The sequence below is a fragment of the Colwellia sp. MB3u-4 genome (genome assembly GCF_014077065.1).
In the GTDB taxonomy this organism is placed as follows: Bacteria; Pseudomonadota; Gammaproteobacteria; order Enterobacterales; family Alteromonadaceae; genus Cognaticolwellia.
The window spans coordinates 1-57,671 of record NZ_JACGVE010000088.1 but is presented as its reverse complement, the minus strand read 5'-3'; the positions used below and the strand labels follow the sequence as shown (position 1 = coordinate 57,671).

At 38.2% G+C, this 57,671-nt stretch carries 49 protein-coding genes and 1 other annotated feature (1 of these 50 running past the window's edge); of the genes, 29 read left to right on the top strand and 20 right to left on the bottom strand.

Going from position 1 to position 57,671, the window contains the following annotated elements; genetic code table 11:
• On the top strand, positions 1–1,245 hold the 3' portion of the coding sequence (locus H4J61_RS14510) for a methyl-accepting chemotaxis protein (protein WP_182185701.1). Its footprint begins 666 nt before the window's first position; the window shows 1,245 of its 1,911 coding nt (coding positions 667–1,911); the start codon falls outside the window, past its left edge; the stop codon is at positions 1,243–1,245.
• A gap of 254 nt (positions 1,246–1,499) precedes the next feature.
• Here H4J61_RS14510 and truC read toward each other — a convergent pair whose 3' ends face one another.
• Positions 1,500–2,252 carry a tRNA pseudouridine(65) synthase TruC gene (gene truC / locus H4J61_RS14505; RefSeq protein ID WP_182185698.1) on the bottom strand — a complete coding sequence of 251 codons (753 nt, stop codon included), beginning with the start codon at positions 2,250–2,252 and terminating at the stop codon, positions 1,500–1,502.
• 390 nt (positions 2,253–2,642) lie between these two features.
• On the opposite strand from truC, the gene H4J61_RS14500 reads away from it, so the two are divergent.
• The 3 genes from H4J61_RS14500 to H4J61_RS14490 all read left to right on the top strand — a co-directional run bounded on the left by H4J61_RS14500 (position 2,643) and on the right by H4J61_RS14490 (position 5,587).
• A complete protein-coding gene (locus H4J61_RS14500; protein WP_182185696.1) occupies positions 2,643–3,683 on the top strand; it encodes a DUF3549 family protein in 1,041 nt (346 codons plus the stop codon).
• A gap of 8 nt (positions 3,684–3,691) precedes the next feature.
• Positions 3,692–3,994 (top strand): DUF3301 domain-containing protein, encoded by a 303-nt coding sequence (locus tag H4J61_RS14495; protein ID WP_182185694.1) that lies wholly within the window; start codon positions 3,692–3,694, stop codon positions 3,992–3,994.
• A gap of 582 nt (positions 3,995–4,576) precedes the next feature.
• Entirely contained in the window at positions 4,577–5,587 is a 1,011-nt protein-coding gene (locus H4J61_RS14490; RefSeq protein WP_182185692.1) for a hypothetical protein, read from the top strand.
• 1,277 nt (positions 5,588–6,864) lie between these two features.
• On the opposite strand, the gene H4J61_RS14485 is transcribed toward H4J61_RS14490, so the two are convergent.
• Complete coding sequence (locus H4J61_RS14485) at positions 6,865–7,515, bottom strand: GNAT family N-acetyltransferase (protein ID WP_182137625.1); 651 nt, start codon at positions 7,513–7,515, stop codon at positions 6,865–6,867.
• Positions 7,516–7,697: 182 nt separating this feature from the next.
• A complete protein-coding gene (locus tag H4J61_RS14480; protein ID WP_182185688.1) occupies positions 7,698–8,552 on the bottom strand; it encodes a choice-of-anchor H family protein in 855 nt (284 codons plus the stop codon).
• Between the two features lie 253 nt (positions 8,553–8,805).
• On the opposite strand from H4J61_RS14480, the gene H4J61_RS14475 reads away from it, so the two are divergent.
• From H4J61_RS14475 to H4J61_RS14460, 4 genes are all read left to right on the top strand, one after another.
• A complete protein-coding gene (locus H4J61_RS14475; RefSeq protein WP_182185685.1) occupies positions 8,806–9,117 on the top strand; it encodes a PepSY domain-containing protein in 312 nt (103 codons plus the stop codon).
• 3 nt (positions 9,118–9,120) lie between these two features.
• Positions 9,121–9,810: a response regulator transcription factor gene (locus tag H4J61_RS14470; RefSeq protein WP_182137622.1), complete on the top strand. Its 690-nt coding sequence runs from the start codon at positions 9,121–9,123 to the stop codon at positions 9,808–9,810.
• Positions 9,811–9,858: 48 nt separating this feature from the next.
• Positions 9,859–11,241: an ATP-binding protein gene (locus H4J61_RS14465; RefSeq protein WP_259363350.1), complete on the top strand. Its 1,383-nt coding sequence runs from the start codon at positions 9,859–9,861 to the stop codon at positions 11,239–11,241.
• A 178-nt stretch (positions 11,242–11,419) separates the two neighbouring features.
• Positions 11,420–12,886, top strand: coding sequence for a DUF3300 domain-containing protein (locus H4J61_RS14460; RefSeq protein ID WP_259363348.1), 1,467 nt, complete (start codon positions 11,420–11,422; stop codon positions 12,884–12,886).
• 324 nt (positions 12,887–13,210) lie between these two features.
• On the opposite strand, the gene H4J61_RS14455 is transcribed toward H4J61_RS14460, so the two are convergent.
• Positions 13,211–13,558, bottom strand: coding sequence for a DUF3192 domain-containing protein (locus H4J61_RS14455; protein ID WP_182137621.1), 348 nt, complete (start codon positions 13,556–13,558; stop codon positions 13,211–13,213).
• A 173-nt stretch (positions 13,559–13,731) separates the two neighbouring features.
• On the opposite strand from H4J61_RS14455, the gene H4J61_RS14450 reads away from it, so the two are divergent.
• Complete coding sequence (locus tag H4J61_RS14450; RefSeq protein ID WP_182185683.1) at positions 13,732–14,055, top strand: hypothetical protein; 324 nt, start codon at positions 13,732–13,734, stop codon at positions 14,053–14,055.
• A gap of 53 nt (positions 14,056–14,108) precedes the next feature.
• Here H4J61_RS14450 and syd read toward each other — a convergent pair whose 3' ends face one another.
• Positions 14,109–14,693, bottom strand: coding sequence for a SecY-interacting protein (syd, locus tag H4J61_RS14445; RefSeq protein WP_182185680.1), 585 nt, complete (start codon positions 14,691–14,693; stop codon positions 14,109–14,111).
• A 71-nt stretch (positions 14,694–14,764) separates the two neighbouring features.
• Between syd and queF the strand changes: the two genes are divergently transcribed.
• The 5 genes from queF to H4J61_RS14420 all read left to right on the top strand — a co-directional run bounded on the left by queF (position 14,765) and on the right by H4J61_RS14420 (position 20,536).
• A complete protein-coding gene (gene queF, locus H4J61_RS14440) occupies positions 14,765–15,616 on the top strand; it encodes an NADPH-dependent 7-cyano-7-deazaguanine reductase QueF (protein ID WP_182185677.1) in 852 nt (283 codons plus the stop codon).
• Between the two features lie 724 nt (positions 15,617–16,340).
• Complete coding sequence (gene ppnN / locus H4J61_RS14435) at positions 16,341–17,681, top strand: nucleotide 5'-monophosphate nucleosidase PpnN (protein WP_182137617.1); 1,341 nt, start codon at positions 16,341–16,343, stop codon at positions 17,679–17,681.
• Positions 17,682–17,686: 5 nt separating this feature from the next.
• Positions 17,687–18,487 (top strand): flap endonuclease Xni, encoded by an 801-nt coding sequence (gene xni, locus H4J61_RS14430; protein ID WP_182137616.1) that lies wholly within the window; start codon positions 17,687–17,689, stop codon positions 18,485–18,487.
• A gap of 181 nt (positions 18,488–18,668) precedes the next feature.
• A complete protein-coding gene (locus H4J61_RS14425; RefSeq protein WP_182137615.1) occupies positions 18,669–19,046 on the top strand; it encodes a DUF3192 domain-containing protein in 378 nt (125 codons plus the stop codon).
• A gap of 482 nt (positions 19,047–19,528) precedes the next feature.
• A complete protein-coding gene (locus H4J61_RS14420) occupies positions 19,529–20,536 on the top strand; it encodes an isocitrate dehydrogenase (protein WP_182137614.1) in 1,008 nt (335 codons plus the stop codon).
• Positions 20,537–21,069: 533 nt separating this feature from the next.
• Here the strand turns inward: H4J61_RS14420 and H4J61_RS14415 are convergent.
• Positions 21,070–22,155: an L-dopachrome tautomerase-related protein gene (locus tag H4J61_RS14415; protein ID WP_182185675.1), complete on the bottom strand. Its 1,086-nt coding sequence runs from the start codon at positions 22,153–22,155 to the stop codon at positions 21,070–21,072.
• Between the two features lie 504 nt (positions 22,156–22,659).
• Here H4J61_RS14415 and H4J61_RS14410 point away from each other — a divergent pair.
• Positions 22,660–23,448, top strand: coding sequence for a hypothetical protein (locus tag H4J61_RS14410; RefSeq protein ID WP_182185672.1), 789 nt, complete (start codon positions 22,660–22,662; stop codon positions 23,446–23,448).
• Positions 23,449–23,578: 130 nt separating this feature from the next.
• On the opposite strand, the gene rlmM is transcribed toward H4J61_RS14410, so the two are convergent.
• Genes rlmM through H4J61_RS14390 form a run of 4 tightly spaced genes read right to left on the bottom strand, consistent with a single transcriptional unit; the run spans position 23,579 to position 26,628 of the window.
• Positions 23,579–24,664, bottom strand: a complete 1,086-nt coding sequence (gene rlmM / locus H4J61_RS14405) for a 23S rRNA (cytidine(2498)-2'-O)-methyltransferase RlmM (RefSeq protein ID WP_182137611.1) — start codon at positions 24,662–24,664, stop codon at positions 23,579–23,581.
• Between the two features lie 5 nt (positions 24,665–24,669).
• The gene (locus tag H4J61_RS14400) at positions 24,670–25,071 is read right to left on the bottom strand and encodes a DUF423 domain-containing protein (RefSeq protein WP_182137610.1); all 402 of its coding nucleotides are present in this window, start codon (positions 25,069–25,071) and stop codon (positions 24,670–24,672) included.
• Positions 25,049–25,714, bottom strand: coding sequence for an alpha/beta family hydrolase (locus H4J61_RS14395; RefSeq protein ID WP_182185670.1), 666 nt, complete (start codon positions 25,712–25,714; stop codon positions 25,049–25,051). The genes H4J61_RS14400 and H4J61_RS14395 overlap by 23 nt, the downstream gene beginning before the upstream one ends.
• Positions 25,715–25,719: 5 nt before the next feature.
• Entirely contained in the window at positions 25,720–26,628 is a 909-nt protein-coding gene (locus H4J61_RS14390; protein ID WP_182137608.1) for a transcriptional regulator GcvA, read from the bottom strand.
• Between the two features lie 284 nt (positions 26,629–26,912).
• Here H4J61_RS14390 and H4J61_RS14385 point away from each other — a divergent pair, with 284 nt between their 5' ends.
• Positions 26,913–27,179, top strand: a complete 267-nt coding sequence (locus H4J61_RS14385; protein ID WP_182185667.1) for a hypothetical protein — start codon at positions 26,913–26,915, stop codon at positions 27,177–27,179.
• A 491-nt stretch (positions 27,180–27,670) separates the two neighbouring features.
• Here H4J61_RS14385 and H4J61_RS14380 read toward each other — a convergent pair whose 3' ends face one another.
• The 3 genes from H4J61_RS14380 to H4J61_RS14370 all read right to left on the bottom strand — a co-directional run bounded on the left by H4J61_RS14380 (position 27,671) and on the right by H4J61_RS14370 (position 32,422).
• Entirely contained in the window at positions 27,671–28,321 is a 651-nt protein-coding gene (locus tag H4J61_RS14380; protein ID WP_182185665.1) for a thiopurine S-methyltransferase, read from the bottom strand.
• A 36-nt stretch (positions 28,322–28,357) separates the two neighbouring features.
• Complete coding sequence (sohB, locus tag H4J61_RS14375) at positions 28,358–29,407, bottom strand: protease SohB (RefSeq protein WP_182185663.1); 1,050 nt, start codon at positions 29,405–29,407, stop codon at positions 28,358–28,360.
• Positions 29,408–30,004: 597 nt separating this feature from the next.
• The gene (locus H4J61_RS14370; protein ID WP_182185661.1) at positions 30,005–32,422 is read right to left on the bottom strand and encodes a VolA/Pla-1 family phospholipase; all 2,418 of its coding nucleotides are present in this window, start codon (positions 32,420–32,422) and stop codon (positions 30,005–30,007) included.
• 280 nt (positions 32,423–32,702) lie between these two features.
• On the opposite strand from H4J61_RS14370, the gene H4J61_RS14365 reads away from it, so the two are divergent.
• Positions 32,703–33,440, top strand: coding sequence for a YciK family oxidoreductase (locus tag H4J61_RS14365; protein ID WP_182185659.1), 738 nt, complete (start codon positions 32,703–32,705; stop codon positions 33,438–33,440).
• Between the two features lie 319 nt (positions 33,441–33,759).
• Here H4J61_RS14365 and fadD read toward each other — a convergent pair whose 3' ends face one another.
• The 7 genes from fadD to H4J61_RS14330 all read right to left on the bottom strand — a co-directional run bounded on the left by fadD (position 33,760) and on the right by H4J61_RS14330 (position 41,333).
• Positions 33,760–35,415 (bottom strand): long-chain-fatty-acid--CoA ligase FadD, encoded by a 1,656-nt coding sequence (gene fadD, locus H4J61_RS14360; RefSeq protein ID WP_182137602.1) that lies wholly within the window; start codon positions 35,413–35,415, stop codon positions 33,760–33,762.
• 211 nt (positions 35,416–35,626) lie between these two features.
• Positions 35,627–36,490 carry an alpha/beta fold hydrolase gene (locus H4J61_RS14355; protein WP_182185657.1) on the bottom strand — a complete coding sequence of 288 codons (864 nt, stop codon included), beginning with the start codon at positions 36,488–36,490 and terminating at the stop codon, positions 35,627–35,629.
• A 65-nt stretch (positions 36,491–36,555) separates the two neighbouring features.
• On the bottom strand, positions 36,556–37,209 hold the full coding sequence (locus H4J61_RS14350; RefSeq protein WP_182185655.1) for a M50 family metallopeptidase: 654 nt from the start codon (positions 37,207–37,209) through the stop codon (positions 36,556–36,558).
• Positions 37,210–37,251: 42 nt separating this feature from the next.
• Positions 37,252–37,659 (bottom strand): hypothetical protein, encoded by a 408-nt coding sequence (locus H4J61_RS14345; protein WP_182185653.1) that lies wholly within the window; start codon positions 37,657–37,659, stop codon positions 37,252–37,254.
• Positions 37,660–37,840: 181 nt separating this feature from the next.
• Entirely contained in the window at positions 37,841–38,527 is a 687-nt protein-coding gene (gene tsaB / locus H4J61_RS14340) for a tRNA (adenosine(37)-N6)-threonylcarbamoyltransferase complex dimerization subunit type 1 TsaB (protein WP_182185651.1), read from the bottom strand.
• Positions 38,528–38,713: 186 nt separating this feature from the next.
• Positions 38,714–40,666: an ATP-dependent DNA helicase gene (locus tag H4J61_RS14335; protein WP_182185649.1), complete on the bottom strand. Its 1,953-nt coding sequence runs from the start codon at positions 40,664–40,666 to the stop codon at positions 38,714–38,716.
• 352 nt (positions 40,667–41,018) lie between these two features.
• Positions 41,019–41,333: a hypothetical protein gene (locus H4J61_RS14330; protein ID WP_182185647.1), complete on the bottom strand. Its 315-nt coding sequence runs from the start codon at positions 41,331–41,333 to the stop codon at positions 41,019–41,021.
• Between the two features lie 400 nt (positions 41,334–41,733).
• Positions 41,734–41,865: a sequence feature (His leader region), on the top strand.
• A gap of 104 nt (positions 41,866–41,969) precedes the next feature.
• Here H4J61_RS14330 and hisG point away from each other — a divergent pair.
• The 12 genes from hisG to H4J61_RS14270 all read left to right on the top strand — a co-directional run bounded on the left by hisG (position 41,970) and on the right by H4J61_RS14270 (position 56,751).
• Positions 41,970–42,869, top strand: a complete 900-nt coding sequence (hisG, locus tag H4J61_RS14325) for an ATP phosphoribosyltransferase (protein ID WP_182137595.1) — start codon at positions 41,970–41,972, stop codon at positions 42,867–42,869.
• 3 nt (positions 42,870–42,872) lie between these two features.
• Entirely contained in the window at positions 42,873–44,279 is a 1,407-nt protein-coding gene (gene hisD, locus H4J61_RS14320) for a histidinol dehydrogenase (protein ID WP_182185644.1), read from the top strand.
• The gene (gene hisC, locus H4J61_RS14315) at positions 44,280–45,401 is read left to right on the top strand and encodes a histidinol-phosphate transaminase (protein ID WP_220461281.1); all 1,122 of its coding nucleotides are present in this window, start codon (positions 44,280–44,282) and stop codon (positions 45,399–45,401) included.
• A 1-nt stretch (position 45,402) separates the two neighbouring features.
• Positions 45,403–46,473, top strand: a complete 1,071-nt coding sequence (gene hisB, locus H4J61_RS14310; RefSeq protein ID WP_182137592.1) for a bifunctional histidinol-phosphatase/imidazoleglycerol-phosphate dehydratase HisB — start codon at positions 45,403–45,405, stop codon at positions 46,471–46,473.
• 1 nt (position 46,474) lies between these two features.
• The gene (gene hisH, locus H4J61_RS14305) at positions 46,475–47,095 is read left to right on the top strand and encodes an imidazole glycerol phosphate synthase subunit HisH (RefSeq protein WP_182185642.1); all 621 of its coding nucleotides are present in this window, start codon (positions 46,475–46,477) and stop codon (positions 47,093–47,095) included.
• Positions 47,096–47,098: 3 nt separating this feature from the next.
• Positions 47,099–47,836, top strand: a complete 738-nt coding sequence (hisA, locus tag H4J61_RS14300; RefSeq protein WP_182185640.1) for a 1-(5-phosphoribosyl)-5-[(5-phosphoribosylamino)methylideneamino]imidazole-4-carboxamide isomerase — start codon at positions 47,099–47,101, stop codon at positions 47,834–47,836.
• Positions 47,818–48,606 (top strand): imidazole glycerol phosphate synthase subunit HisF, encoded by a 789-nt coding sequence (gene hisF, locus H4J61_RS14295; protein ID WP_182137589.1) that lies wholly within the window; start codon positions 47,818–47,820, stop codon positions 48,604–48,606. The genes hisA and hisF overlap by 19 nt, the downstream gene beginning before the upstream one ends.
• Positions 48,600–49,223: a bifunctional phosphoribosyl-AMP cyclohydrolase/phosphoribosyl-ATP diphosphatase HisIE gene (gene hisIE, locus H4J61_RS14290; protein WP_182185638.1), complete on the top strand. Its 624-nt coding sequence runs from the start codon at positions 48,600–48,602 to the stop codon at positions 49,221–49,223. The genes hisF and hisIE overlap by 7 nt, the downstream gene beginning before the upstream one ends.
• 904 nt (positions 49,224–50,127) lie before the next feature.
• Entirely contained in the window at positions 50,128–52,473 is a 2,346-nt protein-coding gene (locus H4J61_RS14285; protein ID WP_182185636.1) for an EAL domain-containing protein, read from the top strand.
• A gap of 96 nt (positions 52,474–52,569) precedes the next feature.
• Positions 52,570–52,737 carry a hypothetical protein gene (locus H4J61_RS14280; RefSeq protein ID WP_182185634.1) on the top strand — a complete coding sequence of 56 codons (168 nt, stop codon included), beginning with the start codon at positions 52,570–52,572 and terminating at the stop codon, positions 52,735–52,737.
• 869 nt (positions 52,738–53,606) lie between these two features.
• On the top strand, positions 53,607–55,931 hold the full coding sequence (locus tag H4J61_RS14275; protein WP_220461280.1) for an EAL domain-containing protein: 2,325 nt from the start codon (positions 53,607–53,609) through the stop codon (positions 55,929–55,931).
• A 328-nt stretch (positions 55,932–56,259) separates the two neighbouring features.
• On the top strand, positions 56,260–56,751 hold the full coding sequence (locus H4J61_RS14270) for a GNAT family N-acetyltransferase (RefSeq protein WP_182185632.1): 492 nt from the start codon (positions 56,260–56,262) through the stop codon (positions 56,749–56,751).
• Positions 56,752–57,671 lie beyond the last annotated feature (920 nt).

Here is a 57,671-nt window from a genome sequence, read left to right as displayed (position 1 = left end):
ACAAAACTCACTGATCTTTACAGTAATATAAACGCTCAAATTCTTTTATCCCAAAAAGAATTTGCCTTCCAAGAAACCGAAAATTTAATTATTGCGACTAGCTATATCTCAAGCCTTGGCTGGTATGTGGTTGCAGAAGTTCCAAAAGCTGAGCTTTACTTAGCATTGAACGAATCTCGAAATTATATGCTTATATGGTTTGGTATTATTGTTGTTGTGTTTATCTTTATCAGTATCATCTTAGCAAAAAGTTTAACCAAACCTATTAACGATCTTGCACGAGTATTCAGTGAATTAGGTGATGGAGAAGGCGATCTTAGTTACCGACTAAGTGAAAGCGGTAGTGATGAGGTATCGCGTTTAGCTCATGGTTTTAATACCTTTATCAATAAAATACATGCTGTGGTTAATGATGTGTCCACCACATCGAAAAGTGTTCGCCAAGCCGCTATTAAAGTTTCTCAAGATGCAGAACAATCAAGATTAGATGCCGAAAGTCAGCGTGATATTGCAACGCAAGTGGCAACAGCCATTAGTCAAATGGGTTCAACCATCAGCGAAATTGCCGAAAATGCCGCCCATGCAGCAGACTCGACAAATGAAGCAACAACTCAAGCTAAGCATGCGCAAATTGTTGTTAAAGATTCCACTGAAAATATTGACCAGATGGCTCAGAAGATGGAGTCAGTATCGATTACCATTGCGTCGTTAGCCGATAAGAGCAATGCAATTGGTAGTGTTCTCGATGTTATTCGTGGCATTTCAGAGCAAACAAACTTGCTGGCCTTAAATGCCGCTATTGAGGCAGCTCGAGCTGGCGAACAGGGTCGTGGTTTTGCTGTTGTCGCTGATGAAGTACGCAACTTGGCGAAGCGCACCAGCGAGGCAACAGATGAAATTAATAAGATGATCAACCTGTTACAGACGGAATCTAAGCGAGCGGTAGAGGGTATAAGAGAAAGTAAAGAGACTGCCGAAATTGGGGTGACTGATGCTCAGCAAACCACAGAAGCACTCAATGAAATTGTTGCAAATATTCAACAAATTTCAGATTTAAACACTCAGGTCGCCACGGCAACAGAAGAGCAAGCCGCGGTCGTTGGTGAAATTAATACTCATGTGCATGCGATTAGTGATAGTACAGAAAATAGTGCACAAATATCAACCCGCATAGCCTCTTCAAGTGAATCGTTAACCGCAATGGCAATGAACTTAGATAGCTTAGTAGAACGATTTAAAATATAAGAAAAGTTTAATAACTACTAATAGCAAGATCTAAGCAGGACATGAAAATTCAGAGCACCTTAGCCTTCTATATTGTTATGCAAGCGTTAACGCCATAGAATATATAGGCTGATACCCACTATCATTTAAGGTAGTGGGTATCAAGCTAACGTAGTTAGGTTAAATCCTGCAACAAAAAATGAGAATGTAAATTAACAGCCCCGTGATTCGTTAGATTGAGACAAATAATACACCACGACTGTAAAAGCCGAGTATTACCATTTAAAGACATTAAATATCTGCTGCCATTGTTCATCAAACTCAGCTTCAATTAACATGTCCAGCCCTGTTACGGGGTGAATAAACTCCACCTGTTTAGCCATTAACATCAAGCGTTTAAAACCAAAGTGTTCACCAAAAAATGGATTTTGCTTATTATCACCATAATTTATATCACCAATGATAGGGTGGCGTAAGTGAGCAAGATGTCGACGAATTTGGTGACGGCGTCCGGTATGAGGTTGGCATTTAATTAACGAATATCGCACGCTTGTATAATTACCTAAGGGCACCGGCAATGACGCAATAGCGACTGACTTATAAAATGTTTCTGCACTTTGCGCTTCTTTATCACGGCTAACATTTTTATCCCCTAAATCATCAAGCTTTTCTTTTAATGGGTGATCAATAACCCCTTCATTTAGCAAATGTCCGCGCGTTAAGGCAAAATAAGTTTTTTTTATCTTCCTCTCGCTAAACGCTTGCCCCATTAAGCGAGCTACATCCTGGGTTAAGGCAAATAACAACACACCTGATGTAGGTCTATCAAGGCGATGTAATGGATAAACATATTGGCCAACTTGATCGCGAATAAGTTGTAAGGCAAAGTAAATTTCATCTTTGTCCATAAAGCTTCGGTGGACAAAAAGCCCTGGGGGTTTATCAACAGCCACAAGATATTCATCTTGATATAAAATTTTCAATAGTGGTTTTTCAACAATTACCGTACCCGCATTTTTAATTGTCATGTTAATTTATTTTTCTCTCTGATATTAACTTTTATTGCTCAAAATAATCTGGTTAATACCTCACAGGCCAAATGGTCAATATTCGTTATTGTTGTATTGTTGTTATTAATCGTTCGATAAAATAGTACTTAGCCAATTTAGCGGTCAAAAATAGATTTTTACCTTCTCAAATTTAGTGCTGGATCTATTAACGTCACAGCAGTGCTACTTTAAGTGCTAAATAGAAATTGTGCAGTATAAATTTTATAGATAGAAGCTAATAATCATTGCCGTTACCTAAAATCACCGGATAAAGATTAACGGTGGAGTTAAAGCAGCGTTATCTCTATAATGTTGAGTCATAACAACACCTAGCCACTTATTAAACTTTTAATAGCGACAGTAGATTCTATGAGTATAACTTCGGACACTATTTCTTCAATTTCAGCATTACTGAACTTATCAGATTCTCAATATTGTATTTACGACATCGGTCGTCGAGTAGATAAAATATCAATAGAGCAATTTGAACAAATTGAAGCAGCTCAACTGCCTTACCCCTTTCCAATTCAAGGTCATGCAATGCTTGCCATTGCATTTTGGCAAAAGCAATCTACTAGCCCTTACTTATGGTTTGTCAAACTACCGTTAGATGAACGAGGCCTATTAAATCAAGGAGCTAGGAATCATTTTATTGCCATTATTGTTGAAGCCTTAGGTGAAAACCTTACGGTAAATCCAACCGAGCAACAAGAAGCGTTACTGAAGAAAAATCCTTATCACTTTACACCGGCCCAGTATAAATTAGCCGCGATAAATAGTGTTTTGTCAACGTCGCTTAAACAAGCGGCCAGCAAGTTTTATGCACCTGCACAACGTTACTTATCGGGTGTCAACGGATGGGAAGCTTGGCAAGACCTTGGGGTACAAGGTTTATCTGACTTTGCCTTTCGACTCAACGAAGCTAACAACAGTGAGGTTTTAACCAACGCTTTAAGTTACTTGCCTGAACAAGTACTTGTTCCCTTATCTTCTGCACTTGAAAACGTTAGCTTACCTGTTGACGTTATTGAGCAAATAACACTACGTTTTCAACAAGCACAAACCAGTAACAATACAGTCATTACCATTGCATTGTTACGTGCACTTGCATCGAGTACAGAGCACACTTATAGTCAAAACCTGCTGAGTAACTTAATCACTAATCAAAGGTTAGACGAAGATATACTGATTATTATTGCGGGTCGTTTATGGCCAATATTAAGTATGGAAAACATGCTTTTCGCCTACTTAGAGCATTTAATAAAAGATAAAAACAAGGCCTTATTTTCAGCAATATTTAAAGATTTAGTTGCAATACCGACGATACGCCCCGTACTATTGCAAGCCATTCGTTCACCAAAACGCAGCCCTGATTTGGCCCAAGCCATTGGCACGCTTTTTAAACCATAGGCATTCTCATGGAAAACATTTACTATCTACTTTTTATTGGCTTACTCTTTTGGTATTTTGTGTATTTACGAAAAGTATCTGAGTATGCTCGCTCCCATGTTGATAAATATTGTAAAGATGAAAATTTGCAATTTATAGCGATAGCGCGTTTATCGAGTCGATTTAGGTTCTCTAAACGCTTAGGACCACATTGGTTAAGTCATTTTGATTTTGAATTTAGTGGTGATGGTGAATCTACATACCATGGCACAATGATATTACGCGGTTACAAACTTGACAATCTCGACACGCCCCCTTACCGAGTTAACTAACACAACGCTGCATAAGTAAGCAGGTAAAGGAAAAGCGACCTTAAGTCGCTTTTTTTTGATTTCGCTAATTATGCCCTTAACATATCATTCCAAAAGGGTCTGTTCACTCCATGAATAACCTAAACGTCCTGCAAAGTATCCATATTAACCTAAATATATAACCTAATACTCTCTGAGCAATAAATTAATTAACGCTATAAATACAACGCTATTTTTTCTCTGTACTTAATCGTCTCCCTAGCTCTGTGCCTACTTAACAGTATGGAGTCTACTTTAATTGATGCGCTAAAATAGCTAGATAAACTTTTATTTTTATTAGTTTGATAAATGACTACAAATGCACAAACAAATATCTCAGATAAACTGACTTCGCAGGCTAAATTAGTTACCCTTGATAACTCTCATTGAGTTTTATTTTAGTAATTTTCAAGTTAGCGTATACCGCCATATCGCTAACTTATTTTTGGAGGTCTTTTGCAACTTATTAAGTCGCTATTTTGCTGGCACGGTTTTGATAACCGACAACGTTTTATCTTTATTAGTCTTACATGTTTTCTTGCTTTTATCATACTAAATGAAAGCTTGAGTGATCATAAATTCAGCGCCATTTTTATACTGTTACTATCTTCATCAACATACTTAGCGGCTACTCGGCGCCGACTCAATGATGCGCACCTACATAACACTTGGATTCTAGCGCCTGCGGGCAGTTTTTTGGTAACAGGTTTTTTTATTGTTTTTACTGGCTACAACAGCAGCTATTGGTTGCTATTAATACCTTTACTTATGATGGTAGTACTTTTAACTTACCCAAGTAAAAGTCAAAGACGCTATATACTTGGTTATAATGGTCCAGTTAATTTATCTGATTTTCAACAACTAAAAAAAACTAACTCTCGTAACAGCCAACGTATTGAACCTACTATGAATAGTGTCAATATCAATCAATCTTCGGATAATAAAAATGATTATTCGCCACTTGCATATAACAATCAAAATACCTCTTCAACCACCCATGCCAATCACTTCAGTGATAGTTCGCAAGATAAAGTCGAACTTGCTGAGTCAATTCGCTTAGCGCTTTTTAGCAAAAAAAATAGCCAACTCACTATAGCCTTGATTAGCTTTTTATTAGTACTAGCATTCATTATATCAATGCTATTTGCTAAACCAACACCGACTGATAATCCTGTGGAACACACAAGTGAAATTCAAAAAACAGCAAAAGAATTTCAACATCAAATAACATTGCCAGACAACTTCTCTATCATGATCGCTGCTGATAACGCTATTGTCATCCAGTGGCAAGCTAGTGTTAAAGATAACCTTAACGTTTGGTCCCTAGGCACTGCTGCAGGTGATAAAAGTTGTAAAAGCATCGAGTTTACGAAAGAAGAAGTGATCAGAACCTATAGCGTCAGCACAATAGATAACAAGTATTATGCCTATTTTTCGCCATTAGACACCAAAGCGTTAATTAAAAATATCGCTTTTAAAAACAAATTTTTACTCTGCGGTTACAGTTTCTCATTAAAAGGTAGTCAAGCTAGGTTAGGGAAATCACCTTTTTATGCCAATTTAATTGAATATTAATTTGACCTGAAAAATAAAAAAACCAGCATTGAATTAATTGATGATTGGATTTAAAGAGGGGTTAATGGCCTTGTTTAAAATAAGCTTTAACAAAATTGCTTGTTAGATTGGCTTTAAATTAGACTGGCATTAGTACATTGAGTGAATTTTAGACGAAAAAAAAGCGGTTCAATGAACCGCATTTCTATAACTAGCTTATATGCATCCTGCATAAATATATAATGTTCCCTCTTCATCCATAAAGAGCTATCCCTAGCATTTCCTAGCAAACCTTTTGCTGTCCATATTGTCCTTAATAATAACTATCCTAGTTACATCATATTGTCCTTAATAGTAACTATCCTAGTTACATCCTATTATCCTTAATAATAACTATCCTAGTTACATCAATTGTCTATATTCATCTTCCTGATGATTATTCCGTGACAACTATTCAATCTATCCTTGTGAGACATCCTATCTCTTTGCTAATCTAAGCATCCTAGTGGTAAACCATTACCGTTATTCGTAATCCCTTTGTCTTCCTGACAGGTATAATAGTAGACTAAATGCTAGCTTTTCAAAGTAGGTGATTTAAAAAAAACATCAAAAAAGCAATCGCAGCATTGAAAAATAAAAAATAAACCTATAAAAACAATAGTTTAAAATAAATAAAAATATTTACATCCCTATCAAAAGTATTATATCTTACAGTAATGTGAGACATGTCTTACATTGAGTTAGCGCATTCAGGTGTACGAAAAACAAACTACTAGTATTGTGCCCCTTGCATTTTAAGATGCAGACTTGTGCAAGCTGAAAAAGGGTTCGCTACCAGACATAATTTAAGGCAGCACAATATAGGGTGAAAGTAACAGAAAGTTGGTTACCAGAGCCAAAAGCGTTTATTCTCGGCAACTGCGTGTGTGTCACCTTAGTAACTCAGATTTAGGTGGGAGCGTTTATATAAAAGCCTCTAGGTAGAGTCTCTATATAAAAGTATTGCCAAAATCGATAACACCAAAGGTGACGCTTTCTTGGCTTGCTCGTTGGGAGTTAAGTTAGAAATGATAAGGGTCTATAACAAAAAGCCTACTAGAAATGTTATCAGAAAATCTTTTAGTTAGTTAAGTGCTAATGTCGCTATAACATCACAGCCAATAACTAAATGCCAGTCGCCCATAATCAATGAAAACCATAACCCTAGTGACGAGTTGATGATTTAGCTAGCGAGCTAAAGTAAAGCTTTTGGTTGTATCACTTTACTTATATAAAATTGACAGCTAAATGCTTAAGCATTAACTTTCCGCTGCTTCTCGATAATAAACCATCAAAGAACCAGAGACATTACCGACAGCAACTTCTTTAATGAACTGATAGTTTACGTCTTTAAAAAATGCTTTATATTTTTTACTGGTAGCGTAAACCGCAACACCTTCACTGTCTTTGTGCTCTGCTAAAATGGTATTTACCGCTGCCATTAAATAATGACCAAAGCCATGGTGTTGATGTAATGGATGTATAGCAATAAAAGACAACATGTGAAATTTTTTCAACGGAACTGTCGCTAAAACAATATTTTCTTTTTCAATCATTTGTTTGGTACTAAAATAACCGGCACCCAGCATCATTTTCAAGCGCCAATGCCAAAATCGCTCAGATGACACACCTTCTTCAGGGTTATTTAAGCAGGCAACACCCACCATGGTTTCACCTAAATACAAACCGATCATTGGCTGCTTTGCTTGCCAAAAAACATTCAGTTCTTCGCGTATCGCTGCCCGTAAGCGTTGTTCATAATCGCTTTTATCCGCAGAGAATATTTCAAGAAACACCGGGTCATCATGATACGCTTGGTATAATAATGATGCGGCTAATTTTAAATCTTCAGCCGAAAGGTATGCAGCTTTTATATCGACATTGGTTTTTTCAATGACTTCTGGTGACATCTAGAGTCCCTCATAAATAGTACGATTTTTATTGTTTTTTTATCTCTCAACCATATCAGGATATTAGAAATCAGGTCAAACTTTATTACTATACATAAGCGACAAGCCACGCTATTTTCGCTAATAGTCGCTTTATTACTGCGAAATAACATAACCTTGTCAGTTTAATTTATTTTTTAATATCATCCGAATTTAACTAAACAATAACGGTAAACTAAGGCCAATAATGCGCCGAACAACAACCAACTGCTGCCTCCTGAGTGTTCATCGTAGTATTCAACCGCTATATACTCAGGATCATAGTCGCTACTTTCTAATGGCAGTGCATAAAGCGCATTAGTATTGTTGGCACTGTAAGTCGCCACCACAGCACTAAAGCCCACTTCATATAAATCAATTAGCACATCATAATGATCTGCTACATAACCCGAGTCTAACTGAGTAACTACTTCAAACTCATCTTCACTATCTTCGCCAGTAATAACAAAGTCATCACTAGAAAAGTACAAAACCCAAGGCCCACCGTTTTGACTCAGGTATAAATCAGCATAAACAACGGCTTGTTCATTCGCCATTGACGATAATATATCGGCATCGAATGTGACGCTAAAACTCTGATAATAGCCGTCTTCATCAATATCCAGAATAAGCTCACTGTAACCGCTGTAAATTGAAAAACTATGATACGAGCCGGCATCATATTCAACATTTTGACTTAGCGCTGATGTGAGTAAATTTGATGTTGCTTTTTGCTGGCGGGCATAGCTTACCTCAGGTCGACTCATGCCTTTAAATGCTAAGGTTCTCTGGGAAATCTTGACTTGCTCTTTAGGGTTAAGGTTAGTTTTTTCACGCTCGACGACATTATTTTTTAATCCGCTAACAGAGCGACTTGCCTGTTCAACGTCTAGCTGCGTTTGTGCAACAGACACTTGGCTGACCAACAACAATGTTGCTGTTAACTTGATAGTAAATTTCTGATTAAATAGCTTATTAAGTCGTTTGTTAAACAGTTTATAAAAAATTTTATTAAACATAATGATAGCCTTGATAAAGTATGGCTGTCATTTAACCTGAGGTATTCTGAACCCTAGCTGAACACTGTTTTTAACTTTTAAATACTACCGTCATTAAACACCATGAGATGCAGACGAATAAAACAGTAAGCTTATATTCAGAAAGCATTCAGTTTAGTTATTTTAAAATAACCCCTACTTGGATTCTATCCATCATTATTTTACACTGTTTGACAATCTCGTTTTGATCAAGTCGTTTTAATAAGGTTTCACAATGAAAAAACAATTATTTATCTTAAGCGTAGTAACGTCATTACTAGCAGCCCCAGTGTTTGCTAGTATTGAGGCTACGCCTAATAGCTTGATGATTGTAAAAGCTAACTATGGTCAATCTAACAGTGCTAAATCACTTAGCCCTCAACAAGCGGCCCGAATTGTTCAAAAAAAATTTGGCGGTAAAATATTAAAAGTTAATAACAATGGTTCTAAAAAAAATCCAAGCTACCGGGTAAAGTTACTTAAAGACAACGGTCATGTAATTTCAGTTAACGTTGACGCCCAATCAGGCCGTGTATCAGGAAACTAATTAATGCGAATTTTGCTCATCGAAGACGATAAAAATCTGCAACAACACGTGAAAGATCATTTAATCACGGCAAAATACTGTGTCGATGTGGCAAGTGATGGTGAGCATGGTTTATTTCAAGGCCAAGAGTTTCCATATGATGCGGCTATTATTGATTTAGGCTTACCAAAAATTGACGGCGTGAGCGTTGTTAAATCTTTGCGCGAACAAGGTTTTAGCTTTCCTATATTAATACTCACGGCGCGTGGTAGTTGGCAAGATAAAGTCGCTGGATTAGACGCTGGCGCTGATGATTATTTAACTAAACCTTTTCATATTGAAGAACTGTTAGCACGGTTAAATGCCTTAATTCGACGCAGTGCGGGTCAAGCAAGTCCGTTAATCGCAAATGGGCCCTTTGCGATTAACACCGCAAGTAGGCAGGTTAGCGTTAATCAACAGGCTATTTCGCTCAGTAGTTATGAATACAAATTATTTGAATATTTGATGCACCATTTAGGTGAAGTCAAATCAAAAACACAGCTCACCGAACATATTTATGATCAAGACTTTGACTTGGACTCCAACGTGATAGAAGTTTTTATCCGCCGCCTACGAAAGAAACTTGACCCTGAAAACCAATACCAATTTATTGAAACGTTACGTGGTCAAGGCTACTTATTAAAAGACTTAACACATCTAACCTCTGGTTAATCAAACGAACATGGCATTGGGCTTTTATTTTACAAAAGGTAAATTTAGTTGTTAAATTCGCTAAAAAAGTCACTTAAATCATTAAAAACCAGAGTGCTGCTTAGTGCCTTATTAATGATTTTCATCTTATTGCCCATTGTTGGGTTAATTATCAGTAATGCCTATGAAAAACATATGCTGGCTAGTTTAAAGAATGAACTCTCTGCTTATTCTTACTCTATTTTAGCCATTATTGAAGTTGAAAATAACAGCTTGCTGATGCCTGAGCAGTTATTGGAAACGCAATTTAATGTTAGCCAGTCAGGCTTATATGCGGTGCTCACTAGTAGCTCAGCAACCATGCAAGAAAATACGGCGCATCAACTACCCAGCTCACCTGAAAAGCTTTGGAGTTCTCAGTCATTACTGTCGCCATGGCCGGCAGAAAACTTTCAACAACCTCACTTAGGAGAAAGTGCATTTTATCAAGCTCAGATAGCAGCGCAGCCACACTTTGTTTATAGCTTAAGTGTCAGTTATGGCAGTGAACAACAACCTTTGCCCATGACCCTACATATTATTAAACAACAAAACGACTTAACTCAGATGATGGCCGAATTTCATCGCCAATTAATGCTAGGGTTAGCCGGTTTAATGCTAGTACTTTTATTGATTCAATACCTTTGGTCGTTATGGACGTTAAAGCCGTTAAAAACCTTACAAACAGAGCTCAGTGATGTCGAACAAGGCAAAAGTGAGCGTCTTATCGGCACTTACCCAACCGAGCTACATCAAGTGACTGAGCAATTGAATTTATTATTAAATGCCGAACAAAAACAGCGCCAACGCTATCGTAATGCCTTATCAGATCTCGCTCATAGTTTAAAAACACCCCTGGCCGTTATGCAAACTCAGGCCGCGCTATCGCCACTAACTCAAGAGCAGCTCAATATTATTAATGCCATCATTGAATATCAGTTACGCAAAGCACAAAGCGCTGGCCAATCCTCCTGGTACTTGGGTACAGCGGTAGCACCAATAGCCAATAAATTAATCAAAAGTTTAGAAAAAATATACCGCGATAAATCCTTATTATTTGTGGTCAATATTACCGATGAATGTAACTTTAAAGGTGATGAAGCCGACCTATTAGAAATACTAGGTAACCTATTAGATAACGCCTGCAAAGCCGCTAAGCAAGAAATACAACTTGAGATCAGTCACAGTAGCAAAAACATGATGATCATTATTGAAGATGACGGGGCTGGCATAGCGCCCGACTTAAGAGAAGAGATATTACAACGTGGTACTCGAGCCGACACTTATCAGCATGGTCATGGCATTGGTTTGGCGATAGTGCGAGATTTAGTCAATAGTTACCAAGGTAGCATATGCATTGAGTCGTCAGCGCGACTAAAAGGTGCCAAGTTTACACTTAATTTTCCACTATAAAATTTAACTCGCCTGATAAGTACTCGATTCAGCTAACGTTCAGTTTACAGCAGTTAATATTGCTAGCATAACTTAAAAAGTCACCCTGTTGCTTCACACTAGCTATTTACCGTTAGGCTATGTAAATAGCTAGTGTGAATAGGCGGCTTTTTAATCATACGTATTAAGGAGTAGCAAGATGCAAAAAATTAACTTTAAAAACTCACTGATTTATTTAATGCTATTTTTATCAAGCGCCTTGGTGTTTTCAAGCCTTGGTTTTACCGCTGATAGCACCAGTGTAACTTTCGATGAGTCAAACATTGAACCTAACTTAACAGACCAAGCCAGTCACCTTACTGATGCTGAGTTAGCACAAATGCTAGCGCCCATCGCATTATATCCAGACGCTTTGCTTAGCCACATTCTTATTGCCACAACCTATCCTATTGAAGTTGTTGACGCCGAGCGATGGTTAAATAAAAATAGCCTGCTAAGTACTCAAGCACTTGCTGATGCCGCAGAAGACAAAGATTGGGATCCTAGCGTTAAAGCCCTATTACCTTTTCCAAACATACTTAAAAAATTAAGTGAAGATTTACATTGGATGACTAATTTAGGTGATGCTTTTTTACAAGATGAAGCACAGGTGCTTGCCAGTGTACAAAGATTGCGCCAACAAGCAGATCAAGCAGGTAACCTTGAAAATATCAATAACGTCAAAGTTGTTCGAGAAAGCCAAACAATCATCATAGAGTCAAGACAGCCTGATATTATTTATGTGCCTTATTACGATACTCGAGTCGTTTATGGCGATTGGCGCTGGTCGCACTATCCGCCCATTTTTTGGCACCACCCTGTGCACTATGCTTCGCATCATGGCCCCTATTATTGGCATAACCCTGTCCACCTAACTGTTGGACTATTTTTTGGTGCCGTGCACTGGAGTAATCGTCATGTGGTTGTTAATCATCACAAGTCTCGATATTACAAACACCATAGTAATAAAAAATCGTCTACCAGTTATCAGTCAAAACCTTGGCAGCATAACCCTCGCCATAGAAAAGGCCTAGCGTATCGCACATCCAACATACAGAAGAAATATCGCAGTCACACACCTAGTGTGCAAAAGCATAAGGCTTTGCGTACAAAACAAAAGTCTTTTGTGAATAAAAATAAACGCCTTACTGAACATACCGGAAATAAATATACTCACAGTAAAAACCAGAGCCAAAACCAAAGCCTGAAGCATAAGCTGCAGGTTAATCGAGCGCTGAAAATTGACAAGCATCCGCTTAAGAAAAATTCATTAACTCAACAAAAAGCCTATAAAAATAAGCCTTGGCAACAAACTAAGGGCAGTAAAAAACCCTATAACGATAAAATCGAAACAGCTAAGCCGCAGGTAAATATGAATAGGCATAATGAGGTTAAAAAACATATAAAAAAAGACAGTTATAGGCAAAGTGATCAAGGCATCACTAATAGAGCCCGTACTGAGAAAAGTTATCTTAAAGCTGTAACAACACCTAAAAAAACTTACCAAAACCGCCCAGCTTCAGCAAGTGAAAAAAGCGTGCATAAGCGCTCAAACGCCAAAGTAACTCACAGCCAAAAAAACAGGGGTAGTAGAACACATCAAAACAGAGCAAAGCGGCATAACTAATTTACCCCAGTTGTTTATCCCAGCAGCTAGTTAATAACATAGTTAGTCGATGCTGAAAATGTTACGTTTGTAAAACTAAAAAGGGCGATATCAATTGATATCACCCTTTTCTCATGCCTTTGAGATACTCATACCAATTTCATTAATTAGGTGGTCTACTTTATACGCAGGGAAAATGGCCAAATATAAGGCATTTATTTTAATCACTAGTGGTGCTAATTATTAAATAAATAACGCAGTAGTGGGTTATTTTAACCAGTAAAAATGATCAGATAATGAGTGAGATTGGTATAAGCCCGATCAACACACCACTGATTATCACCCTTACTCTATGGCAGTTAATTCATCGTTAACAAAAACTAACTTTGTACACTCATCTTTCGTTGTTAAGCCATCTTTGTGTAAACGATGTGTACGAAAATAAACTACATTAACCGTTTTGCCGTCATCGAAATAAGTTTCATTAAAATCAGCTACGCCCATTACACGAGAAACATCAGCAAACGTGGTGTTTAATTGTATACCGGCGATTTTTTTTCTATTTTGATATTCTCTATCGTCAAAATCGCCAGAAATAGAGTGACCATCTTCGCCGCCAACGGCAATAACGCAACCGGTTAAAGTCAAGGTTAATGGCGCAATAACAATGAGTGCTAATAACGTTTGTTTCATTTTATTTTTCTCTTATCAAAAGTAATGGTTTAGATAAGGCTAATTGCAAATACCAAACCACTTTCATAACCAACTGATTGTATTGAATATAAATAAAAAAACTAAAAACAAAGCGAGACAGCGTTAGTGTTTTTCGCTAAAATATTGCTTCTTTAACACCTGAGTTATGCGTTATGACTATATCTGATGAGATTTCCATCATCGCCAACAAGCTAGCCAATGAAGGTAAAGTGCCCAGTGTGGCACTGATTAAAAGTCAGCTTAATCAAGCCGTACCTTTGCCAAAAATAATTTCGGCTTTAAAAAACTGGCACCACGAGCCAAAATTTATACAGGCTCAAGATCAAGAAATCACCACCAAAACCTCAACTGAAGCAAAACCTAACAACACAGAAATAAGTTTACTGATAGCAAATGCTTTAGCGCCACTGCAGCGAGATATAACTGAATTAAAGCAACAGCTAAAACAATTGTTAGACCAGCAAAAAAATAGCTGACTTTATGCTCAGCACGGCCAAAAAGTCATTATAATGTTTGAGTAATTTATCGCTTACTGAGCATTTTCAATACTGGTTGGCGGTATCCGAGGCGTAAGTTGCGACATAAATTCAGCCAGTGTCTCTGCTATTTTTTTATGTGGCTCACGGCCCACTTTTTCCACCCACACTGAGCCTGTGTCATTGTCTAATGAAATGATATGGTCGTCATCATCAGTCAGCGCAAAAAATATCGTTAGCTTTTGTTTTAATTTTGTTTTCATTAAAATATGGCCAATAATATTTTCTTGTAGACGCGCAAAGTCTTTTTCGCTCCATACAAATAACAATGACAAGTCTCCTTCTACGCAACTGGCATCTAAGCTGTCACTATAAACAGTGGTAAAATAGTCTTTAATGTCAGCATGAAGTTTGACTTCCAAAGCCGCTTCAACATTATCAAACGTTAGCACTTGTGCCATTTTTATTGGCTGCCATAAAGAAAAACTTTCTTCATGCACACCTTGCTCACAAGGCGATGACCAGTCTTCATCTTTCTGGGTAATAGGTAAATGTTGAAACCTATCTTGGTATGCCTGTAAGTAATCTTGAGAAAATTGCCATACGAGTTCATTAAGAGAGTGATTTGATATTTTCATCTAGCAGTTAATTCCTATAAAATAGAGAAAGATTTCAACCTTGTTACAATCAGAGAAGAAGTTACGCAAAAATGAGCACTTATACAAACGCAAAAGCGTTAAGCAAGTTAACGCTTGGAAAAGTAACAAGCTATTGCAGCCAATATACCCCAGAATTACTACAAGCGGTACCTAGGAGCTTAAATAGAGACAGTTTAGGTTTAACAACAAACAAGCTGCTGTTTAAAGGTGAAGATGTTTGGTATGGCTATGAGCTGTCATGGTTAAATGGCAAGGGTAAGCCCGTTGTTGCGGTGGCTGAATTTAGTTTTCCATGTACCAGCCCAAACATTGTAGAGTCAAAGTCTTTTAAGCTGTATTTAAACAGTTTTAATCAGACTAGATTCTCCTCGTGGCAAAGTGTAGAGTCTGCATTAATAAAAGACTTATCCGCTACCGCTGGCGCCAGTGCAGAAGTAAAACTTTTTCCTGTCAATAACTGCCCTGCACTCGCTATAGCCCTTGATAGCGCATTATGTATAGATGAGTTAGACATTGAAGTGAGTCATTACCAACTTGCTCCACAAATACTAAAAAGTATCAACCATGACCAAGCAGATGTTGTGACTGAATATTTAGTTTGCCATTTATTAAAGTCAAATTGCTTAATCACTAATCAACCTGACTGGGCGAGTGTTTATATTGAATATAGCGGTCAACAAATTTGTCATAAAACCTTATTAAAATATTTAATTTCGTTTCGCCAACATAATGAATTTCATGAACAATGTGTTGAGCGAATTTTTTGTGATCTCAAGCGTTTTTGTCAAATTGAACACCTAACAGTTTTTGCTCGATATACCCGCAGAGGCGGCTTAGACATTAATCCATTTCGCTCAACAAGCAAAACAAAAGCGCCTAAATTAAGAACACTACGACAATAAGCCAACACAACGTGTAGTTTTTAAGCAGTCAGTTATTAGATATACACTTATACTGGCTTTTTATATGGTTGTGTTTATTATTATCATATAACAAGAAACTATTGCTTTAGCCTTGATGTAAAAGCAATAGTTTCAAAACATACCTAGTGCTATTGTTTCCATTCAATGAGTATATTTTGGAGCGCTTTTTTATGGCTGAAAGTTTATGAGTGAAAGCTTATGAGTGAAAGTTTATGAGTGAAAGTTTATGAGTGAAAGTTTATGAGTGAAAGTTTTATCGCGAACATCACTATTAACCGATTATAATCTTTATTTGATACCGCGATTCACGCTCAGCGTACTAGCAGCATTATTGAACAACTTGATGATAAATTGTCACTCGCTTGCAAAGACAGTGACATATTGTTGAATAACAAATTAATCAACTTAAAATATATGCTAAAAAACTCAGTAGTTTAGCAAAAAATCAACACCCTTTACCTTAACAAGTGTTATGGCCAAAGAGGCTTTTATTAGCCGTTATGGTGACGAAGAATTTGTTGAGTAATATCGATAAATCCACTGTAGTAAACAAGCTCAATATATTACGTAAAAAGGTGGTAAGTCTACCGTTTATTTTTACAAATTACCGCATTTGAACATGCTAACGCTGCATGGTATCAAGCTAGAAAGACGGAAATATAGCGTTATTTACGGATAATAATCAGCACGAGGAAGTACCGTTATGCATACTCAAATTAATCCTGTTGGCAAAATGAATTTACTGTCTCAAGCAGAAGTTGACCGTTTACAACAATCCGCCACCAGTGAACTCTATAATCTCTATCGTAATTGTTCGTTAGCCGTACTCAATGCCGGCAGTCATACCGATAATGCTGAAGATATATATCAACAATTTTTAGACTTTCAAATTAAAGTATTAAGGCGTGAGCGTGGTGTTAAGTTAGCCTTAGATAACCCGCCCAAACATGCTTTTGTCGACGGTATTATTATCAAGGGTATTCAAGAGCACCTTTCGGCGGTGTTACGCGACATATTATTTATTGGTGATTGTTACAGCACTAAAGATGTCGACAGTGTCACTAATGTTATTTTTGATATGTTACGCAATGCCAACGCGATAATTCCTGACAGTTCACCTAATTTGATCACCTGCTGGGGTGGACATTCGATTAATAGTACCGAGTATAAATATACCAAACAAGTAGGTTATCACCTGGGTTTGCGGAGTTTTAATATTTGTACAGGTTGTGGGCCTGGCGCGATGAAAGGCCCAATGAAAGGAGCAACCTTTGGTCATGCCAAGCAACGCAACACAACTGGCCGCTATATAGGATTAACTGAGCCTAGTATTATTGCAGCCGAGCCACCAAACCCTATCGTTAATGAATTAGTCATTATGCCCGATATTGAAAAGCGCTTAGAAGCATTTGTGCGTATGTCGCATGGTATTATTATATTTCCCGGCGGTGCAGGTACAGCAGAAGAGTTACTTTATATTTTAGGTATTATGCTACATCCAAAAAACCAGTTACAAAAATTGCCTATTATTTTAACTGGGCCCATTGAAAGTGCAGAGTATTTTCAGCAAATTGACACTTTTATTGCCAACACGCTTGGTGAATCAGCACAGCAACTCTATAAAATTATTATTGATGACCCTGAACAAGTCGCAAAAACCTTTAAATTAAGCACAGAAGAAGTGGTCGCACATCGAAAATTGACCGGTGACTCTTATCATTTTAATTGGTCATTAGTGATTGAAACTGAATTTCAACAGCCGTTCGAGCCTGATCATAAAAACATGGCCTCATTAAATTTGCATTATGACCAAAGCATAGCGTCATTAGCCGCCAATTTACGCCGGGCTTTTTCTGGTATTGTTGCCGGTAATGTCAAAGCCAGTGGCATAAAAGCCATCCGAGAAAACGGGCCGTTTAAAATAAGTGGTGATAGTAAGATGATGGCATTAATGGATACGCTATTGAATTCTTTCGTCAAACAACAAAGAATGAAACTACCTGGTAGTGAATACATTCCTTGTTATACAGTCATTGAAGGTTAATTTTTATGACGGTCCATTTGGTATTAATTGATGCATTAAATTTAATCAGAAGAATTTATGCTGTGCAAGAACGGCCATTTTTGTTGAACAATGAATTGGCTGAAAATACCAAGCAACAAGTGCTATTTAATACCGCCAAAGCATGTGAACAAGCCTTACAAAAAATTATTGAACAGTTAAAGCCTAGCCATGCGCTTGCGGTGTTTGACTCTCAAGCGCCATGTTGGCGCTATGACATTTATCCAGACTATAAAAAAGGCCGTAAAAAAATGCCCGAGCATTTGGCTGACAAGTTAACTGATATTCAAGACCGCTTTATGCAACACCACGTTGACTCTTTAGTTTCAGAAGCAGACGAGGCTGATGATTTAATTGCAACCTTGGCAATAAAGGTTGCATTGCGTGGTAGAAATGTAACTGTGGTATCTACAGACAAGTGTTTTTTATCACTACTCAATCCCAATATCCAAGTCTATGACTATTTTAATCGTCGTTATTTAGACGAAGAATATGTACTTAACAAGTTCACGGTAAAACCAGATAAGTTAATGGACTTATGGACTTTAACGGGTGATAACACTAATAAAATTCCTGGCGTAGCCGGCATAGGTCAAGTAACCGCAGCAAAATTATTAAATCAGTATGGCTCGATTAAAAGTATACTGAATGCTAAAGACTTAAAAAATAGCATCAGTGAAAAACTATTGCAACATGATGAACAAATTACGTTAAGTCGCAAGCTACTGACATTAAAAATTGATATCCCTTTAGGGTTTAATTTAAAAGACATAAGACTACCCTTTTAAAATGCACTTGCCAGCAGTTAACAATCTGGTAACATTGAAAGTTGTTACTGGTATTTTCACTCTAGCCATTAAAACGCACTAAAACGTCATTACTCATTATTTAGAGCTTAATAATGAGTAATGACGTTAACAATAAATAATGACTCAAAAATAATGACCAAGAAAGCTTCAAGGATTAAAAGTGAATAAAAAAATAATTGCTATCATATTAGTCGCCTTAGCAGCATACGGTATATTTGTCACCTTAGTGGTCAACTTTTACGATGACAGCCCTGCAAACATGCAATGGGAAGACCGAGAAGCTTACAATCAACAATTTATTGCTAAACTTGAATTGAAAAAATTTAATTTTAATAGTGCCATCGAACAGCTAGGTAGTCCTGATATTACCGAAGCAAAAATAGTTAACGAAAGCAGGTATCAAGTCAGCTTTTACCGCACCCAACATGTAAAGTCTGACGGCATCACTACACAAGATGAATGCACCGCATTATTGTTTACGAATGGTATTTTAACCGCTATTGGTAAAACAGCCTATCAGCAGTTTAAAGCGTTTTAAATTGCACATCTCAGTAATATTTAAACAGCTATACTTAACATCAAGTGATGACATATTAGCTGCCTGATAAGTCATTTTTTTATATTTAATCGACGCCTATCACTCATATCGCGTGTATTGCTGAAAAAAATATTTATTCTTAAAACTCCACACTAAATATAACACTAGCTACCCATGCCACTTAGTTATTACCCATATGTGCTAATTAAAATAGCCCAAGTTTAGTTGAGAAGAATAAACATCAGCCTTGATTTTTTCTCCTACCAACAACTAGAAACCTAATAGCACAGGAATTAGACTAAAGTTTTACAGTAAAACTTACTAACTGCTACGGTTAGTTGCTATAATTGCAGGCATTAACTCGGTTGAATCAATAAGCGTAGTGTCAGGTCAAATATATTGGCTGGTAAGTGTTTTATATTTAAACAAAAACTCACGATTCTCGCAATTCAAAAAAGCAATACTCAAAAGGCAATTAAACAATGGCAAAACAAACCATAACAGTGATCCCAGGTGACGGCATAGGTCCAGACATTATCGACGCAACTATCAAAATATTAGATAAAGCCGGCTGTAATTTTGAATATGAGTATGCTGACGCTGGTCTAACCGCATTGGAGAATCATGGCGACTTAGTGCCAGAATCAACCTTGGCACTAATTGAAAAAAATAAAATCAGCCTAAAAGGTCCGTTAACGACACCTGTAGGTGAAGGTTTTACTTCAATTAACGTCACCTTACGTAAGCATTTTCAACTATATGCTAATGTTCGTCCTGTGTTGTCATTTAAAGGCACGAAGGCACGTTATGAAAATATTGATATCATTACCATTCGTGAAAATACTGAAGGTATGTACTCAGGCCTAGGACAAACAGTTTCAGAAGACGGAAATCAAGCGGAAGCGAAAAGTCTTGTCACTCGTGAAGGTGCTGAACGCATTGTAACTTTCGCTTATGAAACGGCGATAAAAGAAGGTCGTAAAAAGGTAACTGCTGTTCATAAAGCTAACATCCTAAAGTCAACATCTGGCCTATTTCTTAAAGTAGCCCGTGAAGTAGCCGCACGTTACCCACAAATTGAATCAACAGAAATGATTGTAGATAACTGTTGTATGCAGTTAGTTATGAATCCTGAGCAGTTTGATGTAATTGTGACTACAAATTTATTTGGCGATATACTGTCAGATTTATGTGCAGGTTTAGTGGGTGGCTTAGGCATGGCACCTGGCGCTAATATTGGTAATGGCTGTGCAATATTTGAAGCGGTTCATGGCAGTGCGCCTGATATTGCAGGCAAAAACTTGGCAAACCCTACCTCAGTTATTTTAGCCGCTATTCAAATGCTAGAATACTTAGGTATGGCTGATAAGGCAGATAACATTCGTCGCGCTATAACGGAAGTTATCGAATCTGGCGATCGCACCACACGAGATCTTGGCGGCACACACGGCACCTCAGACTTCACACAAGCTGTATTAGAACGTTTATAACACTGCTTATTACCTTATTATACAAAACCAAGCCACAGTGCTTGGTTTTTTTATCTTCAGCATTTCTCTTATCTTGTAAATGTTATTAATTTATTGATCCTGTCAATAACAAAACCACAAGTTTAATGGCACGGATATAACAAGCTTAGTATAAATATACCAGAGCAGGAATAACTGGTTATAACTCAAAAAAGTTAATTTGTCTGAATAGTGATGAGTAATGAAATTACCTCAACAAAAGTGCTAAACGCAGTTACTGTTTCAGAAGTGATAGTTTTTTAGCTAAATCAACTTCTGCATCATCAAGTGAGACTCACTCAGAAATTGTTCATACTGAAATAAATTCACAATTACTTGGTGCGCTAAACACAAACTAAAATAGAGGTTCACAAACCTTCATCATCTTGCTAAAAGCTGACCCTTTTATCCATGTTGGAATACAGTAATAAAGCGGCTTTAGCTTCTAAAAAGCAGCCCTAAAGGACTGCTCAATGCTAATAGTGTCAATTAGTTATTTCTGAATTAGGGGGCACTTATCGACCTACTTTACCTGTAACGAGCGGCTCAAAAGAAAGCACGCTAAATTGGCCTTGGCTACCGTCTTTACCATCATTAAGTGGCGGTGAACGGTGAAGTTCATTCACAGTGAAGTAAATTTTATCATCAGCGCCATAACTGAAGCCATCAGGCCACACGAGTCGCTCATCTTTAAATAACACTTCATAATCGCCACTGGGCTTAACCACACCGATAGCGCCGTTAGTAATATCCGTTACATAAACGTTGCCACCTCCATCTACAATAATGCCATCAGAAATTGGCTTAGTACCATAGCGCTCTACTTTTTGTTCAAGCGCTTTACTTGATAGACTTTCATCTATCATTGCGCTGGTAGCAATACGATATATCGATGTACCTGACATAGAGCCAAAGTATAACCAATTTTCATTTGGCTCAAGGGTAATTGGGTTTACACCTAAACGTGCCGCTTGTCCCCCAATTTTCATAGTGCGACCTTCAATAACTATGTTGATGTTTTCGGCAGTAGTATAATGGCTGTTTTGCAGCACTCTTCGCGCTGCACCTGTTTTAATATTTACAGTAATAATCGCGGCTTGGCTGCCTTGTGCTGTATCTGCTATATAGATGTATCCATTTTTGTTATCAACCGCTAGGTCGTTTAAAAACGAGGTCTCTGTAATTGTTGGCTTTGCTAAATAAATGATTTTATGAAGCTGCTCGTTAATAGTATCCCAACCGACTAATCGTCCAGCGTGATCAGGGCCTGATGTATCTAGCATCCATAAAATACCATTGGCTGATACATTAATACCTAGTACATCATAAAAACCTTTACCGTTATTGTAAGCATACGCCCACGCTTCATTAGGATAAGGTTTTGTTGTACCGTCTTTGAACAACTCCATAATTTTTTGCTTTTGCCCGTAAAATCCGTGTATTGACAAAAACTTTCTGCCCGACGGCGTAATAGCAATATTGCCTGGAGGGTGTTGTGCATCAAATATAGCTACCGTATTCAGCTTGTTATTATTAGCAGATGTCGTCGCTGCACTTAGTAATGCTATGCTATAAATTGCGGCTAAAAGTAGTTTTTTCATTATTGTTTTCCTTTATATGAAGATGTAAATATTAGGATTATTCATAATATTTCTTTTACTTAAGGGAACGTCGTTACTTTTTATTTAAAATAGAGTTTTTAACATCTTTTGACCAAATAATTAGTCCCACACTTATATATTTTTAACCTTAGTAAGCAAATCTAAGTGATCAACAAGTAAGGTTATTTCTGATAACAATCACTGAGTGCTTTCTGGCCTTAGTGTAAATTGACCTAATAGTATTTAATGTTCAATAATTTCAATTACTAGGTCGATTCACATTGTTGGCTTGGGTAAATTCGCATTTATTAACACTAGCGCTATACTGTTTAAGGTTTTATAGGCTATTTATTAACATTCGTCCTATAAACTACTGTAATACTAACCTGCTCCAAGGATGAAGCTAATTGTATTTAAAGCGGTTAATTACCTGCTTTTTCAAATAAAGCGAATACTTCTTAGAGGAACTTATAGCAAAATATTAAAGACAAAAAGGACTTTGTTATGCAGCCATTTCACCTAAAAACTATAGCTATAATATGCAGCTACCTTCTTACCGGTAATAGCCATGCATCATTGATTAATCATGAGCTATTAACACCCCATTCATCGACACATATTAACTATACTAATCCATTTAAAAATACTTTTTCAAGTATTAACGATGGCTTTCAAATCTATCAACGAGATGTCGGTTTAAATATACCCAACGCATTATTAGATAACAGTGAAATAGCAACATCTGATCGTTTAGGCATTGTTTCGAGTACCAATACACAAGCTTTTTTTGGCATTGTTGATACCGTCAACTTGAATAATCCAATCGATGATGCCCTCGCTAAGTGGAAAATCAACATCAAAAATTTATCTGCATTAACATTTTTTATCGACATGGCGGCAATGGGCGACTTTGAAAGTAGTGACCAATTTTTATGGCGCTACAGTATTGACAACAATCCATACAGTACAATCTTTCAAAGTATAAGCAATGAAAATACCCTACAAAATTACCGCTTAGAAGATAATAGCTTAATAGCGCTTAACGATCCCATGACGGTAAATTCTCGATTACTCAGTAATGAATTTAAAGCATTTTCGTCATCCATTTTAGACACTGGAAGCTTGTTAACACTTGAATTGAAAGCTAAGGTCAATGGTGGCAGCGAGGTTATCGCTTTTCAAAATATAGTCATTCAAGGCGTGTCAAATGCGGTAACAGTCGGTGAACCAAAATCATACGCTATCCTCTCATTAGCATTACTATTTTTTATAAAAAGGAAGATTATCTCTTGATGTATAACAGCGGTGTATTTGATAGTAAAACAACAGTATTAGCAGATATATAAACTTAAAATATAAAAAAGCCCTAAAATCCATCAGAAATATAGGGCTTTTTTTTCAAAATATTGTTAGTAGAAAGTCACTAAATATCCATCGGCGGCGGAGATAATAACCTAGCGTGAACGGTTATTTCTTCGCGGTCATAGTACAAATGCTTGGCATACAATTCATATTTTACATTGTGCAGAGAAAAAGCATCTTTCATCGTTTGTAAGTCATCATTAACTTGCTGATAACGCCCCTTCATGGGTAATTTCAAGTTGAAAATAGCTTCTTGGCATAGGCCTTTTAATAACCATTCACTCATCAGCTTTGCCACGCGTTGTGGCTTTTCAATCATGTCACATACTAACCAATAAACATTTTTCTTTTGCGGCAAGTACTTAAAGCCATCCATTGTACGATGCTTTACTTGACCCGTTTGCATTAATGACTCCGCCATTGGGCCATTATCGATTGACGTTACCATCATGCCACGACGAACCAATTGATAAGTCCAACCACCTGGAGCTGCACCTAAATCGACTGCATTCATCCCTGAGGTTAAACGTATATCCCATTCTTCTCTAGGAATAAAATATAAAAAAGCTTCATCAAGTTTCAATGTTGAACGACTTGGCGCGGCATTAGGGAATTTTAAACGTGGAATACCCATCACATGTGGCGAAGTATTTCGCGCTAATGAAAAGCCGAATATAACTTCTTTGCCTGATAAAAATAACGCATGTAACACCGCGCCATCTTTATTACCTTTTTCGGTCAGTACTTTATCTTTTCTCAGTGCTTGTCGAAGTGGTACTGCTAATTTACGACAAAACTTCGACAGTTCTTTACCGTCATTTGTGTCAGGAGTTTCCATACGCAAATCAGCGTATTGCCACTCAGTGCCTAACACTTCTACAATGGCTTCAACACGATTGTAGTCAGGTAAGTCTATTTTTTCAGTTACCGTGACAAACCATTGGCGAGCGAAAATAAGTCGCTTTAATGGAATTTTTTCCATTAAAATCTCACCCTCTTCCGGCTTATTTAAATGAAAATAAACTACGCCCTGGTTTTTAGTTAGCTCTAAATAGCCATATACTTCATTCCATGAAGCTTTTTCTTGAATTTCTGCGCCACATTCTTTTTCAAATCCGGGGCGACAATATAAAACTATTGCAGTCATTTTAATTAATTACCTAACTTTTGGTCAAACATTTTAGTACCTGCAAATCCAACCACTAGCCAGGCAAGTGCAAATGACAGGCCGCCTGATGGCGCCAACTTTCCAATACTCAACACATCGAATAACGTTCTGATATACAAACTACCACTAAAAAATACGATACCAATCACAAATAATATTCCTGCGATCAATAACATAGCTTTTTCGTGCAGCTTATATAAGATGATGGTTAGCATTAGCGCTAACGTATGAAAAAACTGATACGTTAATGCGGTCATTAGTCGTTCTTGTGACGCCAAAGGTAGCGATTGCCCACCATGGGCTAACCAAGCGCCGAATAATACAGAAAAACACCCACTGATACCAACAAATATCATCAGTAGTTTAGCAACTGTTATTAATTTCATCGATAAAACTCCTCATTTTATGAACCGCTGTAGTTTGATGCTGTTTTAGGGTGTAACCCGATTTTACCCGTGGCTTTAAATCGTGGTCACCGTCATTAAAGTAATGTAACTGACAACGTGAGGAAATTTCGTATTGCTTAATTTCACTTTCACTACCTAGCGCATCTCTTTCGCCTTGTAAGATCAACACAGGCAATTGTGTATCTTGCAATGGCGCTAAGCGTAACTTTTCTGGTTTTTTTACCGGATGAAATGGATAACCTAGGCAGATAACGCCCCGTATTAAATTACTTTTCATTAAAACGCTATCACCCGCTAAAGTCGCGGCTACTCGACCACCCATTGATTTTCCGGCAATGTATATCGGTAAAGTGCTATTGGCTTTTTCTAATATGGCTTGATAGCACTCAACTAGCGCGGGCATTCTGTCCGGTGGTCGCCTTTTGCCATCAAGTTTACGCTTGTCCATAAAAGGAAAGTTAAAGCGTAAAACACTCAATTGCTGAGCATTCATCAAACCAACAAGTTCTTCAATGTACGGGTGATGCATATCCGCACCCGCACCATGGGCAAATATGACCAATGCTTTTGCGTCTTTGGCGCTATTTAGTTCGTTACTTACTGATAATTCGTTGTTGATCACACTAGCTACCCTTCATCAATCATAGTTTGCTCGTCGGCAACCGTTTGCAATACCCACTCGCGAAACGCCGCTATTTTACCTAATTCCAATTGTTTTTCTCGACAGACAATGTAATAAGAGTTTTTACTGATTAATACTTCTTTAAATGGGCAAACCAATCGACCACTATCAATATCCGGTTTCGCAAGCACACTATGCGCCAGAGCAACCCCTTGGCCATGAATAGCCGCTTGTAACACCATCGCCGAATGACTAAATATTGGGCCATGGTTAACATTACCGCCTTTGAAGTCAACATGCTTAAACCATCTTTTCCAATCTCTTCTCGAGGCATCATGTAATAAAGTATGATTTGCTAAATCATCAATTATACCTAAGGGTTTACTACCCGATAATAATAAAGGTGAACACACGGGGATCAAATACTCGGTATGTAATTGCTCCGCATGAATACCACTCCACCGCCCTCTACCATAATATATTGCTAAATCAACATCTTCAGTAAGCGAATTTTCAGGTTGGTCAACTGCTTTAATACGCACGTCAATATCAGGATGTAATAAGTTAAAGGTGTTTAACCTAGGCACCAACCACTGTATGGCAAAGCTTGGCTGCAAGCTGACCGTAATAGCACCCTTTGCCCCGCGGGCTAATAATCTTTCTGTGGCGTCATGTAAGGCATTAAACACATCTTTAATATCAAGATAATATGACTGGCCTTCTTCTGTCAGTAACAAACTTCTATTTTTACGCATAAATAATTTTATGCCTAAATTATCTTCCAAGGCTTTTATTTGATGACTTATTGCTGCTTGAGTAACGAATAATTCTTCCGCTGCCCGGGTAAAACTTAACTGCCTAGCAGATGCCTCAAAAGCCCTCAAAGCGTTAAGTGGTGGGAGTCTATTCGCCAAGATACACCTATAAATTTACGTTAAAAATGAATCTATGCTTGCATAATTCATCAAGTTTTCGACATAAGCATGTCGGATTAGTTTTTCTAATGAATGGCATTATAAATAGTCATTATAAACTTTACCAGTTTTACCGTAATATGCACGCCATAGATGAAGGACTTCATCTTTACCCCGAAATAATCGGGTAATAATCAAACAGGCTCCCAACCCTTGTTTGTCATTGAAAAGAACGAGTCCCAAAACATCTATAAAACCAATTAACGTTTTATTACAGGTGACTTATGAAAAACATTTTTAAATTAGCAACTATCGCCATGTTAGCTTTAGTGGCAAGTAACAGCCAAGCAACACAATTAGTTAAAGTACAGGCTATCAACGCCGTTGAACTAGTAGAAATCACTAAACTACACTTGGCACAATCAATTAAGTTAAATACGATAGTCATAAATCCTATCGAAAAAATAGCTCACGCTCAAGTTACAATGAAGGATTTTCATGTCAACAAAGGCGCTGAAATTATCATCAAAGCGGTGATGCTTGCTGAATAGTATGGCTATTAAATTAACCATTAACTTTTTGACTATTAATCTTCAAAAAAAAGGTGCCCAACAGCACCTTTTTTGTTATTTAAAGCCCAATAAACTATACGAAAATATAAGGCAATCAATAGCTAAAGCAACTCAATTAACCTTATGTAAGCTATCTAAAGCGCTTAGGAATACCTTCTAAGGTATTGCAGCTAATCAAAGTAACATTAATGGTTACATAAGTGTATTGGAACATAGGTGTGTTGGAGGCAGTGAAGGCTTAAGATTGATCATTATAGGTCAGCATTTATACTGCTAGATATTACTCAAGTTTATGACGTCAAATAAAAACCGTTAGGTTAAATACATCACTAATAAACTCAATTAAGCTTTTAAGCAAAACTCCCCTTCCATTAATAAAAATTTAACTGAGCGCTATTTAAATTAACCGCTATTTCCTTAAAAATAAGTACCTAACACTATGTTTAGCCAGATATTTACTTCATCCACTATTATTTTTTAGTGATGATATATAGCTTTTCTCTCAGGTAATCAACTTCAAAGCTTCGCTGGGCAAATTGCTTATCTTTAAGCTCATGGGTCGCAATACATTCAATATTGAAGCCTGAAAACAAGCGTTGTACATCAGTGGCTGTTATCGAAAATGGCGGACCACTTAATTGCGTTCTTGGAAACTCAACTGTTACTAAAAATAAGCGTGTATGTGAGCAAAAAAACGTTTTCAAATGCTTAACGTATGCTTGCTGCATTGTTGTTGGTAGCGCAATTAAGGCCGCACGGTCATATATCCAATCTACGCGGTGAATGGCGTCTGCAGAAAGCTTAAAGAAATCACCTTGTAATAGTGAAAGCTGAGGACAAAAAAACTCCTCAAAATCACCTGAGGTCTTTTTTTGATACTCAATATTGTTTTCGAGAAAGAAGTCGCTACAGGCAATTTCACTTAATTCATTACCTGTAACCTGCCAATACTGCGCTAAATAGGCCATATCAAGTGTTTTGCCACATAGCGGCACAAACACATGCTGATCGGAGGGTAAAGACAGTTTTTTGAAATATTGAGACAATAAAGGGTGTATGTCACTTTGGTGAAAACCCAGCTTGTTGCGCTCCCAACATTTATGCCAAAAAAAACTGTCCATTGATATGACCTTATTAGCTTAAATCAGCCAAAGCTATTAACTTGGAAAAATACGATTATTTTGCCAAACCTTGCTTATAATACTATCAAATGACAAAGATGCTGCTTTTGAAAACTTTTCAGCTAAACCTTTCTTTGTTGCATACTTAATTTGCACTAACTTGTGAGATTTACAACGTGCCTGTAAGTAATCGTCACTGGTTAGTATTTCATCAACAAGCCCTAATTCTTTTGCTTGTGTGCCAAACCAGTGCTCACCTGTTGCCACTTTAGCGATATCTAGACTTGGACGATGCTCACTAACAAAGTTTTTAAATAACACGTGCGTATCTTCAAGCTCTTCAACAAACTTTTCACGGCCTTTATCAGTATTTTCACCAAACATGGTGACCGTACGTTTAAATTCACCGGCGGTAAACTGCTCAAAGTCGACATCATTTTTCTTTAATAACTTATGAAAATTTGGTACTTGTGCAATAACACCAATAGAACCAAGAATAGCAAATGGCGCTGAGACGATTTTATTAGCCACACAGGCCATCATATAGCCGCCACTGGCTGCCACTTTATCAACTGATGCCGTTAATGGAATATTGCGTTGACGTACGCGGTCGAGTTGTGAAGCCGCTAAGCCGTAACCGTGCACCATACCGCCGCCACTTTCTAAACGAACAAAAACTTCATCGCTGGGTTGAGCCACAGTTAAAATTGCACTAATTTCTTCACGTAAAGAGCCAACTTCTTTAGCATCAATACTACCGTTAAAGTCGACAACAAATAAACGTGGGATGGCTTTCTTTTCGTCACTGCCGTCTTTGAGAGCTTTTTTATCGATTTTGGCTTGCTCTTTTGCCGCCTTCTTATCTTTTTTCTCTTTTTCGCTTAATTCTTCTTTAGATAAAAGGTGGTGGGTAATATCTTCTTCAACTTCAATATATTGCTCTGATAAGTCAATAATTTCTAGCTCGCCTTTCTTACCACCTTGCTTCATTGCGGAAGAGGCAATAGCAATAATAATAGCAACCACCGCAATAACGAAAGTGATGGTTTTAGCTAAAAACAAACCGTATTCATACAGAAATTCCAATATTTTTCTCCTAAACAACAGGTTAACAACTGTTAACCCTATTGTTGTATATTAATTGTAATGATTATTCTAGTTATCAATATGGGGGATATAGTTTGTAAAAAAAGGGGAATAGCTAATTATTCACTAAAGTTACCCCTTAAATGAAAATAAATAAGCCACTGTCAGCCAATCTTTGCTTTATAAAATAATGGCTAAACTGCAGAGTAGTATTTGAAAATGCGTCTTTATCCGCTACCACAATTACATTGTTAACTAATTGACCTGATTTACACCCTGCTCTTTTGAGCACGGGCTAGCGTTATTTAGCATAGCTTTGCCCTGGTGTAGTTTTGGTATAGTTTTGCTCTGGCATAAGTACGTTAAGCTAAAACATTACTGTGCCATCAAAAACTAGGCCTTAGTGCTACAGAATTAAAAGTACTACAAGCACTACAAGACAAATAAAATACCGGCCAAAAAAAACGGCCCAAGATATGGACCGTTAGTATTTTGTCAACCTGCGACAATATTTAATTAAAACTAACTTAACTCAATACTGTGACTAAGGTGCAGGCTTTATTCAACACAAAGTGCATGAATACTCTACTGTGCAATCTACTGTACAACGGCAGTGTCAGTTACTTTAATTAATTGTCCCATCGTCGCAAAGAACACCGCCACTTGCGATTGCATTTCTTGCGTTGCTCTAGCACTTAACCCAGCATCTGGTGAAGCGGCAACAGGACGAGGGTCAAGTATTGAACTATGGTGACCACTAACAAATCTCACTGCACCTGAGCCATTAGTGTCTTCACTCACACTTTGCAAGCCTAAGAAAGCAATCGCAGGTTCAGTACCACCCATAGGGGTAAATGGTGCTCTATTTGTCACAACTTGGTCTGATAAATTATCATCACCATTACCGACAACTTCGATTAAATGCGTAGGTGTTTCAGTCGCTGCTAATGTTTGTACATAAGCAATAGGGTCACCCGAGTCTGTCACTGTTTGCGCTGCAAAAGTAAATTGAGCGAAACCGCCATTTAAAGTGGCTTTTTGCTCAGCCGATAAAGTTTCATAGAAAGCAAAGTAGAAAGCACTTAATTCTTCTTGGGTATAATTGGCAGGTAAAGTTGCTTCAACGGCTGCTTTAAACTCAGGCGATAGCTGTAAGGTTAAATTAGATTTAGCTAAGCCTTCAAATGCTGGCGAATCCAAACCAAAGTTAGCCAACATTAAACCTGGCATGGCTAGAGAAGTGCTGGCAATTTTAAATAAACCATCGATTTGTGGATTTAACTCAGTATTTGCTAAGCCAACTGCATTAATCCCATAAATACCACCTAATGAATGACCTAACAGGTGAACTTTTGAACTATCGATTTTTATTGGGTTACCATCGCTATCAGCACCGCCTAAAAAGTTCATACCTAAACGCAAACCCAGTAAATCCGAGGTACTTTGGCGTGTATTATCACGCATACTTAACATGCTACCCAAGTTTACATAATGTAAGGTTGATACGGTACTGGCATTAATATCATCAACATCATCGCCATTTAAATCAAAACCGCGACTACCATGTAAGGGCTGATCAATCGCAATCGTTGCTATACCAAATATAGATAACATACCGGTAATGGGTAACATTTGTTCTTTGGTTGAGGTAATACCGTGCACTAAAATCGCTACTGGCCAACCATTTGCAGGCTCTTCTAACGCTGGTAAATCCATGCTTTCACGCACTGGGTTAGCCCAGGCTAAATCTGGCGTGGTCATTTGCACATCAATCGGCAACATTTTTCCTGTTGGAATTGGATTAAATTTAGTTAAATTACGTTCAGTATCAATAGCCGCTATCGCTGGATTTGAGCTTGAGCTTAAATCACGTAAACCAAAGTTCATACAAAAGCCATCATTTGCATCTAATGGCCCAGCAGGAATTGCTGCTGGATTTGCTGCTGCTAATCCGGCCAGCGTAGCACCTGAATCACAACGGGCACGCCACCAATCATTCACCGGTGCTAGTGGGTTTTCCGCAGAGGGTACGCCTGAGTAATAAGGTAGTGTAATTGAACCACGAATATAGTTTGCTGCAGAATATAACGGTACCAAGCTTTCAGGAATTTGATCTGCTAACACATCCGCAACTGACAGAGTGGTATCAGCTACGCCAATAGCTGGAGTTCCTTGCTGAGCATTAGCAACCATCTGAGGTACACTAGCGGCCATTAAAGATTTAACCGTACTTAATACGCGTGTAGTTGATTGTGTCGTCATCGCAGCACTATAAATAATAGTATCGCTATCAACGCCAGCAGCGATTACAGCCGCTTCATAACTATTAATCGCGCCTTGTAAGCCTAATTGCGACTCGTTACCCAAAGGTAAGGTATTGATATCTTGGCGCGCTAATTCATAAGTACTAGAGCCAGCAACTGCTTTACCATTGTTATCACGAAGATTATTCGTCATCACCATGACATAAGTCGTTTCTGCTTTAAGGGGTTGAATCGGGACAAACAAAACATTGTCGCCGGATTTTTGCGTAACAAAATGTTGGCCAAAAGTAAGTTCGCCAATCACTTTACAGGCTAGGCCACGAGTTACAGCGGTACAATCACTGTCATTGACGTCACCACCCATCACGGTTTCAAAAACTCTTACCGATCCAGGTTCAGCAGCACTACTGGCATCTAAAGAAGTTCCTGCTGGGAATTCAATAGCGAGGGGAAAAGGTTGAGAAATTGACCAACCGTCAAGTGCACTAATCGCAACAAAAGGATCTGAACCATCAGTAGGGTCGGCAACAGGAATCTCTAAGGTTCCATCAACCGTACCAGAAAAAATCAAATCATTTGGTATAGAAAGTCCAGCAGCGCCCGCCGCTGGATCAAATTTAACGCGTGCTGTGGCTGTTACGACCGTGCCGTTTTCAACCACTTCACTTTCAACATCTGTTATGGTTTCGTCTTGGCAAGCACTTAAACCTAATGTGCTCGCTATTGCTAGACTGAGTACTAACTTTTTCATTTTATCTCCCCACTGACTTATCTTTATTTTATATACTTAACTACTGGCTAAATATATCTTTATTATTTTTCATTATTATCGTTGATTTTTATACTTATACCAGCATTAAACTCAACTTGTTCGACCAGTTAAACTTACCTCAAGAATAGTTCAAGTGCTAGTGATATTTTAATTTATTCAAAGTTTTATTCCACAAATGTAGATTAGTAACGAAAAACTCTCGTCAGCATAGCAGTGAAAGTAGTAATATTGTTATCAAATTATTTCAAAAATTAATCTTATGTTTGACTATACAATAACACCACAAATTTTAGCCAACAAAACCATTTTAGTAACCGGTGCGGGCGCAAGTATTGGCCGCCAAGCAGCATTAACTTATGCTGAGTTAGGCGCTACGGTTATTTTATTAGGCAGAACCGTTGCAAAACTAGAAGCAGTTTATGATGAAATACTTGCAAAGGGCTATCCTGAACCCGCCATTGTACCGTTAGATTTAAAAGGGGCAACAAAGCAAAATTATATTGACTTAGCCGCCACCATTGATAATCAATTTGGTCAATTAGATGGGGCATTACTCAATGCTTCAATACTAGGCGAGTTAACGCCCTTTAACCAAATTAATCAACAAACTTGGCAAGACGTCATGCAAGTTAACGTTAATGCCCAGTTTTTATTAGCACAAGCATTAATGCCTGTGTTACTCAAAGCTGACCATGCATCCTTAGTATTTACCTCATCAGGTGTCGGCAATAAAGGTAAAGCTTATTGGGGTGCTTATAGCGTTTCTAAATTTGCCACAGAAGGACTCATGCAGGTTATTGCGGACGAATATGAAAACAGTTCGCTTAGGACTAACGTAGTGAATCCCGGCGCAACGAATACCGATATGCGCTCAGTGGCTTACCCCGCAGAAAACAAAGCTGAAATTGCTTTACCGAAAGATATCATGCCACTTTACGTATATTTAATGGCTAACGATAGCAAAGCGGTTAATGGCGAAAGAATAAACGCACAATAATGCCTTTTCCCTGCAAAATAACAAGTTAAGAACCTAGTGCTTTTAGATTAAAATAATAGCTAGCTTACTGTTATCGCACTATGTTATTGCATTATGTTGTTGCACTATGTTCTGACAAAAAGCTCAGTCATGAAAGTAAGGTAGGTGCAATGACCGAGATGGCTAAGAACGACTTGAACATCGCCACTCTTTCACATTCATGTGAACCTAGCATACAATTCATTTGACCATAAAAAAGGCCAACATTAGTTGGCCTTTTTTATGGTCACTTTGACGTCAATTAATGGTCGATTAACGATAAGCGATAGCGATCTCTACATTAGCGTAATTCACGTCGTAATATTTTACCAACGTTGGTTTTTGGCAACTCATCACGAAACTCAACAAATTTTGGTACTTTGTAATTAGTTAAGTTTTCACGACAGTGATTAATTAACGATTTCTTAGTTAAATTAGGATCTTTACGTACAATAAATAATTTGACTGCTTCACCAGAAGCGTCATTAGGAATACCTATGGCCGCCGCTTCTAGTACGCCTTCATGGCTCATGGCTATCTCTTCAATTTCATTGGGATAGACGTTAAAGCCAGAAACAATAATCATATCTTTTTTACGATCAACGATTTTGAAAAAGCCATTCTCATCCATACAAGCGACATCACCTGTAGCTAACCAACCAGCTTTTAAAATCTCATCGGTTGCTTCTTGGCGATTATAATAACCTTTCATTACTTGCGGGCCTTTAACCCACATTTCTCCAGCTTCACCTATTTTAGCGTCACTGCCATCTTCCAACACAATACGAATATCGGTAGAAGGTGCAGGTAAACCAATACTGCCACTATAATGTGTTTGGTTATAGGGGCAAAGCGTTACTAAAGGTGCACATTCTGTCAAGCCATAGCCTTCAAGTAAGCGTGTTTTCGTGACACGTTCCCAATTTTCGGCCACCGGACGTTGTACCGCCATACCGCCGCCTAGTGATAATTTTAAATTAGAAAAATTGAGTTCACTAAAGCCCGGGGTATTTAATAAACCATTAAATAAGGTGTTTACACCGGTAATGGCTGTAAAGTCATATTTTGCTAACTCTTTAACAAACCCCGGCATATCACGCGGATTGGTGATCAATAAATTGGTACCACCCAGGGTAATAAATGTCAGGCAATTAGCCGTTAACGCAAAAATATGATAAAGCGGCAAGGCTGTAACAACCAGCTCTTTACCCTCTTCTAATTGCGGTTTAATCGCTGCTTTAGCTTGCTCTAGATTAGCAACCATGTTGCGATGCGTTAACATCGCGCCTTTTGAAACACCCGTTGTACCACCTGTGTATTGCAAAAAGGCCAAATCATCACCGCAAATTGTCACTGGGCTAAAACTTAATTTTTCTCCCTTAGCTAAAGCTTTATTAAAATGCTCTATATTCTTAAGATTAAAAGCGGGCACCATTTTTTTAACGTACTTAACAACGCCGTTAACAATGGCACCTTTGACTGTACCTAAACGATCACCAAGCGAGGTTAAAATAACTTTTTCAACGGGTGTTTTATCAATAACTTTTTCTAAAATACTGGCAAAATTTTGAATAATCAAAATCGCTTTAGTGTTGGAGTCTTTTAATTGATGTTCTAATTCACGTGCTGTGTAGAGCGGATTAACATTCACCACAGTTAAACCTGCTAACAGGGCGCCAAATAGTGCAATAGGATATTGCAAACAATTGGGTACCATAATGGCAAATTTATCACCTTTAACTAAACCTAAGTCTTGCTGTAAGTAGGCAGCAAAGGTTGTAGCTTGTTGCGCAAGTTCACGATAACTAATCTGCGCCCCCATATTAATAAAGGCAGCTCTATCGGCATAAACCTCAGTATATTTATGGAACATATCGACAATTGAAGCGTATTTATCAGGATCAATTTCAAATGGAACACCAGGAGGGTAACTCTTCTCAAGCCAAATTTTTTCCACGGTACCTTTCCTCTTTAAATTTTTATTTTTAATTTAATGACACGTTTTATCAAATTTTCACTGGTCGATCCAGTTAATTTAAACACTTGTTTAAATTAACTGAATAATTAGTAAATTTAATATCATCAAACTGGTTAAAATTCGCCCTAAATAACGTATACCGGCTCCACTTCAAGGAGCCGTTATATACTGCTTGAATTAATCTTACTGCTTAGCTTTGCTGATGAATAAAGGCATTTATCAGCTTAGCGGCCTGCTCAGCTTGTTCCATGTGTACATGGTGGCCACCACTCAACTCATTCACCTGTAAGTTTTTAAACAAAGGGCCAAAGCACTTTACACCTTTAGTTACCATTTCCATACCTTTGCTGCCGTAAAGTAATTGCACAGGAGTGCTTATATCAGTAACAAGTTGCTCGGCTTGCGCTAAGGTAAATCGATAAGGAGAAGTGGAACGTAAACGAATGTCGGCACGCCAAATAAAACCAGCCTTAGTTTGCTCAATACCACGTTCGACAATGAGCGTGGCATTATCGGTGCTTAAATCTGACACTAACACGCGAGCCGCAACAGCAGAGTTGAGACTAGTATGATATTTTTTAGCTTTATTATCTCGCGTTAAACGACTTAACAAGCCTTTGCGTAATTGCTTGGTGGTGGTCGCTGCATCTGAGGTTAACACACCGATGCTGTCAATCAATGTTAATGATTTCACATGTTCAGGAAAGGCTGCCGAAAACGCAGACGCTACCATCCCTCCCATAGAGTGACCAATAATATCGATAGCTTGCCATTGCTGTGAGCGAAATAAACTGATCAAGTCATAGACCCAATCTAAAAAGTGATAATGGGCATCAGCGCCTCGATGATCAGATAAGCCATGTCCGGGCCAATCAATAGCAATAACATGATAGTTTGACAAATACGGCATTAACGGTTGAAAGCTTGCCGCATTATCAAGCCAGCCATGCAAGCATAAAAGCAAAGGTCCTTGCTCATCACCATAACTTATACCACTAATTTTTCGGCCGTTGACATCAAACTCCACTGGCTTAAATACATCAGAAGTTGCCATAAAAATCCTTTATAAGTTGGAAAAGAGTAGCCTAACGCTACAGAGCAATAATGCTTTTCTAATCGCTAACCTGTGCGACGCAACGATAATTTACTGAGTCGATAGGTGGCAAATAATGCCACCGAAAACCAAATAACAACCCATATTATTTCAGGAATAAAAGTCATATTAGCTAAAGCAGCACCGTCGCCTTTTGCTTGACCGTCAAGTAAATAAAGCGGGCTCATTAAACTGTTAATTAAGACTAATAAACCGGTTAATTTTAATAACGTTTGTAGGTGTTTTTGTGATGAATATTTTAGTTGCGCTATCACTAACATAAGTAAAACAACCACAATAAATAAGGTTAATAAGTCTCGTACCCACAATAAAATACTGCTCGCTAATAAGCCAATCAGCAGTATAGAAAAAATCTGTGCTGTTTTTCTATGACTCGACGCCAAGTAAAATATCAGACTGCCCCATAATATTGCGCCGCCATAACCCATTAAGCTGATAAAAAATGCCGAGCCACCTCTTGTGGTACATAACCCCGCGCCGTTAGGAAATAGTTGAATTTGTACAATACTTCCGCCGGTTAACAGCGCCGTTAAGCCATGGCTAATTTCATGAAAATAGCTTTCTAACCATTTAAATGGAATGGAAATAAAAGGCAGTTGTAAAATAATAATGGCCGTAAGTAACATCAGCCAAAATTTGTATTTAGGGCTAAAATTCATGGTGTTTTTTCGGTAGAGGAATGATAATTTTTATCCAATAAATCAGGCAAATAAGTCAACACCAAAAATTTGTTGAATGCTATCGCGTTGAGCAATAGCATCAACCGACTGATAAGCAGCTACAGCCAATTTATTTTGGCTCGATGGTGTATCATAACCACTGTTGGTACTCGTTTGCTGATAATTTTGTTGTGGGCTTTGTTGTGAGCTGTTACCACTGTCATTCGCGGACAACGGCTGACGTTCGATTAGTGCCATTGCCTGTTCATCGATATCGAGGCGTTGGCGTGTATTAATATCCGATGGTGACTTTTGGCTTTGACTTTCTTCGCTACTAAGCGCTTCGCGTGCAAGTGCCTTAGTACGTTGCTCTTGAGCGGGTACAGACGAATTCTTCCCTAACCCGATAGCCGGTTGGGATGTTAAGTTGACAGAATTATTGACTTGCATAAAAGTAATCTAACAAATTTATCACCAAGGTGAAAACTATTTTTCATCAAAAAATCAGCTGGGTAATAACCAAGCTAGATTAAAGTGCAGTAAAACATAACGACTGCAATAGCATAAGCCCGTGTGAGGAAGTGTTTATCAAAAAAACTCATTCAAAACAAAAAGTAATATAATGTCTACTTTATCGCCCCGGCAGCTTCTGCCATGACACCGTATCTCGAACGTATTTAGGCTGGGCGTTTTCAGCATCAACACACTGCTCTGCAAAGTCTATTTGCCCAATGGCTAACATAGCTAAAGCCGTTGGAAACAAAATTTCAGGTGAGTCCACATTAGACTTTAATGCTGCCAAGGTAGGATAAGCGTCCCATCCTGTCCCTACGCCATAAGCGGGTAATACTAAGTCTTTATAATATTGGGCAACCAACTCAGGTTTTAATACTGTTTCTTCAGTTTTTGGCTGCATAATACCCAGATCATCAACTTCAAAGTAGCAGGTATACACCTCTGACATACGCGCATCAATCGCGGCAATAACTTTGCTGGCACCTTTATCAAGATAAGCTTGCTGAGCCATCGCTTGTAAGGTAGATACACCACGCGCCGGCAACTCTGCAGAAAAAGCTAAACCTTGTGTTACGCCTATGCCAATACGCACACCGGTAAAACTTCCCGGTCCTTGACCAAAAATAATACCATCAAGCTCAGTTAACTTAACGTTCGCCTGCTTTAATACGCTGTCAATCATAGGTAATAAACGCAAACTATGAGACTGAGGACACAGTTCATACTCACTAAACTGTTGATCAAAATATTTAATTGCTACTGAACAAGCTTCAGTAGAGGCATCGATGGCCAAAAAATTCACGTCAAAAACCCTTTAAAATTACTGTCATTACTAATCCGGCGAGTTTAACATTATTTTACCTTAAGCCTAGAGAACTTTAACTCAGGTAAACTTTAACCCAGATAAACTTTTCTCGTCTAAACAAGCATCCTTGCAACGTCAATTAACCGCAAGTTGGATCGCGGCAAACTTTATTGACGATAAAAGTTATTCGCGACCAATCAATTGCGCTAAAAACTCTGCGGCTTGGTTAATATCTCTACTGCGCTTCATGTCAGGTAAACTCTTGAGAAAAACTTCTCCGTATGGACGATTAACCAGTCGGTCATCACAGATAACCAGTATACCCTTGTCATTAACATCACGAATCAAACGCCCTACCCCTTGCTTTAAAGCAATAACCGCTTGGGGTAATTGAATTTGTGCAAATGGGTCTTTGCCTTGTCGTTTTACATCTTCACTGCGGGCCTGCAACAAAGGGTCGTTCGGTGAAGCAAACGGCAGTTTGTCGATTATCACACAGGTAAGTTTATCACCTCTAACATCAACGCCTTCCCAAAAACTTGCTGTGGCAAGCAACACAGCACTGTCTTGCTCAACAAATTGCTCTAATAATTTACGCTTACCCATTTGTCCTTGCACCAGTAATGGGTTATCAATACGCTCAGCCAATAATTCAGCAACTTGGTGCATAACACGGTAACTGGTAAACAACATAAAACAGGCGCCAGCACTGGCGGCAATTAAGGGAATAGCAAGTTCGCCTAAGGCTTTAGCGCGGTTCATATCATTAGCGGATGGCAAATAACGCGGAATAATTAATTGGCATTGTTTCGCATAATCAAACGGGCTATCCAGTAACAAACTGGCCGAATGCTCTATACCTAAATGGCTAGAAAAATGTTTAAATTCGCCATCAACAGCAAGTGTTGCCGAAGTAAATATCCAACCCGCACCTGATTCTTTTACGTAAGTACCAAACTTATCTGCCACCGATAAGGGTGTTTTATGTAGCACAACATGCCGTGGCGTGGTTTCATACCAAAAGCTCATGCCCATAGCATTTACATCAGCCATCACTTCATATTGCGTTAATAGATTTAACGCTCGGTCAAAGCAATGATCAATCGCCTCGTTACGCGAGACACAAAGTTTGATCACTTGATAAAGAAAGTCTAAATCTGTTTTTAATAAGCTAAAGGCATGAGCAAACTTCTGCTGTTGATGTTTTTCTCGCCAGTTGCCACGCTCGGGATCGTAACTAAAAAGTAAACGAAATTCTTGACTGGTTTTCAACAGCTTTTCTGCTGCCTTTGCCAACTGTTTTACGTCGGTTAATTCTGTTCTGTAAACCTGTAAAACATCGCTACAAAGATCAAGTAACTGTCGTGTGGAAAACGCCTCACCAAAATATTCACTGGCTATATCAGCAATTTGATGAGCTTCATCAAAAATCATCACATCAGCTTTAGGAATTAACTCACCAAAACCGCTGTCTTTTAGCGCCATATCAGCAAAAAACAAATGATGATTTACCACCACAAGATCGGCATCAATCGCTTTTGTCCGCGCTTTAATTAAGTAGCAATTTTCAATATTAGGACATTCTTTGGCGAGACAATTATCAACAGTACTGGTAACAAACGGAAATACCGGTGAGCCTTCAGTCACATTAACTAACTCACCAATATCACCACTTTGTGTGCCATTGGCCCAAGATCGCACTTTGACAAAATCAGCCAATGTTTGCGCGTCAAGTTGGCCACGCGATTGTTGATATTGCTCCAAACGATATATACAAAGGTAGTTGGCGCGGCCTTTTAATAACGCCACTTGTGCATTACTGGCCAGTGCTTTGCGAATTAACGGTAAGTCTTTATGAAATAATTGTTCTTGGAGGTTTTTTGTTCCGGTTGAAACAATAATTTTTTTCTGTCCCTCATTATTTTCAGCATTGGCTTTGTTAGCCAATAACGCCGGAATTAGGTAGGCAAATGTTTTACCCGTACCTGTCCCCGCTTCAACAATAAGCGAACTTTTTTGCTCAATAGCTTTAGCAACTTCTAGTGCCATATCTAGCTGAGCTTGGCGTGGAGAAAAGCCATTAATAGCTTTAGCTAAAGCACCTTGATGTGAAAACGCATGTTCAACAGCACTCATAAAGGTACGACATTGATAAATTTGCGCTCATTATAATCATCACAGACAAAAATAACAGGAAAAATAACGCTAAGCTTGACTAATAATAGCGCTAATATAATGCAGTTCTAAAATCATTAAAGGCAAAATAAAATACCCCATAAAATGCAGGGTAAGGTGAAAAATAGCATGAAGCGTAGAATGAAGAGTTGAGTTGAGTTGAGTTGAGTTGAGAATAAAATAAACAGTCAGGTTGAAGTGGTCAAGTAAAATAAGCTCAGCGTATGCCTTAAGTCATGCATGATACTACCCGCTTAATTCGGCTAGCTTAACTCAGTCAGCTTAATTTGGTTTTTATGCCAATAGCTTAATTTTATACAAAAATATCTAGGTGGGGCTTATCATCTTTTTCTGAATGTGTGCACTCACTATCCTCAAAAACATCAATATGTTGACCGGTATTATCTGCTGGCACTGGCGTTGCTTCAACCACCTCTGGCGCTGGCTTGTCAGTACTTTCTTCTTGATCAGACGATTTTTTAAAATATAATGCCGGCTCCTCTAAACCTGCTGTATCGTCAGAAACAGCATGAGTTGCAGCCGCTTTCATCAATGCCTTAACTTTTAAGCTAGCAGGTTTTATAGGCACAGGGACAACACGGGTTAATGCGGTAGTGAAAATGTCCATTGTTATGCCCCCTGATTAAAATAAAACATCTCTGCTTTGTCATAGCTATATAGTCATAGTTATCTAGTCATCATTATATATCGGCAATACTCGCTTAACCTTTACCTTTTTTACGCTACACATTTTAGAACAAAACAATACTAGCTTAGTTCAAAAAATCATATTGAGTTAACATTAAACACTTGCTCTAACTTAAGAATCAACGTATCGTTAAATCTAAATTAAAGTAAGTACTTTAAAAAGTTTTTGTCTTTTTTCAATAGCTTTTATAGAATCATTTAAAGTAACTTAAAAGTAGCGCTTTAATTTAAAAAATAGCCAAATAAATTATTATCTTACAACTATGCTAACTGAAGCAATAATAGAGTAAATACCACATGACTTTAAACTTGATTGCCATTCATCACCATCATCATACAGATTAGCTGCTCAGGTTTATTCGCTGAGGGCTATGAACCTTTCAGCGGTGTAAGATAAATAAAAATTAATTTCTAAACCCCCGAAAGAGTTCATCTCTCGGGGGTTTTCGCATTTTTATGGCTTTGAAATTGTATATACATGCTTTTTTGAACAATGATAAAACACATAAAAAGCGACTAAATAGCACAAAAAATTTAAAAATTAATAGGAAAAATCATGACAACAGAACCACGTTTACGCATTGCAATGCAAAAATCAGGTCGCTTAAGCGACGACACACAAGCGTTATTAAAGCGTTGTGGCCTTAAACTTAATGTCTCTGATCGCCTATTACTTGCTCATGTTTCTAATATGCCCATTGATATCATGCGCGTACGTAGTAGCGATATTCCAGGCTTGGTCATGGACGGCGTTTGCGATTTAGGTATCGTTGGCGACAACACCTTGGAAGAAGCCGCATTAGAGCGTGAGTTAATGGGCCAAAAATCAAAGTATATTCGCACCTTAGGTTTAAACTTTGGCGGCTGCCGTTTGTCAATAGCCATGCCAGAAGGCTTTGATTATAAAGGTATAAAAAGTCTAGATGGCCTTAGGTTTGCCACCACCTATCCACAGTTACTGAATCGTTTTGCCAAAAACAACGGTATCAACGTCGAATTTTGCTTACTAAAAGGCTCTGTTGAAGTCGCGCCTCGTGTTGGCTTGTCTGATGGCATTTGTGACATAGTATCTACAGGTGCAACATTAGAAGCGAATGGCCTAGTTGAAGTGGAAGAAATTTTTCGCTCACACGCGTCATTAATTCAAACCAATAAAGCTTTAATACCAGAGAAACAAGCGATTCTTGACACTTTATTACCTCGTATTCAAGGCGTGATGAAAGCCAAAGAAAGTAAATACATCATGCTGCATGCACCGAAAGACAAAATCGCCCAAGTCAGTGCGCTTATGCCAGGTAAAGAAACACCCACCATATTACCTTTAGCAGGACGTGAAGACATTGTTGCTGTGCACGTTGTCGCGACAGAAACATTTTTTTGGGAAACCATGGAGCAACTTAACGCTTTAGGTTGTAACTCTATTTTAGTAATGCCAATTGAAAAAATGATGGGCTAACGCATGAATACAAACAACCAAAATGCCAGCAGACTAAAAGACCTAATCATCTGGGAAAACTTGTCCAGTGCTGAACGTAATTATGCGCTTGCCCGCCCGGCCATTGCAGAAAGCGGTTTGTTATCACAACAAGTAGAAAATATTCTCACCAATGTAAGAAAAAATGGTGATAAAGCCTTATTCGATTTTACCGAAAAATTTGATGGCGTCTTACTGGACACTTTAAAAGTGACAGCAGAGCAAATTGCTGCAGCAAAAACCAGATTAACGCCTAAACGATTAAAAGCCATTGAAACAGCTTATGGGCAAATTAAACGTTTTCACCAAGCACAAATCAGTGCTGACATTCGTGTTGAAACTACGCCTGGTGTGGTATGTACCTTAAAAACTGAAGCTATTGCTAGTGTGGGTTTGTATATTCCAGCTGGTAGCGCACCATTACCATCAACGGTATTAATGTTAGGTGTACCCGCACAATTAGCACAATGTCCACGCAAAGTCCTCGTTTGCCCGCCCAATAAAGAGGGTCAATTAGCTGACGAAATTCTAGTGGCGGCTTCATTATGCGATATTGAAGAAATATATAGTGTCGGTGGCGCACAAGCTTGTGCAGCATTAGCTTTTGGTACGCAAACAATTAAAGCGGTGAACAAAATTTTTGGTCCGGGCAATAAATATGTTACCGAAGCCAAAAAGCAACTATCACAGCAAGTCAATGGCTTTGCTATTGATATGCCAGCAGGACCATCAGAAGTGCTAGTCATAGCAGACGCTAATGCTAATGCAGGATTTGTCGCCGCTGATTTATTATCGCAAGCCGAACACGGTCCCGATAGCCAAGTTATTTTGTTATCAGATAGTATGGCACTCATCAATGCCGTTCAGTTAGCCTTAGCAGAGCAACTCACCCTGTTATCACGAGCAGAAATAGCGCGCCAAGCCTTACAGCAAAGTCGATTGACACTAACTAAGGATTTAGCGCAAGCCGTTGAAATATCAAATGAATATGGGCCTGAACACTTAATTATTCAAACCGACAATGCTCAGCAGTTATTAACTGAGCTACGTAATGCCGGTTCAATTTTTGTTGGCGCGTATACGCCAGAATCGGCGGGTGATTATGCTAGCGGTACCAATCATGTACTACCCACTTATGGTTATTCAAAAGTGATCAGTAGTTTATCATTGGCTGACTTTTCAAGACGCTTTACTGTGCAAGAAATTACGCGTCAAGGCTTAAGTAGTTTGGCGGAATGTATTTGCGAACTCACCGATGCTGAAGGACTAGACGGTCATAAACGTGCCGTTACTATTCGCTTAGAAGCGCCGTTAGAGCCGACAGGTAACAAGACAAAAGCTGATTTTGATCGACAGAGCAACAACAGCGCTAACCAGAGTACGGAGGCATAAATGAGCATTGCAAACAAACTTGCCCGCAAAGAACTCATAGATATGGTGCCTTACCAGTCTGCGCGCAGACTTTATGCTAGCAGTGGTGCAATGCAAGGCAAAATTTGGCTCAACGCTAACGAAGCTTCAGGTCCCGGTATATACCAAGTCAGCAGCGACAGCATCAATCGCTATCCTGACTTTCAGCCAGAAAACCTGATCAATGCTTATAGTGCTTATAGTGCTATAGCCGCAGAAAACATGTTAGCCACTCGCGGCGCAGATGAAGGCATAGAGCTGATCATCAGAACCTTTTGCCAAGCATATCAAGACAGCATTGTTATTTGTCCACCCACTTATGGCATGTATGCTATTAGCGCTGAAAATCATGGTGCCGGTATTATTAAAGTGCCATTAACCACAGAGTTGTCGTTAGATTTAGCCGGGTTAAAAGCACAAGTTGGTCAAGCCAAAGTGGTATTTTTGTGCTCGCCAGGTAACCCAACGGGTAATTTACTGGCACAGCAAGATATTAAAACTGTGCTTGAACTCTTTGCCGACTCAGCCATTGTTGTGGTTGATGAAGCCTATATCGAGTTTAGCCCTGAACAATCTGTATCTAGCTGGCTTAAGACATATCCACATTTAGTTATTTTAAGAACGCTGTCAAAAGCCTTTGCTTTAGCCGGTTTACGTTGCGGATTTACCCTAGCTAATCAAGACATTATTTCGATGATCAGTAAAGTTATAGCGCCTTACCCTATTTCAGCGCCCGTTGCCGATATTGCTAGTGCCGCTTTAGCGCCATCTGGCCTAGAACAAGTAAGTATTCGCGTACAAGAAACTGAAATTTTACGTGAACAATTAACCACCTGGCTAACCCAGCAAAGTTGGTGCAGCCAAGTATTTAAAAGTGATGCAAATTTTGTTTTGTTTCGTTGTCAAAATGAAGCAGTAAAAAACTTTATTTTTAATGGTTTGGTAGAGCAAGGTATTTTAATCCGTGATCAATCAAAACAGCAAAATTTAGCCAACTGTTTACGCATCAGTATTGGTAGTGAACGCGAACTTGACCTATTACAACAAACTATCATCAATAGTTTTATCACAACAACAGCCCAAACGGTGGCAAAAGAGAATTAATATGAGCCAACAAAATATTTTATTTATCGACCGAGACGGTACTTTAATTGAAGAGCCGATTAGCGATAAGCAAGTCGATAGTTTAGCCAAGTTAGTTTTTGAACCTAACGTGATCCCGGTGTTAATTGCCTTGCAGAAAAAAGGCTTTCGCTTAGTCATGGTGTCAAACCAAGACGGCTTAGGTACCACAAGCTATCCACAAAGTGACTTTGACTTGCCACATAACAAAATGATGGCCATGTTTGCCTCGCAAGGAATTAACTTTGACGACGTACTACTTTGCCCACATTTTGAAGCAGACAATTGTAGCTGCCGTAAACCTAAATTAGGCTTAGTCAGTGACTATTTACAGCAAGGTAAAGTTAACTTTGCCAACTCTTATGTTATTGGCGACCGAGACACTGATATCGCGCTTGCGGCCAACATGGGTATTAAAGCGCTTAAATATAACCGTCAATCGCTTAATTGGAACGACATTGCTGAGCAACTACTGACGAGCTCAAGAGTAGCGAAAGTGGTTAGAACAACAAAAGAAACCAATATCAATGTCGCCATTAACCTTGATAAAATCGGTGATATTAAGATCAAAACCGGTTTAGGATTTTTTGATCATATGCTTGAACAAATTGCTGCACATGGCGGTTTTAGTATGCAAGTTAGTGTTGATGGTGACTATCACATTGACGAACACCACAGTGTTGAAGACACCGCTTTAGCCTTAGGCCAAGCGCTTAAGCAAGCCTTGGGTGACAAACGCGGTATTGGTCGCTTTGGTTTTGTTTTACCTATGGACGAATGTCGTGCTGAGTGCTCGATTGATCTTTCTGGTCGCCCTTGGTTAGAATTTGACGCCAAATTTACAGATAATATGGTCGGACAAATGTCGACCCAAATGGTGCCACATTTCTTTCGTTCATTAGCTGACTCAATGGCAATCACACTGCACCTTTCAACAACTGAAGGCAATTGTCATCACCAAGTTGAAAGCTTATTTAAAGTATTTGGTCGTGCTTTGCGTCAAGCCATAGCGGTTGACGGTGATGATCTACCCAGCACAAAGGGATGTTTATAGCATGAGCGAAAACCCGCAAGCTAACTTTGTTATTGTTGACACCGGTTGTGCAAACCTGGCATCGGTAAAGTTTGCCGTCGAACGTTTAGGTTTTGCTATTACTATTTCTGATGACATCAAGGTCATTAAAAGTGCTGACAAAGTTATTTTACCTGGTGTGGGCAGTGCTCGCCACGCCATGGAAAATATCAGGGCAAAAGGTTTAGTGGCTACACTACAACAGCTTACCCAGCCGGTATTAGGTTTTTGTTTGGGCATGCAATTAATGGCGCGTACTTCTGCTGAAGGTGTAGGTAAAGATGAAGTGGTTGAATGTTTAGGCTTGATCCCTACCGATATTCGCCCGCTTGAGGCTAAAACCTTACGTTTGCCACATATGGGCTGGAATACCCTAACTCAGGTTAGCGACCATGCCATATTTGCCGGCATCAAGGTTGATGACTATTTCTACTTTGTGCATAGCTTTGCGGCGCCCATTTCTGAATATACTGTTGCCCGTTGCCACTATGGTAGTGAATTTTCTGCTGCCATTGCCAAAGACAACTTTATCGGTTGCCAATTTCATCCTGAACGCTCTAGTGCGCTTGGTAGTAAAATAATTAAGAATTTCTTGGAGATGTAAGCGATGATGATCCCAGCAATCGATTTAATTGACGGCGAAGTCGTGCGATTATTTCAAGGTGATTACCAACAAAAAACCAACTATCAATACACCGCAAAAGAACGACAAAATGCTTATGCTAAAGCGGGTGCAACTGTCATGCACTTTGTTGACTTAGACGGTGCAAAAGACAGCAATAAACGCCAATTAACCCTACTAGCAACCTTAGTAAAACACGACAGCATGATCATTCAAGTGGGTGGCGGCGTGCGTTGTAAAGAAGACGTGCAACAGCTACTTAACCTAGGCGCTGACCGTATTGTTATTGGCTCACTCGCCATCAAAGAGCCGGCATTAGTGCAAGCATGGCTAACCGAATTTGGTGGTGAACGTATTGTGCTAGCACTCGATGTAAAAATTGATGCTATGGGTAATAAAACCCTACCCACACACGGTTGGATAAAAGACAGTGGCGTTAATTTAGAAGCCTTATTAGATGACTACATTGCTGCCGGTTTAATTCATGTCTTGTGTACCGACATCAGTAAAGACGGCACATTAACCGGAAGTAATGTTGCCTTGTATCAAGAACTTTGTCAGCAATATCCCAGCATAAAATGGCAAGCGTCTGGCGGCATTGGCTCATTAGATGACATAACAGCCCTAATACCCACGGGTGTTGATGGCGTAATACTCGGTCGCTCACTGCTTGAAGGTAAGTTTACGTTAGAGGAGGCAATCGCATGCTGGCCAAACGTATAATTCCTTGTCTTGATGTTCGCGATGGTAAAGTAGTAAAAGGTGTACAGTTTCGTAACCATGAAATTATTGGCGACATAGTACCGCTCGCGCAAAAATATGCACAAGCCGGTGCCGACGAACTGGTTTTCTATGATATTACCGCCAGCTCAGATGACCGTGTAGTAGACAAAAGCTGGGTTAGTCGTATTGCTCAAGTTATCGACATTCCCTTTTGTGTTGCCGGTGGTATAAAAACCGAAGAAGATGCAAAGCAGATTTTAATGATGGGTGCGGATAAAATATCCATTAATTCACCGGCGTTAAGAGACCCAAGCTTAATATCGCGTTTAGCCGATATTTTTGGTCAGCAATGTATTGTGGTTGGCGTTGATAGTTTTTTCAATCAAGACGCTAATAATGGTGCGGGTGAATACCAAGTTTACCAATTTACCGGCGATGAAACCCGGACACAAAAAACTAAATGGCGCACCCTAGATTGGATCCAAGAAGTACAAAGATTAGGCGCAGGTGAAATTGTACTCAATTGTATGAATCAAGACGGTGTTCGCCAAGGCTATGATATTAAGCAACTTAGCCAAGTGCGTAAACTGTGCAATGTGCCGTTAATCGCTTCAGGTGGTGCTGGTGAAATATCACATTTTGTTGATGTTTTTCAGCAAGCTGATGTTGACGGCGCGCTCGCTGCTAGTGTTTTCCACAAAGCTATTATAGCGATGGATGAATTAAAGCAAACCCTTAAAAATGAAAAAGTTGAGATCAGATTATGCTAATTACACAAGACAATGTTAGCCAATTGGCATGGGATAAAATGGCGGGCATGATCCCAGCCATTATTCAGCATCAAGATACCGGTGCCGTTTTAATGCAAGGCTACATGAACCTTGAGGCTTTAGAGCAAACCTTAAACTCTGGCTTAGCGACATTTTATAGCCGCGCTAAACAAGCACTTTGGTGCAAAGGCGAAACCAGTGGTAACTATTTAAAGGTTAGCCAAGTAGTGACAGATTGCGATCAAGACAGCTTACTTATCGCTTGTCGGCCGCAAGGTCCTACTTGTCATTTAGGCACAGAGTCTTGCTTTCCTGAACAAGCCATTAGCCAGCAAAACTTTCTCAGTCAACTTGAGCAAGTGATTGCCAGTCGTAAAAATGACGCGCCAGAAGATAGTTACACAGCACATTTATTTTCCCGCGGCACCACTAAAATAGCGCAAAAGGTGGGCGAGGAAGGTGTCGAAGTGGCGTTAGCTGCCGTTGCTGAAACCAAAGAAGATTTATTAGGTGAATGTGCCGACTTGTTTTATCACACCTTAGTGCTGCTTCAAGATCAAAATATTGACCTAAGTGAAGTCATGGCAGTATTGCAATCTAGGCATCAAAAAAAGTAAATGACAGCTTATAGCATGCTATAACAATGGTTTACTGATATTTCTGCTCTTGATGATCATAAGAAATCAAGGCAAGCGTTAAATAGCCCAATAGTTGATTATTGGGCTTGAGAACAATACTGCTGCCTTGAGGTTTTTTTACCTGTAAAAGTGGGCAATAATTTTGTCAGATTGATATTCAGTCAGGTGAGTTCGTTATAAGTAATGAGAAAAATGCCGCTAAAATTTCAAGTCTGCTATGTCAATATCTGCCACTGACCAAAAGCTCATATCACACTAACATTACTTTAGCGCTTGATGATTGAATCAAGTACTTACTGACTATAGTAGCGCCTAAAAACCATCCAAAAAAAGTCTTAGAATAATGAATACCCAGAACTCAACAGCGGTTCAAACACTACAAACAAGAAATAATTGATTATTTAAATCAAAAGCGCTTGGGCGAAATTCTTTGAAAAACGATCATAATAAACATCGATTAATTGCAAACTCTTCGATTTTAACTCGTCATGTCTGGTTAACATCGTCGCCGTGTTTAATATTCAAATTTGCTGTTGTAAATAAAGCATAAAAAACGAAAACCCTACATTCGATAAACACTTTAATAACATTAATTTAGCGCTTAATTACCACAAAAATAACACTAAATAAACACTTGAATACTTTATATAATTCAAATAAAAACAATAACTTTCATTAAATAAAGGTAAAAAATCACTAGAAAATACACCTTAAGGTTATCTTAAGTATTTTGGTGAATAATATATGTCAATTAACCAACTTACCGGTTAGTCTACTACGCATATCTAAACTTTTCGTGCTATTTTAATCACTTAACTTTTTCTGCTATTCAGTCACTTAAAGTCGAATCTTCATTCATTTATAATATGGTTTGGTCATAAAAATGTTGCAACGCACATTAAAAGAAAAAATATTACTCGCCATAACCAGCATCACTGGCTTGGCTGTTTTTCCACTCCTTATTGCTAGTATTAATGACGGCAAGCTAGCACACATAATTGTCGACTTTTTAGCAGTTTCTGTAATGGTTGGCACATTTTTGGGTGTTTGGTACACAAGGAATGTTGAATTATATAGCAAAGTAGTCACCATATTTATTTTCATTATTACAATGATAGCCTTGTATATAAAAGGGATCAGTATTATTTACTGGTTATATCCCGCCATTATTTTTTCTTTTTATTTGATGACGCCCTTACTTGCTTTGATACTTAGCCTTACCCTCGTCATAGTATCTTGTTCATTAACCTATAACCAATTCGATAGTTTCACCTTCACTCGAGTTGTGATAACACTAATTATTACTCTTATTTGTGCTTTTGTATTTTCTAAATATATAGAAAAAGAAAATAAGAAGTTCATGGAAAATGAAAAATTTAACCTCTTACGTAATAAAATTTTAGAGCTTATTGCATGTTCAGCCAAGCAATCTGACGTATTGCACGCGATTGTTGATGCCGTCGAAAATGAAAACCCTGACGCTATGTGCAGTATATTATTGCTTGATAAAACAGAAAAAAAGCTTACGTTAGGGGCCGCATCAAGTTTGCCAGATTTTTACAATCAGGCCATCGAAGGTCTAGAGATAGCTCAAGGGGCCGGCTCGTGCGGTACCTCTGCCTATATCGGTAAAAGAGTTACCGTAATAGATATCGCTACTCATCCTTATTGGGTGCAATGGTCAACGTTAGCAAAAAAAGCAAATCTATCCAGCTGTTGGTCAGAGCCTATTATCGACAACAGTGGCAAAGTGATAGGTACATTTGCCATATATTTTAAAAAAGTAACCTCTCCAACAAAAAAAGATTTTAGATTAATCGAACAATTTGTCAGCTTGTCTCGCATTGCAATCGAACGCGAAAAGGCAGATCAACTGATTTGGCATCAAGCCAATTTTGACCATTTAACACAATTACCCAATCGCAGCTTAGTGAACGAATATATAGGCAATATACTTAAAAAGGCAAAACGTGAAAACACCCAATTTACTATTGCCATGCTCGACATTGATAACTTTAAAGATGTAAACGACTCTTTAGGCCATAGTGCGGGTGATGCTTTGCTAGTAGAAACCGCAAAACGCATTAAAGACACTCTCAGAGAAAGCGATATTATCGCTAGGATAGGGGGTGATGAATTTATCATTATTTTAACCAATACTAATGGTGTGCAAAACATAGAGATTCTTGGCAAGAGAATATCAACCGCTTTGGCTAAGCCATATCTTTTTGAAGAAAAAGAAATATATTGTACGGCCAGTATTGGTGTGGCAATTTACCCGAATGATGCCGACAACATTAACCAATTACTGAAAAATGCTGATCAGGCTATGTATGGCGCCAAAGCAAAAGGTCGTAATACCCTACAATACTTTACTGAAAATATGCGTACAGACTTTCTCAAACGTATGCAGTTAATTCAAGACCTGCGCATCGCGGTAAAAGAACAGCAATTTTTTCTAGTTTATCAACCGATTGTAAATTTACAAAACAATAACACTTATAAAGCCGAAGCATTAATTCGTTGGCAGCACCCTGAAAAAGGCCTTGTTTCACCGTTAGATTTTATTCCGATTGCCGAAGAAACTGGCTTGATTATTGAAATAAGCGAGTGGGTATTCCAACAGGTTTTACAGGACCTAAAGTTATGGCGAGGGGCATATTGCGAAAATTTACAAATCAGTATTAATACCTCCCCTGTTCAGTATAAAAATCACGGCAAACAAATTTTAAACTGGGTTGAGCAATTAAAGCAACACAACATTCCGACCCATGCCTTGACCATTGAAATCACTGAAAGCCTACTAATGGAAACTCATGTCCAGGTGGACAATATTATTGCTGATATTAGGCAACAAGGTGTGGTGGTTGCCATCGATGACTTTGGCACCGGTTACTGCTCATTTTCATATCTTAAAAACTTCTCAATTGATTACATAAAAATTGATCAAAGTTTTGTCAAAGGCATGTCATCAGATAACAATGATATGGCACTATGCGAAGCCATCATTGTTATGGCGGATAAGCTTAATATAGAAGTGATTGCTGAAGGGATTGAAACCGCGCAACAACGACAGTTGTTAGCTACAGCAGGCTGTACTTTTGGCCAAGGATATTTATTAGCAAAACCTCTACTGAAAAAAGATTTTGAACAATTTTTAATTAACGGTCATAACGAAAAAAGTGAATTTGAAAAAAATGAAAAGCAAAGGCTTAAACTGGAAAAATAAACTTTCTCACAACTAAATAGCGATGAGCTATACGATTTCCTAATATTTCGAATTGATGTGTTTGTTGTTGAGCAAAGCTGTTTTATGCAGATTTAGATGAGCATGACTGCCATCGCCAAGCCTTACATTAATTTTGCTATCTTACGTATTTTACCTAAAGGCTTAAATTACCAAAACTACATTAGCATTGCCCGTGTGGTCGTTTTCGCCTTCTACTCGTGGCTTTGGACTTGGCCACAAACTAGTGAACATTGCCTTAGCTGATTGCTTAAAAAATCTTTCCAGAAAATACCATAAAAATTTCAGCACAAGAGCACTTAGAGAAACTTTACAATCATCATGGTTTGTTTCATGTTAGCGATATCTATTTAGAAGATGATATGCCACATGTTGAGTATGCTAAAACAGATTAAAGCATATAGCAGCGAATAGAGTAGCTAGGTTTCAAAGTAAAACTAGAGTCACATTAGGCCATAACAAATTTCAAATATCACTCCATAAAAGTTACGGCACACAATGATGGTCTGGATTTTAAAAGCCTAGGGAGCAAAAAACCTTCAAAAAATTAATATAGTGCTTCAAAAATTAGCACTAGATTTTACTTGCACTAAATTTTACTTGCACTAGGTTAATGCTAAATATTTACCACTAGCTTTTAGCCATATCATTAATTTTCTGTTCATTGCTACTGGTTAAAAAGCTTCTACGACATTATTTATTTAATATTTAGCACCACTAGTTATTAAAATAAATGCCTTGTATTTGGCTATTTTTTTTGACCAAAATCCTGTAATAATTTCTTCTATATTAAATATCTAAAACTAAAGATTAATCAGTATAAACAGCTATCTTTTGATTATATTGTCTAAAATAACTCTCAAAAATATGGCAAAAATACAGCCAAGATATAGCCAGCGTTTAACAGTACCTACCGACCAATGTAAATAAAAAGCAATTAAAATGTTATTTATATGCTCTTGTTTTACTTATATTTTACTTGTGCTTTACTTGTGTTTTTTTCATTACAAACCAGTAAATTTTCCGTTATATTAGGCTATAAGTAAAAGGATTGCTCAATAGCATTTCAAGCAATAATATTGAACTATAAAAAATTAAAGGAGTATGATTTTAAAATGAAAAGTCACTCAATAGATGATAAAATTTTATTAACCGTAACGGCTACGGCAATATTAGCCTTACTTCCAGCCCTGATTTCAAGCATTCGCACACACGACAATCTAGGAATTATTATTAACCTTATTGTGATATTGGGCATAGGCAGCATTTTTTCTGGCGTTTGGTATACTAGTAAAACTAAATTTTTTAGTGGCTTACTTGTTTTTTTTCTTCACATCACAGTCTTAACCGCTATTTACATTCAAGGTGAGAGCTTGATTTTTTGGCTATTTCCAATAATAATATCCAGCTTTTACTTACTTCCCACAGTCACCGCCAACCTGTTGAATGCCTTATTGATAATCATTGCATTATTTATTACCTATCAACAATTTGACAGTTTTACTTTACCTCGCGTTATTGGCGCCTTAATTTTAACAAATATCTTTTCATTAGCCTTCTCGATGTTCATGGAAAGTAAAAACCGTCAATTATCAGCAAAAGATAAAGTAAGCCAATTACGTAATAGCACTCTCGAATTAATTGCCAGCTCAAGTAAATTATCTACTATATTGCACTCCGTCATACATAACGTTGAACACGCATATCCTGAAGCGATCTGTAGTATTCTATTACTCGACAAATCAGGAAAAAACTTAGTGTTAGGTGCTGCTCCTAGTCTGCCTGATTTTTATAACGAAGCTATAGAAGGTGTAACTATTGGCTATGGCATGGGATCGTGCGGCACAGCAGTGTTCACAAAAAAAAGAGTTATTGTCAGCGATATTTCAACTCATCCTTATTGGGCTAATTGGGCCGAGTTAGCTAAAAAAGCTCAATTAGGCGCTTGTTGGTCAGAGCCTATTATTAATGATAAAGGCGAAGCATTAGGGGTTTTTGCTATTTATCATCGTGAAATATCAACACCAAAAGATATCGATTTCTCCTTAATTGAACAAGTGTCTAATCTTGTTTGTATTGCCATTGAACGAGATAAAGTCGATAGCATCATATGGCAGCAAGCCAATTTTGATAATTTAACACAATTACCAAACCGTAACTTATTACTAGAACACCTAGCTGCGGCGCTCGACAACGCGAAACGTGAGAGAAAACAACTCGCTATTGCTATGCTAGACATTGATAACTTTAAAGATGTTAATGACTCTTTAGGTCATAGTGCTGGCGATAGTTTGCTTATCGAAAGTGCTAAACGCATAAAAAGTTGTCTTAGAAAGAACGATATTGTTGCCCGTTTAGGCGGGGATGAGTTTATTGTCGTACTTGTAGGTACAGCCACAGCAATCGATGTTGATAAGGTTGGACAAAAATTGTTAAGCACCCTTTCCCAGCCCTATATAATTGATGGACAGAGTATTCATTGTACCGCCAGTATCGGTGTTGCCCTTTATCCTGATGATGCAATGAGCATTGATGCTTTATTAACAAATGCCGACCAAGCCATGTATAGTGCTAAGACGCGTGGGCGCAATAACATTAACTACTTTACCGAAAACATGCGTACCGAACTCCTTAAGCGCATGGAAATTATTCAAGACTTACGTATCGCCATTACACAGCAACAATTTCACATGGTTTATCAACCTATTGTTAACTTAGAAAATCATAACATAGCTAAAGCTGAAGCACTTATTCGCTGGCAGCACCCTGAAAAAGGCTTAATTCCGCCAGCAGACTTTATCCCTATTGCAGAGGAAGCAGGACTCATTACAGAGATTAGTGAGTGGATATTTAATCAAGTATCACGGCAGGTTAAACATTGGAGACTAACATATTGTCAAGATCTGATGATCAGTATCAATACCTCGCCGGTACAATATAGAAATCAAGGCAAGCAAATTATTGCATGGACTGAGTCTCTTAAAGCGCAAAATATTTCGCCTCAAGCCATTGCGTTTGAAATTACTGAGAATTTATTAATGGAAAATCAAACAGCAGTCGTCAACGTACTTGATAAAGTTCGTCAACAAGGTATCGCTGTTTCTATTGATGATTTTGGTACTGGCTATTGCTCATTTTCTTATCTTAAAAACTATGCCATTGATTACTTAAAAATTGATAAGAGCTTTGTACAAAATATGTCTGCTAATAATAAAGATGCGGCGTTATGTGAAGCCATCATAGTAATGGCAAGCAAGCTCAATATTGACGTTATTGCTGAAGGAATAGAAACAGAGCAACAACAAAAGTTTCTAGCTGAAGCCGGTTGTCTTTTTGGCCAAGGTTACTTATTATCAAGGCCACTGACAAAGGATAATTTTGAACAATTACTGATCAAGCAGAATAGTAAAATTTCACCTGAGAGTAAGCTAACTACCTAGTGATTTGCTGAAAATCTGCTAAAAGTAAACTGTCTTAGTTGAGGTTTGATTATTTACGACTTAGCGGCAAATAATAAAACCTCAATGACTCATAAAATAGTTTATCAAGTGACGAATCACTATGAGCAATTCCTCATAGTAGTTCGTCAGAAGTGGCTCGTAAGAAATGCGTCGTGAGAATATCAATTGACCACTAATAACTAATAAAAAATAAAAAATCGTCATGAAGCAATTTACCTTATCCGCAAGTATATAACGAAATGCGTCACAAACAAGACTTAGTACAGGCTGTACATCACCTAAACCTCATGAAAAAGTATGATGAAATATGAAAAATTTGCTAAAAAAATCGCTTATACCTGTAGAAATAATCTGGGAAAACAAAACCTTTTCACAGTTAAACACCGATGAACTCTACGATTTATTAAAATTACGAATTGATGTGTTTGTTGTTGAGCAAAGCTGTTTTTATCCTGACTTAGACGATCACGATCGCCACCCACAAACCCAACATCTATTTTGCTATCAAGACGGTGTTATGACCGCATATTTACGTATTTTACCCAAAGGCTTAACCTATCCAGATAACATTAGTATTGGTCGTGTCGTTACTGCCTCATGTGCCCGTGGTATCGGGCTTGGTCACGAACTAATGCGAGTCGGTTTAGTTGAATGCCTAAAGTTTTTCCCAAATGACACCGTAAAAATATCAGCTCAAGAACATTTAGAGAAATACTATAATCAGCACGGTTTTGAACGTGTCAGTGAAATGTACTTAGAGGATGATATCCCCCATATTGGTATGCTAAAAACCCATTAATGTATGTAATAAAAGTAGAATTAACGCTTTAGCAAGGGTTTAAGCACTAGGTAGATTTTATCAGCTATATCACCGTTCTTTCTCACCAACCTGCCTAAGGGTACAATGTAGCCTGGGGAAATTGTTTTGTAATTTTTTTGTAGGTCGGACTTTAGTCCGTCAACGCTAAGCGAGCTGTTAATTAGATAAGCAATAAACATCTGCAGCAAGTTTTACTTTTGTCGATACTGATAGAAAAAAGTTAAATTTCATTTAACCTGATGGACTGAAGTCCACCCTACATAAAGCCTACGGGTGATAATCTAGCGCTGGATAATTGTTTTGTGATTTTTTGTAGGTCGGACTTTAGTCCGTCAACTCTAAGCGAACTATTAATTAGATAAGCAATAAACATCTGCAGCAAGTTTTACTTTTGTCGATATTGATAGAAAAAAGTTAAATTTCATTTAACCTGATGGGCTAAAGTCCAACCTACATAAAGCCTACGGGTGACAATCTAGCGCTGGATAATTATTTTGTTGTTTTTTTTGATTTTTTTGATTTTTTTGTAGGTCGGACTTTAGTCCGTCAACGCTAAGCGAACTGTTAATTAGAGAAGCAATAAACATCTGCAGCAGGTTTTATTTTTGTCGGTCTTGATAGCAAAAAAGTTAAATTTCATTTAACCTGATGGACTAAAGTCCACCCTACATAAAGCCTAAGGGTGACAATCTAGCGCTGGATAATTATTTTGTGTTTTTTGTGTTTTTGTTTTTTTGTAGGTCGGACTTTAGTCCGTCAACGCTAAGCGAGCTGTTATACCATTTTGATTAAATTTGTGATCTAATTGGTTTCATTTTTCATACATTGATATCAGTCGTTATGATCACACTTGAATCCATTGATTTTAAATCTCTTATAGCAAAAGAAACTAATGGGCG

Coding starts and splice junctions, on each gene's coding strand:
- rlmM (WP_182137611.1), bottom strand. CDS start 24,664: ATGACTGCAATAGTTTTATATTGTCGCCCCGGATTTGAAAAAGAATGT.
- H4J61_RS14450 (WP_182185683.1), top strand. CDS start 13,732: ATGACTATATCTGATGAGATTTCCATCATCGCCAACAAGCTAGCCAAT.
- H4J61_RS14330 (WP_182185647.1), bottom strand. CDS start 41,333: ATGGACATTTTCACTACCGCATTAACCCGTGTTGTCCCTGTGCCTATA.
- H4J61_RS14285 (WP_182185636.1), top strand. CDS start 50,128: ATGTTGCAACGCACATTAAAAGAAAAAATATTACTCGCCATAACCAGC.
- H4J61_RS14400 (WP_182137610.1), bottom strand. CDS start 25,071: ATGAAATTAATAACAGTTGCTAAACTACTGATGATATTTGTTGGTATC.
- H4J61_RS14280 (WP_182185634.1), top strand. CDS start 52,570: ATGAGCATGACTGCCATCGCCAAGCCTTACATTAATTTTGCTATCTTA.
- xni (WP_182137616.1), top strand. CDS start 17,687: ATGACGGTCCATTTGGTATTAATTGATGCATTAAATTTAATCAGAAGA.
- H4J61_RS14275 (WP_220461280.1), top strand. CDS start 53,607: ATGAAAAGTCACTCAATAGATGATAAAATTTTATTAACCGTAACGGCT.
- H4J61_RS14460 (WP_259363348.1), top strand. CDS start 11,420: ATGCAAAAAATTAACTTTAAAAACTCACTGATTTATTTAATGCTATTT.
- hisIE (WP_182185638.1), top strand. CDS start 48,600: ATGCTAATTACACAAGACAATGTTAGCCAATTGGCATGGGATAAAATG.
- H4J61_RS14370 (WP_182185661.1), bottom strand. CDS start 32,422: ATGAAAAAGTTAGTACTCAGTCTAGCAATAGCGAGCACATTAGGTTTA.
- hisA (WP_182185640.1), top strand. CDS start 47,099: ATGATGATCCCAGCAATCGATTTAATTGACGGCGAAGTCGTGCGATTA.
- H4J61_RS14415 (WP_182185675.1), bottom strand. CDS start 22,155: ATGAAAAAACTACTTTTAGCCGCAATTTATAGCATAGCATTACTAAGT.
- H4J61_RS14270 (WP_182185632.1), top strand. CDS start 56,260: ATGAAAAATTTGCTAAAAAAATCGCTTATACCTGTAGAAATAATCTGG.
- H4J61_RS14485 (WP_182137625.1), bottom strand. CDS start 7,515: ATGTCACCAGAAGTCATTGAAAAAACCAATGTCGATATAAAAGCTGCA.
- H4J61_RS14380 (WP_182185665.1), bottom strand. CDS start 28,321: ATGGACAGTTTTTTTTGGCATAAATGTTGGGAGCGCAACAAGCTGGGT.
- H4J61_RS14385 (WP_182185667.1), top strand. CDS start 26,913: ATGAAAAACATTTTTAAATTAGCAACTATCGCCATGTTAGCTTTAGTG.
- H4J61_RS14475 (WP_182185685.1), top strand. CDS start 8,806: ATGAAAAAACAATTATTTATCTTAAGCGTAGTAACGTCATTACTAGCA.
- H4J61_RS14420 (WP_182137614.1), top strand. CDS start 19,529: ATGGCAAAACAAACCATAACAGTGATCCCAGGTGACGGCATAGGTCCA.
- H4J61_RS14345 (WP_182185653.1), bottom strand. CDS start 37,659: ATGCAAGTCAATAATTCTGTCAACTTAACATCCCAACCGGCTATCGGG.
- hisC (WP_220461281.1), top strand. CDS start 44,280: ATGAGCATTGCAAACAAACTTGCCCGCAAAGAACTCATAGATATGGTG.
- queF (WP_182185677.1), top strand. CDS start 14,765: ATGAGCACTTATACAAACGCAAAAGCGTTAAGCAAGTTAACGCTTGGA.
- H4J61_RS14365 (WP_182185659.1), top strand. CDS start 32,703: ATGTTTGACTATACAATAACACCACAAATTTTAGCCAACAAAACCATT.
- H4J61_RS14410 (WP_182185672.1), top strand. CDS start 22,660: ATGCAGCCATTTCACCTAAAAACTATAGCTATAATATGCAGCTACCTT.
- H4J61_RS14480 (WP_182185688.1), bottom strand. CDS start 8,552: ATGTTTAATAAAATTTTTTATAAACTGTTTAACAAACGACTTAATAAG.
- syd (WP_182185680.1), bottom strand. CDS start 14,693: ATGAAAATATCAAATCACTCTCTTAATGAACTCGTATGGCAATTTTCT.
- H4J61_RS14500 (WP_182185696.1), top strand. CDS start 2,643: ATGAGTATAACTTCGGACACTATTTCTTCAATTTCAGCATTACTGAAC.
- H4J61_RS14350 (WP_182185655.1), bottom strand. CDS start 37,209: ATGAATTTTAGCCCTAAATACAAATTTTGGCTGATGTTACTTACGGCC.
- H4J61_RS14495 (WP_182185694.1), top strand. CDS start 3,692: ATGGAAAACATTTACTATCTACTTTTTATTGGCTTACTCTTTTGGTAT.
- H4J61_RS14455 (WP_182137621.1), bottom strand. CDS start 13,558: ATGAAACAAACGTTATTAGCACTCATTGTTATTGCGCCATTAACCTTG.
- hisH (WP_182185642.1), top strand. CDS start 46,475: ATGAGCGAAAACCCGCAAGCTAACTTTGTTATTGTTGACACCGGTTGT.
- H4J61_RS14335 (WP_182185649.1), bottom strand. CDS start 40,666: ATGAGTGCTGTTGAACATGCGTTTTCACATCAAGGTGCTTTAGCTAAA.
- truC (WP_182185698.1), bottom strand. CDS start 2,252: ATGACAATTAAAAATGCGGGTACGGTAATTGTTGAAAAACCACTATTG.
- hisG (WP_182137595.1), top strand. CDS start 41,970: ATGACAACAGAACCACGTTTACGCATTGCAATGCAAAAATCAGGTCGC.
- ppnN (WP_182137617.1), top strand. CDS start 16,341: ATGCATACTCAAATTAATCCTGTTGGCAAAATGAATTTACTGTCTCAA.
- H4J61_RS14470 (WP_182137622.1), top strand. CDS start 9,121: ATGCGAATTTTGCTCATCGAAGACGATAAAAATCTGCAACAACACGTG.
- hisB (WP_182137592.1), top strand. CDS start 45,403: ATGAGCCAACAAAATATTTTATTTATCGACCGAGACGGTACTTTAATT.
- hisD (WP_182185644.1), top strand. CDS start 42,873: ATGAATACAAACAACCAAAATGCCAGCAGACTAAAAGACCTAATCATC.
- hisF (WP_182137589.1), top strand. CDS start 47,818: ATGCTGGCCAAACGTATAATTCCTTGTCTTGATGTTCGCGATGGTAAA.
- H4J61_RS14355 (WP_182185657.1), bottom strand. CDS start 36,490: ATGGCAACTTCTGATGTATTTAAGCCAGTGGAGTTTGATGTCAACGGC.